Consider the following 57,671-nt stretch of genomic DNA (forward strand, 5'->3'; position numbering starts at 1 on the left):
TATAATCCGCCGTTACTTTTAATTCTTTTGCAATGTCGTCAATGGAATATCCATCAATATACCTCTTTAAAAAGATATATCGATCTTTCTTATTTAAATCTTGAACTATTTCCATAATCTCTTCTTCTTTTTCTATTTCATATCTATCATGAATACCTGTATCTATTTCTACGTTTTTATCAATTTTATTCTCTTTATATACTTTCTTTTTATATTCCAATGCCTTTAATTTTGTAATACCAATCATCCAAGATTTTAAGTTTCCCTTTTCTATATCAAATTGATCGATATGAAACCAAATGACAGTAAATACATCGTTATAACAATCATCCACATATTGTTTTTCAATAGGGGTACTTAACGATTTATGAATAATGTACAAAATTAATTTTCCATATTGATCAATCACTTCTTTCAAAGCATCTTGATCGCGTTTTTTCATAGCTATAATTAAATCCACTTCAGAATCGAAAATCATAAACATCTTCCTTCCTCAATTCCCCTTTAGCAGCTGCCTTTACTTACTATTGGCATTTCACTCTCATTTTCTATCACTTTTGTAAAATTTTTTTAATTTTTATGTATATGATAACAAATAAAATACCTAAGTTCAGAAAGTGGTATCTACATTCTGAACTTAGGTATTAACAATTAAATTATTCACTTATACTAACGTTTCATCACAAAGCTCTGTTACATTTTTAAAGTATTGCAAGTTCTCCTTCGCTTCAGCTTCATTAAATAAATTGAGCTGCCTCATTATTTCAGTAGCAAATTCAACGTACGCAGACCCTACCGCTGTTATTATTTTTCCATCAACCGTTACATCTTTGTTTTGTTTATATTCCCATTCATGTAAATGAGCTAATTGTTTTTCATCTGATGTTAATGATGTTGAGAATTTCTTCTTATTCAGCACCCCTGCTGCATGTAATAAAGATGTTCCGGCACAAATACCCGCTATCCATTTATTTTGCTTATGTAATTTGTTCACAATAGATAACAATTGTTCATTTTCTAAATGATCAAAAATATGTCCGCCTGGTACGATAAACACTTCATAGTCCTCTATTTTAATTTGCTCAATAGAGACATGTGGTTGACACAAAAAACCGCCTTCTCCTGTAACTGTTTTTCCGTCTACAGTTGCTGTTATTATTTCAAATTGCTTACTTATCAAAAATAAACTCGCTATATTCACTTCAAATTCTGCAAATCCATCAAATAAAAAGATTAAAGCTTTTTTCATATTATCCCCTCCCCCTATACTTATTCGAAGACAATCACCTTTCTCCTCCAAAAAAGGCAAACCTACATCACAGGTTTGCCTCTTTACTCATTTCTTATTTAATCCTCTCTCATTTAAAAACTCTTTCATGTGCATTCTTTTTTCTTTAGACATAAATGAACTTATTGATTCCGTCCATGTTACGCTTTTCTTGTTTGATGATCTTTCTTTATAATACGCGCTCATCGTTTCATCGTATTCGTTTAGTAATTCATCATATTTCTTTTCATCATATTCATTTTCATGAAGGATTGCTGCTACTGGTAAGCGTGGTTTTACTCCATGATCTTCATCTGGTACACCGACTGTCATTCCGAATACAGGATATACTTTATCCGGTAAATGAAGCAATTCGCTCACTTCTCTCGGATTATTACGAATACCACCAATATAACAAATACCGTATCCTAACGATTCTGCTGCTAACGCTAAGTTTTGCGCAAAAAGTGAAGCATCTACCGTTGCTACGATAAAGTCTTCTACTCCTTCATGCTTTATCTCTGTACCATGTTTTTCACATGCCATTTCAAGTCGTTTTAAATCTGCACAACAAACAAAGAATGCTGCGCAATCTTTCACATGACGATTTCCAGACAACTCTGCTAGTTTCGCCTTTAAGTCTTGATCGGTTACATATATAACAGAATAGGCCTGTACAAAATGAGAGGACGCAGCATGCTGCCCAGCTTGCACCATTCTTTCTACTACATCTTTCGGAATGGACTCTTCTTTATATTTACGAACTGAAACGTGTTGCTCCATTTTATGTATCATCTCATTCATGAAAATCACTCCTTTTTCTCTTCATAATGAAAAATTAACATATCTTTTCCAATATTCACAACTTATAAGCACAAAAAGAGCAATTCTTTTGAATTGCTCTTTTTAAAAGATCTATTAATACGGTAAATGAAATTATATCGTCGATTTTTTCAATATATCAACGATTCCCTGCACTATATCGACGATTTTTCAAATATATCGTCGATTCGACAAAGAATATCGACTTACCGACAAATAATGACAAACTCACTCCGAATTATTCCTTATCTTATTACGCTGTTTTCAACACTTTAACACCTTTTACGATATTCCAAATGAAGTAATAAATTCCTACAAGAATGAACACTGCATATGTGATCATGATCCCAATTCCAGCACCATCAGATTGATTGAATCCTAAACCGTATATTCCTGATATCGCTACCCCTCCGAATAAAATTGCATATGGGAAAATATGTGACCAAAATGCTTTTTTCGCGTGATATTTCACTTCATCCTCTGCAACGAAGTACACGATAATTGGTAATAAAAATGGGGCAAAAAAGATACTAAAGTAACATAGTGAAGATAATATATTATTTCCTTTCATCCGATTCACCTCTAAATAGTTTTTGTTATCTTCATTATGTCAGGAATCCATTCTAGAAACTATCGCTTTACCTTTCATTAAGATGACATATTTGTAAGATTCCCCTCAAAAAATCCCGCCTATAATGCTAGGCGGGATCACTTTCACTATATTCGATTCATAAACCAATATTGCGTAATAGCTAAATACTCTCGTATATTCGATGGAATGACAATTCGCTTCGGTGTTTCGGCCGGAAGACCTTCTAATTGTAAACCTTGCTTAGCTGCTATTTTTTTCGCTCTAAACATGTGGAAATCGTTTGTTACGATCATTCCTTTTTTCATATTGTCCGGAATTAAAGGTTTTGAGAATTTAATATTTTCATCTGTACTCGTTGACTTATCTTCCATAATAATGCGGTCTTCTGCAATATTTAGTTTCATTAATTCATTTTTCATTGCTAATGCTTCTGAAATATCTTCTCCTTTTCCTTTCCCTCCAGACACAATAGCAATTGCTTTCTCATGTGCTTTCAAATACTCAGCTGCTTTATCAATACGATATTGCAATGAGTACGATGGTTTCGTTCCGTTTACTTTCGAGCCTAATACAATGATATAATCAGCTTCATAGGTCGCATTCATTTGCCCATGCTTATAAATGTTATATTGTAAAAATCCCACATAAACGGCGCAAACCATTATAATTCCTATCATATACTTCATTATTTTCTTCTTTTTCATATCCGTATACTCCTATGTTCTTTGCTTCTTTTATGATAATATCCATTTATTTGTTTGTATACAGACAAATTCCAATTCACCCTAATTTATCCTCTAAAAAGTAATATTTATATTCCTTTCGGGAACAGTAAGTACAACTTTGCACGAAGGAGTGTCTCTATTGCTTCTCTTTTTATGTAACGTATCGTTCTTTTTTATCTTATTTTTACTATCACTTAAGATGCTTGGTAAATCAGCTTTAGCACAACTAACTCCTCATGATTTTGGTGCGATTATCTTTTTATCTTATTTAGCTTTTCAGGCCATACCAGTCTCTGGTGCTTTGCAAGCTTTTCTCGGTATGGTCGTTATTACATGTTTGCATTTAATCCTTACAAAATTAAGCCTATTCAACAAACTAAATCGTTTTATTCTCGGGCACCCCATTATTTTAATTAAACATGGTGACATTATTTTTGAGAACTTACAAAAAAGTAGATATCCCATTGCTGAATTACTTTCTAACCTTCGCGTCGCAGGATATCCAAGTGTTCATGAAATTGAATACGCTATTTTAGAAGCAAATGGAGCCATTAGTATTTTACCAAAGCGTGAACTTGTCCCATTAACTCCGAAAGATTTGAACATAGATGTTAAGTATGCTGGATTACCAATTGCCCTTATTGTTGATTCGCAAATTCAATACGATAACTTAAAGTTAATTCATAAGGACGAAAAATGGTTATATAAAGAATTAAAAGAAAAAGGAATTACAAACATTAAAAATGTTGCCTTTGCTTCTGTTCAAGAAATTGATGGATCTTTTGCTATTAGTTTAAAAAAATAAAAAATCCCCTTACTTGCTCAAGGGGATTTTCTTCATTATATTACTTCCTTCTCTCCTGCCATGTTTAATGGAACAGGATGTTTCATACGATTCATCGTAAATAAGATAATCGCTGTTATTACTTCAGCTACTGGCATAACGAGCCAAATTCCGTTTATCCCAAATAACTTTGGCATAATCCATAATAATGGAATAATAAATAGTAGCCCTCGGCTCATTATAATCAGTACTGATTTCTTCGTTTGTCGTACTGATTGGAAGTACTCTCCATACACAATGTTATAGCCTAAAAATACGTATTGGATAAAGAACAAACTAATACCTGTTAGTGTTAACTCCAATAATTGTGGAGATTGGACATCAAATAGGCCAATAATATATTTCCCGAAGAATAATCCGACAATTATCGCAACGCCGCCAAGTATAACTGCAATTTTCACAGCAAACTGTAATCCTTCACGTAATCTTTCTGATAAATTTGCACCGTAATGGAAACTAGCAATTGGTTGCAATGCAGCACCTACACCGAAGAATAATAGTAATGTCATCGCATGAATGCTGTTTACCATCGCATAGGAAGCTACGCCTACTTCTCCTGCATATTGAACGAATGCTATATTAAAACCAATCGTTACGATTGCCACTGTACTTTCTGTTATAAAGCTCGGAAACCCGATTATCATAATTTGTTTAATCGTATCCCATTCAAAATGGAATTTCGTCCACTTTAAAATACTACTTTTTCTCAAGAAGTGCGTTAATAATACAAGGAAACCAATCGCTGCCGAAAGAATAGTTGCTGAAGCAGCTCCTGTTACGCCCCATTTAAAGATGAAAATAAAGATATAGTCAAACACTATATTTAATACAGCTGTTACAACTAAACCTGCCATTGCTAAATTAGGATTTCCATCATTTCGTATAAATGTACTTAAAATATTTTCTAAAACGTATATCATTCCAAATGTTAATAATACGTGTAAATAGTCTAATGCATACGGTAAAATCACTTCGTTTGCACCGAATAAGTATGCTAAGTCTTCTATTCTCCATAAGCAAATCGCCGCTAAAACGCCTACGATAATGACTGCCACTGTCATGGATTGAGTAAAAATAGACCTTGCTCTTTCTATTTTATTTTCACCTAGCGCAATGGAATATAACGTTGCCCCTCCCATTCCAATCCATAATGAAATAGAGAAGAAAATTGAAAACGCTGGAATAGCCACGTTTACTCCTGCTAATCCGTTCGCTCCAACTCCCCTACTAATCATAACCGCGTCAATCACAATATTAACTGACATTAATACCATTCCGAGAACGGCTGGTATTAAATAAGTGATAAATAAACTTTTAATTGGTTTTTCTCTTAATTTTTCTGTTACTTCCATACTATTTTGCTCCTTTTTTCAACGCTCTGTTCACAGTTTAAACCTTAAAGTAACTTGAAGGTCAAGAGAGAATTAAAAAATAGGTAACTGAATTATATTAACGAATATAAATTTGTCATCAGTTCAAAGGTTTTTACCTTATTTTTTCACTACAGGAATTTGAATTTCTGTTACTTGCTCCTCTGGATTTTCTGTTACAGACCAATCGATTAATCCAATCTCAATCGCATCTCCACTTACTTCATATCCTTTTTGATCAATGTATGCAAGTAATTCCTTATACGTTGCATCTGTTTCTTCATACGGTCCATGATGATAAGAACAAGCATATAAACCTTCCTTAATCTCATCTGAATTATGCACTTCATACGGCATATAATCCAAAAGAATAAACACGCTACTATACGCTTGAAACTCATTTTGCATAAATCCTTTTTTCGAAACAGTTACACCAATATCTCCAGAAAATAAACTATCATCCATTTGTCTCATATTTTTTTGCAACGAATGGATGTAGTACTCAAACATGTCATCCGTCGTATTTGGAGCAACCGCAATTGCTGTAATTTTTCGACGCGGGATCTCTTTCACTACCATTTGTTTAGCTTTTGCTTTTGTTGCTTCCTTAATCAAATGAATTCTATGCTCCATTTTCGCCAAAGCGTACTCAATTTCTCTTTGTTTTTTCAACATCATTTCTTGTTGTTTTTCCAACAAATTGAGTGCGTATGCTGGATTTCTTTCATCAATATATTTCTTAATTTCCTTTAATGGAATATTTAATTGGCGTAAAAACTTAATCGTATCTAATAGTGAAAATTGATCGATTGTGTAATAGCGATAATTTGTTTGTGGGTCCACAATGGACGGATGAAATATTCCTTTTTCATCATAATAACGTAAAGTAGATTCCGCTATATTATGCATTTTTGCCATTTCTCCAATTGTAAAGCGTTTGTTTAATAACATCTTTTATTCCCTTCCATTTCTATTTATTTCATTATATGTTCATTCTGTTTTCAAAACAAAAAAGAATTCTCTTAAGAGAATTCTTTTTATTCATTATTACACCTCTATAATTATAGGAAGAATCATCGGCTTTCTTTTCGTATTCGTATATATATACTTCCCTAAAGCTTCTCTTACTTCTCTTTTCAAAATACCCCAGCTATTCACTTTCTCTTTCTTTACATTATTAATCGTAATAACAGCTAATTTATTTAATTCCTTCAAAAATTCTTCTGAATCACGAACATAGACGAATCCACGGGAAATAATATCAGGACCTGAAATTATTTCTCCATCCACTTTATTAAAAGTAATAACTATAACGAGCATTCCATCTTCTGAAAGTTGTTTTCGATCACGTAATAATGCATTTCCAACATCACCAATTCCTAATCCATCTACATATATATTTCCTGCTTGTATTTTTCTCGATTGAATTGCCACTTGATTACTTATATCTACAACATCTCCATTACGAACGATAAAGATATTTTCTTTTTCGACACCAATTGATTCCGCTAGCAAGCTATGGTGATGTAGCATTCTAAACTCTCCATGAATGGGGATAAAATATTTTGGTTTCATTAAAGCAAGCATTAATTTCAATTCTTCTTGATACGCATGACCAGATACATGGACTCCAGTAGAACTACCTGATCCGTAAATTACTTTTGCTCCTAATGCGAATAAATTATCTATAATTCGTGAAACGTTACGTTCATTTCCCGGAATAGGCGTTGCCGCTATAATAACCGTATCTTCTGGTAAAACATCCACTTGCCTATAGTTTCCACTAGCTAACCGCGCTAAAGCTGCCATTGGTTCTCCTTGGCTTCCTGTACAAAGGATTGCAACCTGCTTTGGATCTAAACGATTTACCTCACTTGCTTCAATTAACATACCATCTGGAATATTTAGATACCCTTTCTCTAGAGCAACTTCTACTACATTTACCATACTTCTCCCGAGCAAAGCCAGTTTTCGATTTGTTTTTATACAAGCTTCAACTATTTGCTGAACACGATTCACATTAGAAGCAAAAGTAGAAATAATCACTTTCCTATTTGCTTTCATAAATATTTCTTCTATCCGCTCCCCTACCGACCTTTCTGATGGAGTAAATCCTGGTCGTTCTGCATTTGTGCTTTCAGATAGCAAAGCTAGCACGCCTTCACTACCTATTTTAGCCATTTTATGAATATCAGGCTGTTGGTTATTTACTGGTGTTAAATCAAATTTAAAATCACCTGTATGTACTACAGTACCTTCTGGTGTATAGAAAGCAATACCGAGGCAATCTGGAATGCTATGATTCGTTTTAAAAAAAGTTGTCTTAATAGAACCAAAATCAATTTCTGATTCTGAATGAATAACGATTAATTCTGTATCATTTTGAAGGTTATGTTCCTTTAATTTAATTTCAATTAAACCTAACGTTAACTTCGTCGCATAGATTGGTACGTTTAGTTGTTTTAAAAAATATGGTATTCCGCCAATATGATCTTCATGTCCATGCGTTACTACTAATCCGCGAATTTTTTCTTTATTTTCTTGTAAGTATGTGACGTCTGGAATGATTAAATCAATTCCTAATAAACTTTCATCTGGAAATTTAGATCCGCAATCAATAACGACAATATCACTTTCATATTGAATAGCATACATATTTTTCCCTATTTCATTTACTCCACCTAAAGCAACGATAGACAAGTTGTTTTTTAATGACTTCAAATTATAAGCCCTCCCTTTCACTGTTATAATTCGTGAAATCGTATTTAGGCTTTATTATTTGTAATAGAAAAGGACTTCATACTGTTTCATACATACAAAATTCACATGCCACTCTTATACCTATATCCGCAATAACACAAGTTCTCCGTAAAAAAGCCCTCATTTTTTCATTGATTTTTTGTAAAATCTATTATATATTAATTACAGGTTCAAATTACAAGTTCAAAAGAACTCGTAATCAGACCCTTTGTTTAATGGGTTTTACATATTTTCATTAGGCAAATTCCGAGAAATCGTATGATAAAAATAAAAATGATAAGGAGAGGATCCGATGGAATTCGAATTTTTCTTTCAAATCGCACTTATTTTATTAAGTACAAAGCTTGCTGGTGATCTTAGTGTTAGATTAGGCCAGCCTTCTGTACTCGGTAAATTAATTGTCGGTATCGTTATCGGTCCAGCTGTATTAGGTTGGATTGAAAATTCAGAACTTCTGACACAATTAAGTAATGTTGGGGTTATTCTTTTAATGTTTATGGCCGGTCTTGAAACAGACTTAGAGGAATTAAACGCAAATCGTAATTCTTCTTTAGCTGTTGCACTTGGAGGTATCATTCTTCCATTCGTAGGTGGTTACGTTTCTGGTCTTATTATGGGAATGGAACAAGGAAATGCTGTATTTTTAGGATTACTTCTATGTGCAACAAGTGTTAGTATTTCCGTACAAACACTTCGTGATTTAGGAAAGATGAAAACACGTGAAAGTACAACTATGCTGGGCGCAGCTGTATTTGATGACATTCTTGTCGTTATTTTATTAGCATTTGCAATGAGTTTCCTAGGTACAGACGATGTTAACTTAACAATGATTATCTTGAAGAAAGTTGTATTCTTCGCTTCTATTATTTTAATCGGATGGAAAGGTGTTCCTGCGATTATGCGCTGGTTATCACCGCTACGCGTATCTGAGTCTATCGTGAGCGCGGCTCTTATCATCTGTTTCTCATTCGCATATTTCGGCGAACTATTAGGAATTGCTGGTATTATCGGTGCTTTCGCAGCTGGTATCGCTATTTCTCAAACGAACTACAAACATGAAGTAGAAAAGAAAGTAGAGCCAATCGCTTACGCTATGTTCGTTCCAGTATTCTTCGTAAGTATCGGTATGAATATTACATTTGACGGTATTGGCGATCAAATTTGGTTCATCTTAGCATTAACAGTAATCGCTGTATTAACGAAATTAATCGGTTGTGGCTTAGGTGCACGAATGACTGGATTTGACGCTAAGTCTTCTGCAATTATCGGTTCTGGAATGGTTTCTCGTGGTGAAGTTGCACTTATCATCGCAGGTACAGGACTTTCTTCTGGACTACTAGCACAAGATTACTTTACAGCAATTGTTATTGTCGTTATTTTAACTACAATGATTACACCACCAATGTTAAAATATACTTTTGGTGCAAAAGATAAAGCAATGAAAGCAAGTAAATAATTTTAATAAAAAGGAGATTGCTATCTTATAAGATAGCAATCTCCTTTTTTGTTTTATCTTTAAACAATACTGTTCTTTTTTAACCATTTTTCAAAAATAATTCGTGCTTCATCATCATCAATATTATTACGAAATGAATACACCACAATGCCATAATTATCTATATATTCACCTAATTTAATTTCCTCCACTTTCTTATAAAAATCGTCTACCTCATAGTGTGGAATATACGCATCCCAAACTGGTTCATGTATTCTTTTGTACGCTGTCACTTCTAAATCATATCCATCTTCATAATATCCGATGTGATAATGTTTACTAGGTTCATATTTCTTCATAATAAATTCCCCTCTCTTTGAAAATTTATCATATTTGACATCATAAACAAAAGCGAGCTGTATATTACAGCTCGCTTCATTCATTAAATACGTTCCATCGCTGTCTTCAACGTTCCCACAACGAAAGCAATTTCTTCACTTGAAATAACAAGTGGTGGTGCTAATGTCAAGACGTTATTATATCCTGCTGTTGTCATACCGTTTCGTCCTATAATTAACCCTTTTTCTTTACAAGCATTTACAACACTTGCAATTTTGTCGTTATCAATTGGCTCTTTCGTCTCTTTATCATTTACTAGTTCAATTCCAACTAGTAGTCCTTTTCCTCTAATATCCCCTACAAGTGGATGTTCTCCAATTTCTTCTTTTAATTGCTCTAATAAAAGCGAGCCCATTTGTGCAGATCGCTCAATTAAATTTTCATTTTCCATGATCTCTAAGTTTTTAAGTGCTAATGCACAAGCTGCAGGATTCCCACCAAATGTATTAATGTGGCGGAAAAATTCATATTCTCCTTTTCCTTTAAATTCTTCATATATTTCTTTTTTCACAGCTGTTGCTGATAATGGTAAATATGCACTCGTAATCCCTTTTGCCATTGTAATAATATCTGGTTTCACATCATAATTCATAAATCCAAATGCCTTTCCTGTACGCCCAAAACCGCAAATCACTTCATCGCTAATGAGCAAGGCACCGTGTTTTTGACACGTTTCATGAACAGCTTTCATATAGTCTTGTGGCGGCATTAAAATGCCTCCGCCTGTAATAATTGGTTCCATAATAAAAGCTGCAATCGTTTCACTTAGTTCCCATGTCATGACCCGATCTACTTCTTTTACACATTCTACATCATAAATGTTCTCTCTTTCTATTCCAGGCATACGATAACAATCTGGCGGCGTTACATGTAAAAATCCTGAAGCAAATGGCTCATATTGATATCTACGCTGCGCTTGCCCTGTCGCTGCCATCGTTGCCATTGTATTCCCATGATAGCCGCGGTAACGTGACATAAATTTATAACGATGTGGTTCACCTTTTTGCGCATAGTATTGTCTTGCTATTTTAAAAGCTGTTTCGTTCGCTTCCGAACCACTATTAGAGAAGAAAATAACATACTCTCCTCCAAGCCATTCATTTAATTTTTCTGCAAGCTTTATAGCCGGTTCATGTGATTGTGACATCGGAAAGTATGATAATGTTTGTAATTGCTTATATGCCGCTTCTGCAAGCTCTTTTCTGCCATATCCACTATTCACACACCAAAGACCACTCATACCATCTAAATATCTTTTTCCTTGTATATCTTCAACCCAGCACCCTTCTGCTTTTGCCCCTACCATTGTACTATTTGGACTAAAGGGACGCATTCCGTGCCAAACATATTGCTCATCTTTTGCTAATAATTCATCAGTCTGTTTCGTTTTCATCATTTCTTCCACCTTCCATAACAACTTATTTTTCACAAAAGCTGCGCTGGTACCATGATGATTTAAATTTCTCCCTGCTTATTTTCATTCCACAAAATTAAGACAAATCCTACTTACAAAGCAGTATTATTTACAAGAAAATGACAAAAGAAAAAGGAGCTTTTCTTATCTATCGAAAAGCTCCTCTTTTTTAATGCGAAGACACGTCACTAATACCATGCCCAGTATTAGATTTCACAAGAATTTCATCAAATTTCGCTGCATCTTCTTTCTTACTAGATAAAACGGTTCCTAAATACGCTGCAAGAAATCCAAGCGGAATCGAAATAATTCCAGGTGTCGTATATGGGAATATCGCTTCCCCAACAAATATAGCTTTTCCAGCTACAGGGTTCCATACATTTGGGCTTAACGCTACAAGAACAATAGCTGATACAAGACCAGCAATCATACCAGAGATGGCACCTGTTGTATTGAAGCGCTTCCAATATATTGTGAATAATATAACTGGCAAGTTAGCACTCGCTGCAACTGCAAATGCTAACGAAACTAAAAATGCTACGTTCAACGTTTGAGCAAATAACGCTAGTATAATAGATAATACAGCTACTCCAATAGACGCATAACGAGCCATGGATACTTGCTCTTTTTCCGTTGATTTCCCCTTACGGATAATTTCATTATAAAAATCATGTGCGAATGCGGATGCTGCTGTTAATACAAGGCCTGCCACTACAGCTAAAATCGTTGCAAAGGCAATTGCTGATACGAAAGCAAATAAGAAATCTCCGCCCAATGCTTTCGCTAATAAAGGTGCTGCCATATTACCAGCTGGATTTGCTTTCATAATTGCCTCATTTCCTACAAACGCCGCTGCCCCAAATCCTAAGAAAATCGTCATAATATAAAATGCGCCAATTAACCATGTCGCATATACGACAGATTGACGTGCCGTTTTTGCATCACGTACTGTAAAAAAGCGGACAAGAATATGTGGTAACCCTGCCGTACCAAGAACTAGTCCTAAATTTAAAGATAGCGTATCAAGACCATCTTTATACTTTACACCGGGATTTAAAAACGACTCTTTTAACGGAGTTGCTGTTTTCATTTGCGCGAACATTTCCGTCACACTAAAATTAAATTTTGCGAAAACGATAACAGAAATAATAAATGTACCAGCCATAAGTAATACAGCCTTAACAATTTGTACCCAGCTCGTCGCGGTCATTCCGCCAAAAATAACGTACACTGTCATTAATGTACCAACAATTAAAACGGATGTTGTATATTCGATCCCTAATAATAACTTAATAAGTGCACCCGCCCCAACTAATTGTGCAATCATATAAAAAATTGAAATCGTCATCGTATTAAGCGCTGCAACTCCGCGAACTTTTTTCGCGTCAAAACGCGCCGCAATCATATCCGCTAACGTGTACTTCCCTAAATTCCTTAGCGGTTCTGCGACAAGGTATAGAACAACTAAATAAGCAACTAAAAAGCCGATACTATAAAAGAAACCATCAAACCCAGTTAATGCGATCGCTCCAGCTATACCAAGAAAAGACGCAGCAGACATATAATCTCCCGCAATGGCCAGACCATTTTGCCAACCAGTTAATCCCCCTCCAGCTGTATAAAACTCACTCGCATTTTTCGTTTTTTTCGATGCAAAATAGGTTATGACGAGCGTACCAAGGACAATAATTAAAAATAGTGCAAATGCCGTCGTATTCAAGTTCAGCCCCTCCCTTTTTGCATATTTTGTAGAATTTTTTGCGAGATTTCATCAAAGGATTCCGCCTTTTTGCTATAAATCATACATAAAGCCCAAGTCATAATAAATTGTGCAAAAGCAAATACCCACGCCCACGTAACATCACCAAATGCCGGTGTATTGAGTACCTTTGAATACGATGTTAAAATAGGTAACGCAATAAAAAAACTTAAAAAGAAAATACTCATTGGAACGATAAACTTCTTTTTCTTATTTAATAACAATTGAAATTCTTCTGACTGAACAACCTCTGTATAATTCACCTCATTTTGTAACTTACGTGCTGACGTATCATCTCTTTTCATTCTCTTATCCCCTCTCTTACTAGAAATACAATTCCCCCTTGTATACCTAAAGACTAAATTTTATAAATATTCAGAAACTTATTTTCATTTTAGACAATCCATACATTCCTGCAAAGATTTTTCGATAGACATTTTTCGGCATTTTCCCCTAAGTTTTTAATATACTTTTTCAAAATAAAGTGACACCTTACTTATTTTTTCCTCATTAAAACAAAAGCAGTGCTTAACGCACTACTTTTTTCTTTTTTTCCTTTTCTAAATTACGAGCTGTTTCGCTTAATTCAACATCTTTTCCATCTTTAAGCGTTCCAAATATGAAATCGAATACTGGATTTGAAACACCAAACCAAAACTTTTCATTTTTATAATGGTGTAATATGTGCTGTTTTTTTAGCCATCTTCCAAACTTAGTAACAGGACGTATTGGCTTATGTGCAATATAATGTTTCCATTCATAAACGAGAAGCATAATAATCATTCCAATTCCGAACGAAAGTGCAATAGTAACACTTTTTGTTATAGCATATGATATAAGTAAATATATAGTAAAGCTCGGTATACTAAACCATACAGGTAAAAATAACAGTTTTAAATCATCTGGATATACGTGATGGTCATAATGTAATCTTCTTAGCATTTTTAATAAAAATACGTTTTTAGGTGGTTTTAAATGAAATAAAAACCGGTGTGTCATATATTCGTTTAGTGTATAAAAAATAATACCAAACAAACAGGATAACAAACCGATCCATGTGAAAAATTTCATTTTTAAAATAATGATAAAAACAAATAAAATACTATACATAATAACGATATCATGTTGTAAAAAGAACTCTTTCCCCACCCTCTTCATCTTCCTTCCCCCTTTTCAAAAGAAATAGTCGCAACATATCGTTACGACTATTTCTCTTCTATATCTTATTCTATACGCTTTACAAATTTGCCTGTTGCTCTATTGTCGAGAAAAAATTGTTCGGTCCAAATATATTTTGCTTCGGAATAATATGTTCCACCGCAAACACTGTTACTTCTCCTCTTTGTACCTCTCCAATGATAAGTCCAAATATTTCATGGTTTACAGCAAACGTTGGTTGCTTTGTTTGTAGTAATCTTGCTGCATTCTGAAATACCGCTTCATATAGTGGATTTCTATCAGTAATTTCTTTTCTGATTTTTGGTGCTAACGTAATAATGATTTCTTTTCCGTCAATAGTGGTTCGATACATAAAAATCTCCCCTTCAATCTTATGTGAACAACTGTAAAGCTTTGTATGCAAAATGGATAGAATATCCTACTAAAATAATACCTGCTCCGGCTGTTATATAGCCAAGTGCTTTTTGCTTTAATAAAGTTCTGCCAAAATGGACAGAAAAAGCAATATTTAAATTCCATAAAATAATACCAACGATAATACAAAGACTGTACAAAAAGGCTTCTTGTTTCGTTACCTTCGTAAGCAATGAGCTAAGTGTACTACCGTATATACCAAACCAAAAAACAAGATTTAATGGATTAGATATTGCAATGAAAAAACCTGCCATAAACGATTGTTTAAGGCCGCCTACCTCTTCCTTTTTATATTCCATATTCGAGTGAGAAATTCCTTGTTTTACACTTTGAAATCCTAAATAAAATAATAAGAAAAACCCTGTGCAATACATAAAAGCTTGTACATATGTATACATAAACAGAGAAGATAAACCGAAGTAGATGAGAAGCATAAACAAAATATCTGCAGTCATACCACCAATTCCAACAATCCAGGCATGCCAAAAACCTCGTTCAATTCCTCGTTTTAACATTTCAATATTAATCGGACCTATCGGCGCCGCTAATGAAATCCCTAATACAATTTGTTGTATAATCGCTCCAAACATCGCTCTATCCTTTCTACTTCCTTTACTATTAAGTAATGATGTAATGATTGAAAATAGACTAGCTTTCATCAAAATATGTACTACTAAAATACCCTTTTTTATCCAAAATATGCAAAAGAGTCATTTAGGTGATGGCTCTTACTTTTCTATCTTATGAAGAAAAGGACATTTTCCTTTTATCGGCTCTACATCGTCTCCTATGAAATATTGTTTCCATTCCCGATGTTCCGGATCACCATAATGACTAATGTTAGGATGTTTCGGCAACTGATCCCATTTTTCAACTCGATCTCGGACCGTTTGTCTTGAATATGCTCCTTTAGGACGGTCGCCTTCTAATCCATCAAAAATGGTACGTGGCTGAAATCCAATAACGAGAGAATTTCCTAAATGCCTAGTTTTTCGTTGTTTATAAGCTGGTGCATTTCCAAATGCAAATATCGGTTCCCCGCCAAATGAAAATTCCCATAAGTAGTGATCTGGGTCTTCCGGAATTTGCTTCGGCCACGTTTGATCATCATTTTCATGTAAATATTGTAGTACTTTCCAAAAGTAATCACGATAATATTCGATTGATTGTTCCTCACATTCCGGTTCCACAAAAAGAAAAAAACCTCTTCTTACAACTGGCCATTCTTTCATTAATTCTAAAAAAGATAACATTGTATGCGGCAAATGACTCCAATCATTATGAGATAGAAAGGAATAGCGAAGTTCATTCTTTTTCAAAGCAGTTACACCAAAATAACATGGGAAAGTTGGTTCTAATACGACGTTAGAAAAATTTTTAAATTCTTTTGCAACCCAATTCGGTATATCCGTTCTCCTTCTCATTCCTTCATTATCTAATAAATAAGACTTATTCATTCTTTCACCTCATTATGTATAGCATTCAATTAAGACTATTACATACTCGGCCTGTCCTATACCTATTTAAAAATTTGGCTGAAAAATTATTTAAAAATACAAAAAAATAAAATCGCTTACTTGACTAAATTCTCCCAATTCGTGTATATTTAAATTAATCATTTAGCAGAATATTCAAGATTATAGCATTTTTAGTTTATATTATCTTTTCAAATGAATTTCACTAAATGAAAAAAGCAAATGTTTTTAGGAGGAATTGTAACATGCAAGGAAAAGTAAAATGGTTTAACAACGAAAAAGGTTTTGGATTTATCGAAATGGAAGGCGCTGACGATGTATTCGTACATTTCTCTGCGATTCAAGGCGAAGGCTACAAAGCTTTAGAAGAAGGTCAAGAAGTATCTTTTGATATCACTGAAGGAAACCGCGGACCTCAAGCTGCTAACGTAGTAAAACTTTAATCCAACATATAACAGGAGGTTACCTTACTTGGTAACCTCCTTTGTTATTCCTTTGTTATTCCTTTGTATATTTCCGTTTTACAGAGCAAAAACTATGTGAAATGCGCAATATACAAAGGAGGCAGTAACAATGGGATCAGAAGTAAATGATTTTGAAGAAGTGAAATTCCGTGTAGAAACAGCACAAAAAATGGTGGGATCAGCAACAATTTCAATGGATCCAGATACATTAGAACACGCTACTACTGCTGTAGAAGCAGCTCGCTCTCAGCTTGAAATTATGAAATCTGTTGCAACTGATTTAGATGAGCCATTTTTAATGAACGAGGAAAAGAAATTAAATAAATGTGAGCATCAACTAAACGAAGCAAGACACTAAAAAACATCCAGAGAATTTTCTCTGGATGTTTTTTCATGACAACTGTTCCCCATACTTTTTCAATGTTTCTCCAACTGTACATTGCCTGATACAAAATGAATGAGCATAATACTTACTATTTGTCTTTCGATTATGTTCTCGCAAAAAACATCCTTCACAATACGTTTCTAATAAGTCATTTACCTCTGTAATGAGTTGCTTTTTATCCACCGTTGCACCTCTCTATTCGGTTATTTCTTTATGACTATCAATGACTGTTCCTTCTAATGCTTGCGTTGCTAATTGATGTGCTTCTTTATTTTGTTTTCTAAAGATTGGCTCACATACAAGTTTTAATTTCATTTGCTTCGCTTTTTGCTCAATTTGGTCTAAATAATGATTTAAATGTTCATCATAACAAGGCCATTCCCCGGCCAATTGTTGCAGTACAACTTGAGAATCCCCGCGAAGTGTAACTGCTTCATACTTAATCCCTAATTCCTCGAGTATATTCATGCTATATAGTAATGATGCGTATTCCGCTTCATTATTATCATATATGCCTTCTATATATGCATTACGGCGAATTCGGTATTTTGCATTTCCTTTTTTATAGTATACACATATACCTACCCCAGCTTCTTTCGTCTGTACATCATAACCACCATCAAAATAAACGAGTATTTCTTGGGGTTCTTCCTCCACTTGTTTACTCAGCTTTTTTATTTCCTTTAATAACCATTCTGTATCCATTTCATCGTAAAATAATAATTCCTTCACTCTTCCTGTTTTCTCGAAATCCTCCGCAAATTGAAGTGCTTCTTCTATGTTCATATAATCTGTCGTTAATTCCGTCTGCAAACCGCGCTTTGTTTTATACAACCAATGAATTTTATATTTCATACTAGATTCCCCTTATGTAAGACTTCTTATATGTATCCAGCTAATGAAAGCCTCACTTTATTTTATTATATTTTATCAAGAGTCACAGAATTATATTCAATATAATCACATGTAAAAAAGAGCTATCCCTATAGGAATAGCTCTTTCATCTATTACATAAATCTTTCAAATTGTACTCGTTTATTAATCCAGTACATTACAGGCATACCAATCGCCATAACAACAAATTCACCGATTGCACATGTTAACCAAGTCAACATGAATGGTAAATCAAATGCAAGATGAAGTTCAATTGCAATCATAAACATTGTAATTGTAAAAATAACTGTATTAAAAATCATACGAGCCCAAACACCTTTAATAAATCGCATAGAAATAATCGTTGCAACTAATGCAAGAATAGATTGCCCTACTCCAAATACTAAATCGTAAGCGATCATAGGTGAGAAAAAGAGATTCGTTAAAAATACACCTAATACAATTCCGTAAATTGCTTTCTTATTAAATACAACGAGATGATTAAACATCTCTGAAATACGAAACTGTACATTCGTAAAGCCAAATGGCTGAATAAGCATAGAAACAGCAATATATAATGCCGCTAAAATACCATTACCGACTAATGTTCTAATATTCATGACAAAATCTCCTTAGTTTTTTTACGTGGGATGGTTTCGAACCACGTTATTCGTTTTTTAAGCAACAAGATTATATTTTACGCGGTAGCCCCCCTTTCGTCAATAGATTCCTATCATGAACTACCTTTTTTCTTTTAGACAACGTATAATGAAATATATGAAAGATTTAGGAGGTTTTACTTCATGACTGCAACAATTCAAAACGAAAAAGTGATCGTTTCCATATCCGACAAAGGTGCAGAATTACAAAGCGTTCGCTTAAAAGAAGACAATACAGAATACTTATGGCAAGGTGATTCTACTTATTGGGGACGCCGTGCACCAATTTTATTCCCTATCGTCGGCCGATTAGTAGATAATACATACTACGTAGATGGTAAGCCTTATTCTTTAACACAACACGGCTTTGCTCGTGATCTTACATTCACTGTAAAAGAACAAAGTGAAACGAAAATCACTTATATCGTTACTAGTAATGAAGAAACATTAAAAAAATACCCATACGAATTCGAATTACTCGTTTCTTATGAGCTAGACGGACAAATCGTTCATGTAACATACGAAGTAAATAACCCTACTTCAAAAGAGATGTTCTTCTCAATCGGGGCGCATCCTGGTTTCAATTTCCCGTTATTAGAAGACGAATCATTTACAGATTACCATCTATCATTTAATGGTTCTGAACGCTTAGAAACAAGTGTATTAGAAGGACCTTACCTTTCAAATAAAAAGCAATTAATCGCTGAAAGTACGAATGAATTACCACTTACATATGATCTATTTAAAAACGATGCGCTTATTTTTGAAAATATGAATACGGATGAAATCTCTATTCGTTCTCATAAACATAATAAATTTGTAAAAGTAGAATTTGACGGATTCCCATTTGTCGGCGTATGGACACCAGGCGAGAACGCACCTTTCCTATGTATCGAACCTTGGTACGGAATAGCTGATGAAGTAAATCCAGCAAAAGATTTCAAGGAAAAAAAAGGAATTCAATCTTTACAAGCGAATGAAACATTTACATGTCGTTATAGTATTACAATCGGCTAATTGCCCTATCCCCTACTGCAAAAAAACATATAAGTAGGGGATCATCTTATCATTTGGAGGTTTCTCATTTTGATTGAAGTATATATTGATGGTGCATCAAAAGGAAATCCTGGTCCTTCTGGTGCAGGAGTATTTATTAAAGGGGTTCAACCAGCTGTACAATTATCATTGCCCCTTGGGACAATGTCCAACCATGAAGCAGAATACCACGCATTACTCGCGGCATTAAAATATTGCACGGAGCATAATTATAACATTGTCTCTTTTCGTACAGATTCGCAACTTGTCGAGCGAGCTGTTGAAAAAGAATACGCAAAAAATAAAATGTTTGCACCACTATTAGAGGAAGCACTGCAGTACATAAAAAGTTTCGATCTCTTTTTTATTAAGTGGATTCCAAGTAGTCAAAATAAAGTTGCTGATGAGTTAGCTAGAAAAGCTATCTTACAAAATTAACGGGGGTATGAGTGTGAAAAAAGATTGGATTGCTCCTCTCGCTTTACTATTTGTCTCTTTTATTTGGGGAGCTACGTTTGTCGTCGTTCAAAATGCTATGTCTTTCGTTGGCCCATTTACTTTTAATGGTATTCGCTTTTTATTCGCTGGAATTATTTTATTATTCGTTCAAATACTTTTCTCAAAAAAAGCTTCAAAACAACATATAAAACAGAGTAGTCTCGCTGGATTAATCGTTGGGTTCTTTTTATGCGTTGGCTACGTCTTACAAACATTCGGCTTACTTTATACAACTTCTTCAAAAGCTGGTTTCTTAACAGGGCTTAGTATCGTTATGGTACCAATCTTGTCTTTTATTTTTTTAAAACAAAAAGCTACTATTTTTATCGTAATTGGCATTGCGGTAGCAACAGCAGGTTTATACTTATTAACGGCTGGTGATTCTTTTCAATTAAACATTGGAGATATACTCGTTCTCGGTTGTGCAGTTGCTTTCGCTGCTCATATTCTCGTTAACGGCTTCTTCTCTAAAAAAATATCACCTTTATTGTTAAGTACATCGCAAGTATTGGCTGTCGGACTGTTTTCTTCTATTTGCGCCTTTTTGTTTGAAGATTGGGAAAAATTATTTTCAGTAGCACTATGGACGAATTCTTCCTTTTTATTTGCGCTATTTCTAACTTCCCTATTCGCGACATCCATTGCTTTTTTCATCCAAACGTCAGCACAAAAACATACATCTCCAACGAGAGTAGCTATTATTTTCGCAATGGAGCCCGTTTTTGCTGCCTTAACAGGCGTTCTCGTTGCAAACGAACAACTTTCTATCTCTGCTATTTTCGGATGCCTATGTATTTTCCTAGGCATGGTTTTTGTTGAATTACCTTCCAAAACAAAAAAAGAAGCGCAGGCTGCGTGAAGTTACGCTTGTAACTTCCGCATAAAAGCCTTAGCGCTTTTTTTATCTGTAATCTCTTCTTCTTTCAATCGTTCTAATAACGCAACAAAATAACTGCCATCAAACTGCAATTGATGCTTAATTGTCGCTTCTATTGCTGCGTTTACAATGCCATCAGATGCACCCGTATATCCTTGTCCGAACATAATAAATCCTTGTGCTTCCTCTGATAATTTAAATCCTTTCGTATGTAAGAATGAAAGATAATCTTCTACTGTTTGCATGTTATTCCCACCTACTCAAAAATTCTCCACTTCCTATCATACATGTTTTTATACGCCATGAGAATGAAATTTCTTTGACAACTTTGTAAATCAATCGTCTACTTCGCTTATAAATAGAGGATTTCTTTACAATATGAAGGAATATGTACAGTGGAACTTATTCCATATTAAAGGGGAGACATGATGAAACAAGCACTATTAATTATCGATGCGCAGCAAGAATTAATGGATGGAAATGAACAAGAAAGTGAAGTTTTTCGTAAAACCAAATTATTATCTACACTCAATACAGCCGTGCAGAAAGCAATAGATTCCAATGCCCTTATTGTTTTCGTAAGAGATATCGATGTTGCTTCTGGTAGCGGCGTAGGCTTTGAAGTACATAATGAAATTCAAGTACCTCAGTCTGCAATTCTTATTAATAAAGCAGCCACAAACGCATTCTATGGCACTTCTTTACTTGAACTTTTAAAAAAAGAAAAGATTAACCATATTGTTATCGGTGGATGTAAAACAGAGCATTGTATTGATACCGCTGTGAGGACAGCAACTGTACAAGGCTTTGATGTTACATTAATTAAAAACGGTCATTCCACAACTGATTCTGACGTATTGACTGCAGAACAAATTATCTCTCACCATAATAAAATTCTCCATGGTCATTATAATGTTGATCATTTTTCTATGGTAAGGGATATCGAGGAAGACCCCTTTCAGCCGACTCATGATCAATATCGTGATTAGCGAAAAAGAATCCTTCGTTCAGAAGGATTCTTTTTCACCCAAAAATTTGTGCTGCAATGCTATATAACTCATTATTCCTTTTTAATAATTGACCGCTATTTTTCATCATAATTGGTGGTGTATTCACCTTTTTAAAACCAGTAATCTCTAATACTTTCATGAAATCTTTCTTTCCTTCTAGTACATCAATTCTTAATTTACCATTATGCCCTTTTGCTAAATCATGTACAATTCTCATTGCCATCTCATCATTTTTAGCAACAATTGGCCCTATTATTTTATTTTCTGGCGTTTGTATACTTAAACCGTAACCTAATACATTTTGTTCCTTGTCCTTTACAACAGTGCACTGTTCACTTTGCATAATTCTTTTCTTTAAAAACTCTTTTCTATTTGTTCCAAACGCATATCCATCTATTTTTATTATTTTTTCTAAATCCCCCTCTTTATAATTCATCATATAATCTTCATTTCCTACACAATGATCAGTCACATTGTACGAGTTACATATGTATTTAGAAACATAGCTTACTGCCCTAAAGCCCAATTTTTCATATAAAGGTTTCCCTTCATCCGTAGCAATAAGCATAATAGGAGTTTGAGCCGATACGCTCTTCATGCATGCATTCGTTATCGCCTTTCCAATCCCTCTTCCCTTATAATCCGGATGTACAATTACCATTCCGATAGATGCCAACGCCTCCCCGTATAATATTATTGCTCCGCTAGCAATAAGTTCCTTTCTCTCATTCCATACGCCGTATACAATACCTGAGTTAAAAATTGTTTCAACTTCTTCCCTGTTATAATCCCAACCAATATAAGATGATAATGCTACAATATCGCCTATTTGTTCTTCCCTAAGACGCTCCACGCTAAATTCCAATTCAATCATACTCCACCCCCTTATCTAGCCATCTTCCCAATTCAACTTGTACATGTTACCCTTTATTTGTCACACACATATCCTATTTTGACCAAGACTATATTGTAAGTGAGGTGACAACATGCCCATTACAAATCGATTTTCTACCACCACTAACGGCGCACTTGCGATTACAGGAAACACACTCGGTTTAAGTAAAATCAGTAATCAAAACCGTGCTGGTACAATCGGGGCAATTGGCGCATTTATAACTACCAATACCGCTTTACAAGTAACTTCTTTTCCTGCTGGTACAACATTAAACTATACACAAAATAGTTCTACCGCTCTTTTAAATATACCTGCTGGTAGTACGATTCTTTACGCAGAACTCGTTTGGGGCGGAAACTATTTATCTCGTGATCAAAACATTACGAACGTATTAGGCAATCCTGTTTCTTTTACAACACCTGTTTCAACATACTCGATTACTCCATCGGCTGTTACAGCTTCCAATCAAACATTCGTTTCTGGATCTATCACATTTGGATTCTATACACGTTCTGCAGATGTAACATCCCTCATTCAAGCAGGAGGATCTGGCTCTTATACAACCGGCTCTGTTCCTGGACTTGTAGATCCTATAGATGCTTCTAACGGAACAATTAATTCAGCTGGGTGGACGCTTATCGTCGCTTACCAAAATGGAACATTACCTGCAAGAAATTTAACCATTTATGTAGCAGGCAACCGGGTTTCTGCAGAAACTGGTAGTGCCGATGTATCTGTTTCAGGATTTTTAACACCTTCAGGAGGGCCTGTAAGCGGGAGATTGTTTTTAAGTTCTACCGAAGGAGATGCTGATTTAATTGGGGATCAGGCTCTATTCGGGCCAAATTTCAGTTCATTAAATGCCTTATCTGGACCTAACAATGCTGTAAATAATTTCTTCGGTTCTCAAATTAATAATGCCGCTGGAAACTTAGATACAACCGGGACATTTGGAACGCGAAATCAAAGTGCTTCTACAGGTACAAACATCTCAGGCGGGAGACAGGGCTGGGACATTACTTCTATTGATATTTCCCCTTATTTAACAAATTCCCAAGTGTCCGCCGCCATCCGTTTAACTACTAACGGAGACGCGTATATGTTAAATACAGTCGGTTTACAAATCAACATAAATTCACCTAACATACAAGCAACGAAAAGCGTAAATAAAAGTGTCGCGGCAATTGGAGACGTTCTCACTTATACCGTTACTATCCCTAACACCGGACTTCTTCCTGCTAATAACGTTACTTTTACAGACATTCTCCCTAACGGTACTTCCTTTATACCTGGCACTGTAACGGTAGATAATATCCCGCAAACAAATGCAAATCCGGCTGCTGGTATATCTCTCGGAACTATTAATAATAACGCTTCTCGTACAGTAACTTTCCAAGCAACTGTCGTTTCCCTTCCAAATCAAAATCCGATTTCTAACACTGCTAATATTACATTTCAATATACACCAATCGCCGGAGGAACGACTTTTAATGGTCTTGCAACAAGCAACTCTGCTGGAACACAAATTAACCTCGCAGATATTAATGGCACAAAATCAGTTAACAAACTTTTTACCGATATTGGTGAAACGCTAACTTACAGTATTGCCTTAGCTAACATAGGAAATATCGCTGCAACTAACGTTATATATACAGATCCAATTCCAAGCGGAACTACTTTCATTCCAGGGAGTGTAACTGTTAACGGGGTTACTCAAGCAGGAGCAAATCCTGCTACTGGTATATCAATTGGATCTATTGCCGCAAATTCCACTACTACTATTTCATTTCAAGTATTCGTTCCGTCCATCCCCCAAACAAATCCAATATTAAATAGTGGAACAACAACATACCAATACATTCCTGTACCAAATCAACCGGCAGTAAGTGGGACCGATACGACGAATATTGTCTCTACTCAAGTGAACAATGCTACTGTAACTATGACAAAAGCAGTAGATAAAAATTTTGCAGATATTGGTGACACACTAACGTACACCGTTTCCTTTACAGGTACAGGTAATACGAATGCGAATAACGTTATTTTTACAGATGTCATTCCTACTGGAACAACTTTTGTTCTCAACAGTTTAACAATAGATGGCACGACACAAGTTGGAGCAAATCCCGCTACTGGTGTGAATATAGGATCTATTCCAACTGGCACAACAAAAAACGTTTCATTTCAAGTAGTAGTAAATACAATTCCAGCGGCGAATGTCGTATCTAATGGTTCAAGCGCTTCTTATCAATATACCGTCAATCCTAGCCAATCACCCGTTACAAAAAACATTTCTTCGAATCTCGTTTCCACTCAAATTAACAATGCGAATGTAACATTAACAAAATCAACAAATAAACAATTTGCTACAATTGGCGAAACAATCAGTTATACAATTCTTATTACAAACAGTGGAAATACAGCTGCAACTAACGTGCAACTAACAGATCCACTTCCAAATGGAACGATATTGACTCCTGGTACTGTAACATTAAACGGAGTTTTGCAAAATGTAGATTCTCTCGTTGCTTTACCTATCGGAACAATTCCTGGCGGAGCTACTTTTACCCTTTCTTTCCAAGTAACAGTCATCAATATTACCGCCCAAAATCCTATCATTAATAATGCTTTCGCTTCTTATCTATATACTGTAAACCCAAGTCTGCCACCAACTTCAAAAACAGCAAATTCTAATTCTGTTACATCAACAATTAGACTAGCAAATCTTCATGCTAATAAATCTGTAAGTCAAACGTTTGCGGAAGTTGGGGATGTATTAACGTATACCTTTTCTCTTACAAACGATGGAAATGTTGCGGCGAACAATGTAGTACTATCCGATTCAATCGCGAATGGTACTGCCTTTGTACCAAACAGTGTTATAGTTAACAATGTTACTCAGCCAGGTGTTACACCAGCTAACATCAATATCGGTAGCATCAATGCGAATACTACAATTACAGCTTCATTCCAAGTATTAATAACTAGCATCCCAAATCCAAACCCTATTTCAAATAGTGCTTCTATTTCCTATAACTTTATCGTGGATCCAAACGCTTCGCCTGTAAGTAAGAACACTACTTCAACTACTACATTTACTCAAGTAAATGACGCAAATGTTATTTCAGCAAAAACAGTGGATAAAGGGTTCGCTACTGTAGGAGATGTATTAACTTATACCGTCGTTTTAACGAATGAAGGAAGCGTTACTGCTGATAGTCCCACTTTCGTAGATACAAATCCAGACGGCACTACCTTTATCCCAAACACTTTCCTTATTAATGGTGTACTTCAAAATAACGCAGATCCAAATATAGGTGTTCCATTACCTTCCATTGCTGCGAACGGCTCACTTACCGTCTCTTATCAAGTAACTGTCACCTCTTTACCAACACAAAATCCAACAATAAATTCATCTAGTACACAATATAGCTTTATTCTAAATCCAGGCGATCCACCAACTATAGAAACATCTGTAAGTAATACTGTAAGTACACAAATCAACTTAGCAAATGTAGTTATTGTCAAACAGGTAGATGTAACTATCGCTGATGTTGGGCAACCAATCACATATACCATTGCTTTAGCTAACACTGGAAATACTCCAGCAAATAATGTTGTCGTTACCGATATACTCCCTCCTGGCACAACTCTCGTACCAAATAGTATTTTTATAGGCGGTACTTTACAGCTAGGTGCGGATCCAAGTGCCGGCCTTCAAGTTGGTACGATTCCAGCAGGCGGCATTACAACAATTGTTTTCCAAATTAGTGCAAATAGTTTACCTTCACCAAATCCAGTTCAAAACAGCGCTGCACTCCAATATAGCTTTATCGCAGATCCAAATTTACCTGCTGTTATTAGGAACGCTATTAGCAATATCGTAGCTACACAAATTAATACTGCTAATATTGTTGCTACGAAACTAACAAGCACAAATTTTGCTGATGTTGGCGATGTCATAACTTATGCAACGATTTTAACGAATAACGGCAATATCCCTGCCTCTAATGTAACGTTTACAGATATCATTCCAGCTGGTACCATTTTCCTTCCTAATACTGTAACGATTAACGGTGTCCCTATAGCTAATGCAAACCCTGCTAACGGCATTTTAATTGGCACGATAGGAGCGAATTCATCACGTACTGTTTCATTCCAAGTTTCTGTACCAACTATTCCTAGTCCAAATCCGATTACGAACCAATCGAGCACTACATTCCAATACACGTACGACCCATCCAAGCCAGTTGTAATGCAGATGGTGGCCTCCAACACCGTACAGACAACTATTAATAACGCTACAATTACCTCTGTAAAATCTGCAGATAAACAGTTTGCGAACGTAAATGATATTATTACGTACACGACTACTTTAACGAATAACGGAAACACACTTGCATCAAATATAGTATTTACAGATGCCATTCCTAATGGAACGTCATTTGTTCCAAATAGTGTAACAGTAAATGGCACTACACTTCCTAATGTAAATCCAGCAACTGGTGTAACAATTGATCCAATAAATCCAAATGCAAATACGATCATCTCGTTCCAAGTAATCGTAAATTCAATCCCTAGTCCGAATCCAATACCGAACCAAAGTAATACAACGTACCAATATGTCGTAGATCCTAACTTACCTCCAGCATCCGCCAATACGCTAAGTAACGTAATAACAACTCAAATTAATAATGCTACTATTGTCGCTACGAAGTCAGTAAATACGCCGACAGCTGCAATTGGTGATATCGTAACCTATACGATTGCAGTTGCAAATACGGGAAATATTCCCGCTAATGCTACTGTTTTAATAGATGGACTTGGACCAGGTTCCTCCTTCATCCCAAATTCCGTGACGATAAATAATGTTTCACAACCTGGCTTAGATCCTTCACTAGGAATTCCGTTAAACGACATTTCACCAGCAGATACTGTATTTGTTACATTCCAAGTACAAATACTTGCAATTCCCTCTAGTGGCACTTTAACAAATAACGCCCTTGTAAATTATGAATATACAGTGAATCCAAACCAATCACCTGCTGTTGGTAGTACTGTAACAAACACGACCGCTACCCCAATTGTTGACGCTACTTTAGTTTTAAATAAAAATGCTAGTACAACTTTCGCTACAATTGGTGATACGATTACATTCACTTCATCTGTTACAAACACAGGAAATACTACTGCTAATAACATTATTTTTACAGATACAATTCCAAGCGGTACTGCCTTTGTCCCAAATAGCTTTAAAATAAACGGGGTAACCGTTCCAAATGCAAACCCACAAAACGGTATCAATATTGGTAACTTGAATACAAATGCATCGATTACACTCAGTTTTCAAGTAAACATTACAACGCTCCCAAACCCTAATCCAATTCCAAACCAATCATCACTTCAATATAGTTTTATTGTAGATATAAATGAACCGCCTGTTTCACGAACAGTTCAATCCAATACAACTTTTACGCAAGTAAATTCGGCTTCCGTTATCGCAACGAAAACTGCAAGCAGTGCCTTTGCCGCTGTTGGAGATACAATTACGTATACAACTACGCTCACTAATAACGGAAATACTACCGCTAACACACCTGTTTTTATCGATATATTGCCACCTGAACTTTCATTCTTCCCTGATAGTGTACAAATTAATACGATCCCACAACTCGGCTTTAGACCAGATAACGGGATTTCTTTAGACACAATTCCGGTTGGAGGAACGATAACAATTAGTTTTCAAGCGATTGTTGGCTCAATACCAGCTACAAATCCAACTTTGAATCAATCTAGCACAACTTATTCTATCATTGTGGATCCTACCGAGCCGCCAGTGACAGAAACAGCTACAAGTAATCCAACTTTAGTGCAAATTAACGAAGCAATTATTCAAGCAACGAAAAGTGTGGACCGTATCTTTTCTGACGTCGCACCTGGAAATTCATTTTTAACGTATACAGTTTTATTAGAAAATATCGGGAACACAACTGCTACTAATATCATTTTTACAGATCCAATTCCAAATAATACAGTATTTATAGAAGATAGCGTTCGAGTAGGTGGAGTTTTATTACCTGGGGTAAATCCAGCTAACGGAATACCAATTGGGGATATTATTGCAGGAGATTTTACAAACGTCACCTTCCGCGTGCAAGTAGTTAGTATTCCAAATCCAATTTTCACAATTGGACCTGGAGGTCCAAACTCACCGGTTGTAAACGGCGCTTCGATTGATTATCAATTTATGACAGGACCTAATTTACCACTTGTTTCACGAAGTACGACATCTAATTCTGTTTCAACACAAATAAATTCTGGGGAAGTTGTGGCAATCAAATCTGTAGATAAAACTTTCGCAACGATTGGCGATACAATTTCTTATACAATTACATTAAGTAACCCTGGAAATGTCACTTCACAAAATATAATTTTCACAGATATTTTACCTGAAGGAACAACATTTATTTCCGGAACACTTACAAACGATTCTGGTACACAGCAAATTGGAAATCCAGCTAGCGGAATTCAGATTGGAAATATAAACCCTGGTAGTACGGTTGCTATTACGATAAACGTACTTGTCACAAACATTCCAAGTATAAATCCAATTTCTAATTTTAGTTCCGTACAATTTGAACATGTGGTTGATCCTAGCCAACCTTCCGCATTACAAACAACTATATCTAATACTGTTTCAACGACCGTTAATAGTGCAATATTAGCTACAACAAAAACTGTTGATAAATCGGTTATTTCCGTCGGGGATACACTTACGTATACAACGACTATTACGAATACCGGAAATACACCAGCAACGAATATTACTTTTACAAGTGCCATTCCTCCTAGCACTACTTTCGTACCAGATTCGGTCACAATAAATGGTATCCAACAGCTTGGTGCACAGCCAGCACTTGGAGTAACTATACCAAATATCGCTCCAGGTGAAACAGTAACTGTTACTTTCCAAGTAAATGTTATTTCTGTTCCCCCTTCAAGCTCGATTATGGGTAACGATACAATTTTATACTCTTATACTGTTGATCCAAACGGAGCTCCTGTTACTACTTCTACTTCAACGAACATCGTTACAAACCCCGTACTAGATGCTATGTTAACGATGGTAAAATCGGTCGATCAAACACTTGTAACGCTAGGTGATACCATTACCTATACGACAATTTTAACGAATACTGGTAATACAAATGCAACGAATATTACTTTCACTGACCTTATACCAGATGGTACAACGTTTATTACTGATAGCGTCACAATAGATGGCATCACACAAATTGGGCTTAACCCTAATACAGGTATAACAATTGGATCAATTGCTCCTAACAGCTCAATATCTATAGCATTTCAAGTGACCGCTACTTCGACTCCTGTTCAAAATCCTATTGCCAATTCTGCTACTGCTTCTTACACATTTATCGCTGATCCAAATGCACCGATTGTTTCAAGAAATGTTACTTCAAACACAGTGTTCACTACAATTAATACAGCTACCATTCTTTCATCTAAACAAGTTGATAAAACATTTAGCCACATCGGAGATACACTCACTTATACTGTCTCTTTAACAAACAATGGAAATTCATCTGCACAAAATGTTATTTTCACAGATAACATGCCGAGCGAAACTACATTTATTGCAAACTCATTTTCTATTAATGGGGTTCCTCAAAGTGGTGCGGACCCATCGAATGGTGTAAATATTGGACCTATAACAGCTGGGACTACAGTAACAGTTTCGTTCCAAGTTACTGTAACGTCATTGCCAACCGAAAACCCAATTGTAAATTTCTCATCAACATCGTATCAATTAGTCTCACCGCCTGATGCAGAAACTTCAATTAGTAATCCTGTTTCAACACAAATTAACGAAGCTATATTATCCATGACGAAAAATGAAAGTGTCTCCTTTGCAGATATTGGGCAAACTGCTTTTTACACTACCTCTATTTCGAATATAGGAAATATAGATGCAGCCAACATTGTATTCACGGATGCATTACCGAGCGGACTCACATTTGTTCCTAACACATTAACTGTTGATGGTGTTTTACAACCTGACGCGAATCCAAATACCGGTGTATTACTTGCAGCACTTCCGCCTAATGAAATATATAGTATCGTCTTTCAAGTTGTGGTGAACAACATTCCACCTATTAATCCAGCACCGAATACCGTATCCACGAATTATGAGTTTACTGTTGATCCAAATAGTCCTCCCGTTTCAAGTACAGCTAATTCTAACACGACACTTCTTCAAATAAACAATGCGACTATTATTAGTACAAAAACAGCAAATCTTACTTTTGCGGATGTTGGTAATACAATAACATTTACACTTAACCTTCCTAATACCGGGAATGTGGCTGCAACGGACGTAACTGTTATCGATATTCTTGACAGCAATTTAACTTTCGTTCCGAACAGTTTCACAGTTAATGGGCAAACTATTCCAAACGCTGATTTATCTACTGGTGTAAATATCGGTTCCATTAATGGTGGAAGCACATCAATTGTCACATTCCAAGCCACAGTTTCAACGCTCCCAATCAACAATCCTATTTCTAATTCAGCTCTTACCACTTACCGTTATATTGTTGATCCCGATCAGCCGTTCATTTCAACTTCTAATCAATCTAATACAACGACGACACAAATTAATAGTGCTATCCTTACTGCACAAAAAAATTCAAATGTGTCAACAGTAGACATTGGGCAAGATATTATCTACTCCGTTACGATTACAAATAGCGGAAATGTTAGTGCAACGAATGTTATTTTTACCGACCTAATTCCAAACGGAACTTCCTTTGAACCGAATAGCTTTACACTTAACGGAACTACCATCCCAAATGCAGACATCATTACAGGCGTTCCGATTGGTGATATCGCGCCAAACCAGTCTGTCATCGTAGCATTTCATATTAGTGCCGATGAAATTCCGCCTATAAATCCAATTTCTAATCAAGCTAGCGTTAGCTTCCAGCATATCGTTAATCCAGCTAATCCTCCTGTTTCAAAAAACATTACTTCAAATAGTGTTACAACAACAATTGAAAGTGCTATTTTAACTACTACTAAAATCGGAGATAAAGCTTTTGCAACGATCGGTGATACGATTACGTATACAACTACTATTACGAATACTGGAAATATTCCTGCCAATAACGTTATTTTCTCAGACCCGATACCATCGTGGACACAATTTGTTGCAGGATCAGTTATTGTTGATAGTACTCCATTACCATCTGCTTCTATCATTGACGGTATTGGCATAAATACGATCATTCCAAATCAAACTGTAACAATCATATTCCAAGTTCAAATCGTAAGTAATCCAACAACATTTACACCAGAACTCCAAAACTTAGGATTTGTGAACTTCCAATACAACGTAGGAAATGCATTACAAGCTCAGCCTGGCAATGTGGAAACGAATGTCTTCGTTACTTCTATTAATTCAGCAATACTTTCAGCTGTAAAAACTGCTAGTACAGCCTTTGCGAATATTGGAGACACGATCACTTATACAGTTTTAATTCAAAATAGCGGCAATACGAACGCTACGAATGTAAATTTCTCAGACCTAATTCCAGCAGGAACTACCTTTATTGAAAACAGTTTTACTGTAAATGGAAGTACCATTCCAGGTGCAAATCCAAATAGCGGAGTGAATATCGGAACAGTGAACGCGGGTAGTTCTTTAACTGTTACTTTCCAAGTCATCGTTACATCTACTCCACCTTCAAACCCAATTACAAACGTTGCATCTATTCAATACGAATTTATAGTTAATCCAGCCTCTCCTCCTGTTACAGGTACAATAACTTCTAATAGTGCTTCCACACAAATTAATAACGCTACAGTTACAACTGTTTTAGAAGCAAATCGATCAATCGTATCTATCGGAGATACCATTACGTATACAGCAACATTAACGAATACTGGAAACTTCCCTGCAAATTCTGTATTACTCATTAACGGAGTTCCTGAAGGAGCATTATTTGTTCCAAATAGTGTTACGCTTAACGGGATTTCACTTCCAGATGCAAGTCCAACTCTCGGTATTCCAGTTGGTATTATCGCACCAGGTGATTCTGCTACGATTACATTCCAATTCCTTGCAAGTTCTATTCCACCGCAAGGAGCGATTATAAATCAAGCACTTACAAGTTACACGTATATTGTCGATCCAAGTCAACCACCAGTTACAGCAACATCTTCATCTAATACGGTGAATACAGCTGTCGTTGATGCATCACTATCTGTAATTAAAAATACAGATTCCCTCGTACAGTCTACTGAAGGTACAATCACTTACACTGTAGTCGTTCAAAATAACGGAAATACTACGGCAAATACAGTTACTTTAACAGATTTAGTACCAGAAGGAACTGCATTCATTCCTAATAGTGTGACCATTAATACTATTTCAGTTCCAGGTGCCGATCCAAACGTAGGAATCCTCTTAAACGCCATTGCACCTTCAGAAATCGTCACCGTCACATTCCAAGTTATCGTTCAATCCATTCCAATTGTGAATCCAATTTCTAATATAGCCCGTATTGACTATACTTTTATCGCTGACCCAACTGCTCCTATCATCTCTCGAACAATTACGTCTAATCCAGCTTTTACACAAATTTCGGATGCAAATATTCTTTCTTTAAAAGCAGTCAATGCACCACAAGCGACAACAGGGGATATTTTGACCTATACGATAACACTAGAAAATACTGGAAATATCCCAACTACTAATCTTTTATTTTCAGATATGATTCCAGAAGGGACTACTTTCGTAGAAAATAGTTTTACACTTAACGGAACAGCTATACTTGGTGCAAATCCAAATGCAGGTGTTACTTTGCCTAACCTAGCAGCAAACGCTACACACCTGATTTCATTCCAAATTCTTATTAACGATTCATTCTCGCAACAATCGATTACAAATCAATCTAATACAACATATACAATTCAACCAGACCCAGGACAACCGCCTATTACTGAAACATCTACAAGTAATATTGTCATTACAAATTTCGTGCTAGCACAATTGACAGTTACAAAAACTTCCAATCCAATAACTGTAGATATTGGCGGAACTATACTTTATATTTCTGAAGTGAAAAATATCGGCAATGTTGACGCAATAAATATTACTTTTACAGATGCTATTCCAGCTGGGACTACATTCGTTCCAGACAGTGTTACAATTAACGGTGTACTTCAGCCTGGTGTAAATCCTGAAAACGGAATACCAATTGAAACGATTCCACCAAATAGTTCCAAAACAATACTATTTCAAGTACAAACAAATAACCCACCAACTGAAACTGAAATTGTAAATCAATCATCTGTAAATTACCAATATGTAAGTATTCCTACAGCTCCACCAGTGAATCGCTCTGTAAATTCTAATATCGTTACAACATCACTTCAAAATGCAAATATTATTTCTGTTAAACAGGCGGATGTTACTTTCGTATCCACCGGGCAAAATATCACCTACACAAATACACTACAAAATATAGGAACTGTTCCAGCTAACAATACGTTGTTCATTGACAACATTCCAGAAGGTACTATATTCATTGAAGATAGCCTATCAATAAATAATGTAATCCAGCCTGGTGCGAACCCTGAAAATGGAGTAACTCTTGGCACGATACAACCAGATGAAACAGTCACTATTTCATTCCAAGTACAACTTATAAGTATACCAGAGGGCAACACAGTCATTAACATTTCAGACACTTCGTATGAATACCAAATTGATCCTAGTTCTCCTATTATTCAGCGCAGATCGTTATCAAATGCAGTAAATACTGAAGTGCGGACGGCAAATGTTAGTGCAATTAAATCCGCTAACAGATCTATTACACGCATAGGTCAAATCATCACATATACAATCGCAGTTACAAACGCTGGTACAATACCTATTACAAATACTCTCCTCATTGACGCAATTGCCGCTGGCACCACATTCGTTCCAAATAGCATCCTTGTAGATGGCATACCAAGGCCTAATGAAAGCCCAATTACCGGTATCAATCTTGATATAATTCTTCCAAACAATACGATTATTGTTACATTCCAAGTAAATGTAGTCTCTATACCTTCTCAAAATAACATTAATAATATCGCCGTCATCCACTATGAATATCAACCGGAACCAAGCGCACCACCAATTTCAGAAACACTCTCTTCCAATACTACAAATATACAATTTATTGATGCTATTCTTATCGCTGCAAAATCCGCAAATACAGTATTAGCAAATATTGATGAAACTATTGAATATACAGTACTCATTCAAAATAACGGCTCCACCACAACTAACTCCATCTTTTTTACAGATACGATAGAAGATGGAACAGTATTTATTCCGGGGAGTGTAACAGTTAACAACACTGTACTTCCTGCAGCAGATCCAAATATCGGCTTTTCCATTCCTAATATTACGTCAGGTCAAGTAACTACAATAACGTTCCAAGTTTCTGTTACGAATTTACCTGTTGTAAACCCAACTCCTAATACTGCAAACATCGTCTACGACTTTATTTTCAACCCTGACTTTGCACCAATTCAAAAATCTACTACTTCCAATACTACTTTCGTTCAAATTAATGACGCTGATATCGTTTCACTGAAAACTGTTGATTTGACCTCTGTAGCAATTGGTGACATTTTAACTTATACAACAACTTTAACGAATACAGGAAATACGGATGCTACTTCTGTTGTATTTACAGACAATATCCCTAATGGAACAACCTTTATAGACGGTAGTGTTTTAGTAAATAATATCCCTCAGCTTAACGCGAATCCAAGTACTGGTATACTTGTAGGAACGATTGCTCCTAACGCTTCTATCCCAGTCACGTTTTCCGTTACTGTGGTATCTCTTCCAGCTAGCAGTCTTATCCAAAACCAATCAACTTCTCGTTATACAATTAATGGCGAGGAACAAATATCAACTAGTAATATTACCTTCACTGAAGTTATTTCTGCTAATGTACTCGCTATAAAAACAACACCTATCCAATATGCTGACCTACAAACGATTATCCCTTACACAATTTCCATCACAAACAATGGGAATATACAAGTGGAAAACATTATCGTTACAGATATCATCCCAGCAAATACAAACTTTATAGAGAATAGTGTTATTGTGAATGGAAACACTCGTCCAAATGACAATCCACTTAGTGGGATACCAATTGATAACATTCTGCCTAATACGACAGCAACTGTTCTATTCCAAGTACGGGTTACTTCGATACCTCAAACAAATCCAATCTCTAACACAAGTACAATTGAATATGAATACACGATAGGAGATCAACCACCTATTACCAAAACTATTATTTCATCAGCTGCTTTAACAGAAATTAATCATGCGAATTTGAATAGTAATAAAGCTGTTGACCTTGCATTTGCAATGGTCGGTGATACGTTAACGTATACGATTACACTCAATCAAACTGGTAATGTTGCAGCAAATGATGTAATCATTCAAGATATGATTCCTCAAGGTACTACATTTATAGAAAATAGCGTTATTGTAAACGGAGAGGCTCTTCCGGGAGTGGATCCAGCAAGCGGCATACCAATTGGTACTATAATTGTAGATGGGGACGCTATCGCTTCATTCCAAGTAACTGTGACTTCTATTCCAATACGAAACGAGCTCAACAACCAAGCAATCACTACTTTTAACTATATAGTCAACCCAAATAACGTACCTGTTACAAATACGACGACAACAAATACAGTCACAACAACCATCCAAAATGATAATGTCATTGCGATAAAAGCTGTTGATTTCACGAGTGCCTTACCTGGTCAAACTTTAACGTACACCATTACTATTACTAATAGTGGTAATATCACTATTGAAGATCTTCTTCTAGTAGACACAGCACCAGTAGATACGACATTCGTTATTGGTAGTGTTACGATTAACGGAATCAATCAACCTAATGCGAATCCTGAAAATGGTATTACGCTAGGCAACCTTGCTCCAAACAAATCTGTTATTATTACATTTCAAGTGACAATATCTTCTTCTACTCTTCAATCTACAATCAATAACGATGCTACTATTTCCTATACACCTATTGTCGGTCCAACCGAACCTCCTATTACGATTACAAGGCAAATAAATACCGTTACAAAGCAAACAAATACTGTTACAACAATAATAGTTGATCCAATGGTTAGTATTGAAAAAACAGCCGATAAATCTATCGTGGCGACAGGGGACATCATAACTTTCACATTAGAGGTGATAAATCATTCACCAATTCTTACAATCAGTACTTCCGTCCTAGATATAATTCCAGCCGGTACAACATTTATAGAAAACAGCGTATCAATTAATGGTACTCAAGTTCCAAATATCCGTCCAGACACTGGTATTAATATCGGCTCTTTACCTGCAGATGGAGTAGCAACGATAACATTTAGAGTTCTTGTAACTTCTATTCCTTCAAACAGTACAATTATAAATTCTGCAACAGTTACAGCCGCTTTCCAATTGACACCACAGGATCCGATTATTACTTTCGTTGTTAATTCGAATATTGTTCGTATACCAGTTCAATTTGTAACTGCGACAGTCACGAAAAACGCTTCCGTCAGCTCAGCTTATTTAAATCAATATTTTGATTACACGGTGCGTATTACGAATACTTCCGAGATTTCACTCTTAAATATTTCTTTACAGGATACTATTCCAGTAGGTTTACAATTTATGAGCGGCACCGTCTCCATTAACGGAGAACGCTCTCCACTAGCGAATCCGAATATCGGTTTCCTAGTTGCTACTAATTTAGAACCAAGCGAAACAATTATCGTGTTATTCACAGTACAAGTAATAAGTCCACCTGTTAATAATGAATTTAAAAATACGGCTAATATTTCGTTACAACTTCAAGTCTCGCCTACTGACCCACCAATTATAGTAACTGTTACAAGTAACGAAAACATCGTCACCTTTGTTCCAGAAAACCAAGATGAAACACTTCCAAATTTAAATTGTTTCTTTGATGGTGAACGTTTTGTACGCATTACTCCTCGAAATATACGAAACTACTTTTGGACTTGGATATGGTGGCGTTAATAGATAAAATTAAAAGCGTGCAGCTTGGATACTTTCCAATCTGCACGCTTTTTTATGAACAAAATAATAATACTCAATTGCTAGTAGCACTATATGCTACATGTCGTTTCTCAATTCGTTCCTCAATTTCTTTCATATTTTCTTTATTATTTAATAGTGATTGTTTATTTTCAATTAATAATTGTTTAAAAGATTTTCTCACTTTTTTTCTCATTTTCATTGTCCTCCTTGGGGGATGGTTTATATAAAAGATAAGTATTTATCTGTTTGTCTTATAATAATTGATTGTTGTGAATTCCATTTGAACTTCACATGAAAATTCCGTTTATTTTCTGACAACTTTGTGAACAAAAAAAGAAAGACCGATTCATTTTACTTTTAATCGGTCTTCCGAGTATTTACAACATATTGATTAATATTTCAGGTCTTCCCCAATTCATTTCTTCACAAACGAATCGTAGTTTTTCTTCATCCATTGTGTGTAATCCTTCTTCTAGCGAACATGAAATAGGAACTTCACAATGAATTTGCGCTAATTGTAATGAAATATTTAAATTCTCTAAATCACTTTCGATCTTCGTACGTTGCGCTTTCGTTAATGATGCCACATTTTCTAGTACAGTTGCTACTGTACCATGTTCTTGAATAAGCTTATACGCTGTTTTTTCACCGATACCTTTTACACCTGGGTAATTATCGCTCGTATCTCCCATGAAAGCTTTCGCATGCACGATTTGCCACGGTTCTACACCTTTTTCTTCCATAATTTTCTCCGGTGTGTAATACTCGTAATTTCCAATTCCTTTGCGCAGAAGCATAACTGTAACGTTCTTATCAACAAGTTGAAGTAAATCCGTATCACCTGTTAAAATGTAAACTTCCGCTTCATTGCAGTATTGTTTTGCTAGTGTACCGATACAATCATCCGCTTCATACCCTTTCATGCCGATAACTGGAACAGATAATTTCGCAGTCATTTCTTGCACTAAATCAAATTGCGGAATTAATTCTTCAGGTGGCGCTGCACGATTCGCTTTATAATTTGAGAACGACTCTGTTCTAAATGTTGTACTTCCCATATCCCAGCATGTTACGATGTGTGTCGGTTCAATTGCTTGCATTGCCGTTAATAAATGTTTCATATAACCATGAATCCCGTTTGTAGGGGTACCATCTTGTCGTTTCATAAACTGCCCGTAGACACTTGTTGCATAAAAAGCACGAAATAATAGTGCCATACCATCAACTAATAATACTTTTTTCATAATTCCTCTCCTACCAAAAAAAATAATAACCCCACGTCATCACGTAAGGTTATATAAATAGATTACCATTCTACGTTTTTCAACTTTGTCTATTATACATTGTTTTTGTATATTTAGCATCATTTACACATTAAGACGTTCTACTACAACAAGTATGAAGAATTCCTGAATACGTATTTTTCCCAGTTGAAACTACTACAGCTTTTGCATTTCCACTAACAATATACGTCCCTTTGAAACATACGTTTTCAAGTTCAAGTGGATTATAGTCTTTCATTCTTTTCAAAGGAATAAATCGTTTGCGCTCAAGATGATAGCAGCTTTCAAATTTCTCAACACTTGCATCGCTTCCTGTTAGCACAGATTCATTTACTAATAAATCATTTGCATAAATGATACGTACATCCGCTGGTACTGTATCACCTTCTGAAAGGAAAATCATATCTCCAGGAACAAGCTCTTGTACTGGCAAATTCATCATTTTCAATTCACCGTTTAAACCTGTTACACTAGAACATTCTACTCGAGACACAGTAATTTTCTCACATTGTAATCCATCACGTACATGTTGTTTTGAAAAGCCTGGGATCATTCCACTTAGTTTCATCATAATTTCCGCAATACGAGCTCTTTTTGAAGTTAATTCATTTCGGCCGTATACTTGAATACGTTTTTGTGCCTCTTTCATAGACAATCCATCTCTTGTTGTTTTAAAATACGCAAATACAGATTTTACATCTCTCGTTGCGATTTCAATTAATAAATCTTTATTTTTTTGAAGCATCGTTTGTTCTTTCATTGATTTTTTGCTTAATTTATATGACGTGTTACCCACAGTTTTGTTTGCATATAACATATTATCGTCTCCTCCTTTACAACGTAGGAAGAAACGCTTTGTTTCTCAATTTATCCACTTTACGGTGAAAGTTTCTAGCGCCTAAACATACATATAAACGCTACATGATGATAAATATAGAGGGAGGAACAAGTCGTTTCCTGCCTACATCATATATTTTTGATTTGAAGTATATGGGTAACGGAACCGAGTCAGAATTTGACATGCTCCTCACCTCCTCGTTTTATTTTATAGTTTATACTATGAAATGACTCATAGCTTTGTAACAAAAAGACCCTTACTCCGAAAAGAGTAAAGGCCATGACATACACAAATAAACGATTCCTAATACAATTAGAAATCTACGGACCTCTCCCTCGCCGAGTTTTAGCACTGTATAGCATAGGTACATTACCAGCTACGTTAAGAAAAACCTTAATTCGATCATTCCTGTTGACCCATTGGCGTCTCTCGACATTTTTGGGCAGTAGCATTTCTCTATACAGGAGCCTCACCTAACAGAGACTTATTTTTATTACATAGAAAATGTTACTCTTATTTAAAATAGATGTCAACACCTTGAATGGAATCTTTTCCTTATTACAACAACTCCCTCTCATATACATACTATTTCTCTTTCTACGTATCAAATGAATGAAGCACATATTTTAAAATTAGTAAAAATAAAAACCTTACGTTTAAACGTAAAGTTTTTAATAAGTTATACAACCAGCAATTACAATCCCAATTGAAAGGGATAAAAACATAAGAAAAAGACCGACCGCTTGATTATCTTCTTCAAGACTTTTATTTATATTAAAGCGTGGTGTAAGCCACTCAGCTAAATAAAAGACGATAATTTGAGCCAAAATCCCAACCGCTCCCCACGAAACCATATCAAGAAGTGAAATGGAATTAGCTGCTGTTGAATATAAAACAATAGCTAACCCAAGTAATCGACCTCCAAGCACATAGCTTACCGCCTTATTTCCTTGAGCCATTAACTTAAATTCTTTTACTTTCGTTGTCACTTCCATTAGGAAAAGCCCAATGCATAAAAGTCCAAGTGTTACTGCTAAATATAATAAAAAATTAATCATGTACTTTCCTCCTTTTTATACCTACTGGTAAATAGTACGATTCATTACCCGTAATTTTTTCCCCTGCACGAATACCGATACTACTCGCTTTTCCTGCAATTAAAAACGAACCAAACACATACGACAGTTTCTCCATTCCTTTCTCTGTTTCCAAAGATACGACTGGAAGTTCTGTATACTTTTGAAATATCGGCAGTGACGCTTTATACGTTTGGTGTACATTTTGCATCATAATATTTTCGTCCTTATCACGAATGGTAATTGTATCTCCTTCTCTACCAAATGAAGGTTTTTGAACGAAAGAACCTTTTCCTAAAAATAAATCTGGCTCTAAATATGTAGGTAACATATATTCTTTAATCCACTGTCGTTCCTCATTTGTATAAAAAGCATCCTCTTCCGCTAGCCCCCAAATAAGACACTGAATTGATTTTGGCTGAAGTAAAAATGATGACAAAGGATTTATAATAAAAAGCTTTCCAGATTTCACAAGTTGCAATAGCTCCACACCAACCAAATCTCCAGTTTCAGGATCTTGATCCTCAATTAAATCTTCTATTGGATATGTTTGGCGATATAAAACATCAATTTGCACTCCATCCCTATCCACTAAAGCATCTTTTGTAATTCTAAGTTCTGACATTGGTACTACTTTATTTTCAACGCGGCATAACTGACTTAAATACATAGTCGTATTCCAATCCTCAATATGCTCATGATGTGCTGTAAAAACAACATTTGGGTTGTCTATTCCCTTTGTCGCTTCCATTACAGCTTTTGTAACACCAGAGGATAGCAATCGCTCTTGACCTAAGTTTGGGTCATCATAACCTAGCTTTTTACAAACTTCCCCATTCATTTGAAAGCATTCCATAATAAAGGTAGGTGTATCACTATTAAACTCAAGCATTTTCATTTGGTTATCGCCTGTTAAAACGAAATCAAATCGTGAAATAACAGATTCAGGATATAATCCTTTCATTCTAATGAACGATAAGCTTGCGGGGGGAAATCCAAGTTCAAGAAGCTGTTCGTCACTTAAATTACGCAAAAGTCTAGCAGTCTTAAAAAATATTTTCCCCATTCGTTCAGTTGCTAATTGCAATTGTTTCATAGTCTCATTTGTTATAGAGAAAACATGAAATAAACTATACTCACATTCATATAGATCCGACCAGAAATCCGGATATATCGAATAAAACTCTTTTCGATCCCTTATGTACTGCGACATATGTTAGCCCCCAAATCCTCCCTTTGAACCGCTTCCAATTCCACCTTTAAATTCGGCAGACGATTGATACGATTTAAACGCCGATGAATTTTTAAAAGTGGATTTATTTTGATAGTATCTTCCGCCATAGAAATAATGCCCACGATAACCTGAACTACTATCATCACACTGCCATACCCCAAGTTCATCATCCCAATCCCAATCTGAACAACTTTTATCATTCGGTTTTGGGGGAAGATCTTGTGCGCAGCCAAATAAGGTGCCAGTCATTAAAGACGTTACGACACCACCAACTAGCCATTTCGTTTTTGTCACCTTCGCACTCCCCTTTTTAAATTCTATTCCTATTATATAGGATGTCATGATAAAGTAGAAGAAAAAGGAAGAAGAGGGATAAAATGCGCTTAGAATACCGACTTAATGATGAAACGAAAGGGTATCCAGCTTTATGGAACTATGCAAATATTTCTAATTCTGAAATCATTGCACGCATGACTTGTGAATATTTTATAAAAGATAAAAATACATATGTTGTCACTGCAACCTCAGTAGATCCAGACGGAACAGCAGTTATATATATTCAACAAGAAACTTTCTCTAACGATCCTTCAGATCCTACTTACTTCCACATCGGTTTTGAAATTAGAGAGCTAAAGGATACAAGTTCAAACTTGATTGAAAGTAAAGATGTATGGAACTATGAAGAAATTTTACCATCTCTTCATTCAGATATTATATATATTCAGCAAGACGGCAAGCATATGGAGTTTGCTTTAGATTCAAGAGAGATTGATGAAGACAGAAAGTGCTATATTTATTACGGAAACTTCACAGGTGAATCAAGATAACATGGATATATGTATACAACAAAAAAACCTTACGTATAAAACGTAAGGTTTTTATATAGCCCCACATATGCCGTTCTCTCTAGATGTCCATAAACCTGCTCTCACAGGTGGATGCTCTCACAAATGTTTGTAACTTCCTTCTTAAAAAGATGGCATGTTAGCTACATTTAAATATTGAACTTCCATATTAAACTTATTGGTTTAAGACATGCATAAGCTACGTACACCGTAGGAATTTTATATAATGTTAGTTGAAATAAGACCCCCGCACGTGCCGCTCCTCGTAAATGTCCAAAAACCCGCTACTCGCAGGTGGATGCCCTCACAGTTACCGTACATCTTCCTCCACAAGGAAGGCTTGATGATGGTCGCTAAATATTGAGCTTCCGTATAACTAACATCGGTTTTAGACATAAATAAGTTACGCACACCGCAGGATGTATTATTTACTTGTCGTTATATTATCACATTGTTTCCAATGTGTAAAATACAAAGTTTTTCGAGCAATCTCTTGCTTGTGACCTTATTTTAATACAAATTATTTTTGCATGCAAGTGATTAATCTTCTTCTTTTGCAATTTGATTTTCTGGATAAGAAATCCAATCACTCCAGCTACCTGCATACAATTTAACATTTTGGAATCCAGCTAATTTCAATGCAACGATATTTGGACATGCTGTAACACCAGAACCACAATATACAATTGTTTCCTTATCTTTCGAAAGGTTTTGGAATCGTTCTTGTTGCTGAGCTTCATTCTTAAATTGTCCTGATTGCAGCATTCCATCCTTCCAAAAATAATTTACTGCTGTTGGAATGTGTCCTGCTTTCGGATCAACAAGTTCCTCTACACCAGCATAACGTTTTGGCTCTCTAGAATCAATTAACGTAACATCTGCACCTGCATAGATATTCTCTCTCACCGTTTCCATCGTTACAAGCATATGATTTTGTACATTTGCTTTGAATGCTTTTCGTTTAGCAACAGAAATTTCTGTTGTTACCGGTAGTCCATTCTCTTTCCATGCTGGAAATCCACCATCTAATATATATACTTTCTCATGTCCTACATAGTTTAATAACCACCAAAGACGAGAAGCATTTGCACCCGCTTCACTGTCATATGTAATCACTGTCGTATGTTCATCAATACCAGCTCGCGACAGCTTGTCTGCAAACTCCTCAATATTTGGTAACGGGTGGCGACCACCATGTTCTGTTATAGGACTTGATAAATCTACATTCAAATCAAAATATAATGCATGAGGAATATGTTCCTCCTCATACTTTTCTCTACCCCAATTAGGATTCGCTAAATCAAAACGACAATCGATTATACGGACGTTCTCATCTTCTATATGCTCACGTAACCATTCGACTGTAACTAACATCTTTAACGACCTTCTTTCTCTTTCAAACGACTTACATACTCCATAACCATTTCTTTTGTAACATATTTACGCTCTAGTGTAACACCATTTTTTGCAAGAGCATTAATTTGCTTCGTTACAACATTAATGACATCAACCGAAAATTCTTTCCCATTTGACGCAAGAGATACGGCTGCTTCAATAGCTGCTTCACGCTGCGCATCTAATTGTAAACATGCTTTTACACTTTCATTTTGTTTACGAGAATGTGCTGTAATTGCTTTATGTACTTCCATCTTCTCTTCCCCCTAAATAAGTTATACGTTCTGATTTAATTCCATTGCAAGCCGAATCATATCACGGCATACAATCCCATTTTCAATAATCTCTTCTTCATAATGCTTCGAAAAGTAATCAAAATCAATAGAAAAAATACGAAATCCACATTTTTGATAAAAAGCAAGTTGTGAAACACTAGAATTGCCTGTACCAACTTCAAGTTTTGACATACCATATCCTTTAGCAGTTTCTATAGCATGACTTATTAGCTTCTTTCCAATCCCTTTTCCTTGCAAATGCTCTACAACCGCAATATTCATAATTTCCATCGTCTTCGGCCTTGTTTCCAAAATTACATATATACCGATTACATTATCTTCTTGCTTAGCTACGTATGTTAATCCTCTTTGTACATATGCACCAATTTGCTGTTCACTTGGATCAGCAAGTAGTAATAAAGACTTCGGTATAGCCTCTTTTGAAATACGTTCTATTACAACAGTCATAAAAAATTCCCCCTTCTCTATTGTTCTAAACCCTCCTTGTCTACCATAAGTAATAGAAAGGAGGGATTCACCATGGACAACAATGAGAAAAAATGCAACGTCATCTCTATTGATGGAAAGAAGAAGAAGAGCGACACGTATTCCTATCCAAAATTAGTAGTAGAAAATAAAACATATGAATTTTCTTCGTTCGTCTTATGCGGTGAAACACCAGACGGCAGACGACTCGTTCTTACTCATATGATTTCTACCGATGAATTTGCTGGATTTGTCAAATCTTTAGATACGGTACTACAAAAGAAAATCGAACGAATCTTTTTCTCATAACGACTACATCACATACATTTCTTTTTCAATCTCTACTAATTGCTTTTGCAATTGTTCTTTACTTTGTTCATATAGTGATACATCAATCGTTTCAGCCAATGCAAATAATACACTTTCATAATAATTCATCACATCTTGCTGCATCACTTTTTGGAATAAGTTCCATTTCAAATCCCACTCTTGCTTATAATGATGAACAAATAAATCTTTTTCATCAGCTACATAGTTTGATACGAGAGGTTCTAATACAGATTTAGCGTCTTCTTGCATAAAGGCTTTGTCATTCTTTTCAAAAAAGCTTTTCTCGTTTTTAAAGTGTGCCAATGCTTTTTTGAAATCTTTTATTTCAACTGAAGGAAACGGTTCTTTATGTGTAATATCTTTATATTCATATTCCACTGTTCCATTCATAGAAATTGATTCATTTTCTACTTTACAGTTCACCACAATTTCATTCTTTGCACGCTTCATCGCTTCATCTATCCATCTTTCAAGGCGTAATGATGTCGCACGCATTTCTTGTAATAAATCATGCTGAATAAATGCTACTAATTCCATAACACACTGCCGCAACTGCACTTTCACATTTCCATCCGTTCGAAGCGATGCTGGATTAATAAATTCAGTAAACACATCGTTATAGCGTAGGAATAGACGTTGTTGCACGTAATAAAGCAATTCTTTCACTTCATTTTGCATCGCCTGTTCTTCAGCAAGCACACTATATGATGAAATAATATGAAGTAGTTGATCACGCTCTGCTTCATATTTTTTCGTTTGCTTCTCTTTCTCTTCATTCCCCTGCTTTGCACCATTTATCATATTTACTAACAGCTGACCTGCCCCTTGCAATGCACCATATAAAGCATGAACAGATACGAGCATTAAATCTCTCATCATAAAGGATGTAAATGATTCCTCGAACTTAGCAATCCCAGAGTTTTGTAAAATACCGTACTTCTCTTTCTCAATATTTTTTCCTTGTTTCTCTTCAAGCGCACATAAACTTGAAATTGCAAATAAACGTGGATTTCTAATACCGTATTGTAGTAGCTGGTCTGCGATATAACCTTTTACCATTTCAAGTTCTTCTTCAGACTCTGCTAAATCGGCCGCATTAATTAAGAAGAACATTTTATCAAGAGCAAAAGTATCCTTTACACGACCAAGCTGAATTAAAAATTCACGGTCAGCACGAGAGAACACGTGATTATAATACGTGACAAACAAAATAGCATCTGCGTTTTTAATATACTGGAACGCAACGTCTGTATGGCGGGCGTTAATAGAATCCGCTCCAGGTGTATCTACAAGCGCTACTCCTTGCCTTGTTAATGCACAATCATAATAAAGCTCCATGTACTCAACAAAACAAGATTTTTCTTCATTCGCTACATAATCAGAAAACTCTTCTAATGTAACTTGTACTTTCTCACCTAAATGTACAGAAACTGTATCATACCCTTTTTGTACTGCTCGTAAAAAGCTAAATGTTGTTTTTTGCTTCCCAGTTGGTGAAGGGTATTTCATAACTTTATCAATCTGTGCTAACGCTTCATCTAACGTAGTAATCTCATAATGAAACAGCTTATAAACAGCTTTCATATCTTCTAATAAGGCTTGCTTTGATTTAAATTGAACCATTACTGTTCCGTGTGGTTTTTCCTCTGTAACTGGCAAAATTTGATTAATCGTTGCCGTCGTCGGATTTGGTGACACTGGAAGTACTTTCTCACCAAGCAATGCATTGGCAAATGATGATTTCCCAGCACTAAAAGCTCCAAATAATGCCACTGTAAATTGTTTCGTTTCCACACGGCGCCTTTTTTCTATTACCTCTTGCTGTACATGTTTTAGCGCTGGCAATGGCTCTAATATCGTTTCAGCTTTCTTCACTTTCTCTAATATACGCTGAATATTTAAAGCTGCCGTTCCTTTTATCTCTTCCTCACGAGCCGCTACGTTATCATTTACAATTTCCTGCTCTTGTAGTGTGAATTTCTCACTAACAATTTGTTTTTTACTTTGCAATATCTCTTCTATTTGCAACCCTTCTGGTGTAGCAACACGATCATGCCAAACATTTTGTAAATAACTTTCATATGTCTCCAAATTGTTACTGTATTGCAATTTCGTTTCTTTTGCCGTTTGCAACATCGTATATGTTTCAATCTCTTCTTCAATACGATCAACTGCTTCTTTTACCTTTTGCTTTAAAACGACTGCACTTTTATCAAAAATTTGCTGTGCTTTTGTAAAATAACGTTTCTTTAATTCATTCGCTACATCCGCTGTATAAAGAAGTAAGTAATCACCTGTGAAACCTGCACCTTGTTTAATTACTTCTGCTAACATTTCTGGTCCAAAAGCAATTTCTAAAGCATATATGTCTTTCCCAATTTCCTCTGTAAACAACCCTTCTTCTTTTAAGAAGGCAACAATAAATTCTTTCACATGAAAATCAAGTTGCGTTTCGACAGTCTTTTGCAAAGCAGCATAAAAAGCATCTAAACGTCTCTGTTTTTCTTGCTCAGTCTTTCCTTTCGCAAATAGCAAACCAACTTTAAATTTTGTTAATTTCGTTTCTAAGTACGCATTTGCCAATTCTCTCATTTCAAATGGCATTAAATACGCGTTATCTAATATAGCTTGTAAGCCTTTTATAAATTCATTTCTCATTTGAGACTCTTTATTAGCCTCGCGATGTTTCATTTCCGTTAGCTCTTCTTTCTTTTCAACTATTTCTGAAATGGAAAGCGGTGATGCTAACTCTTCCTCATATTTCAAAAGGGCTTTTTCATTTTCAGAAAGAATAAACGAGAAATGTTCCCCCATTAAATATTCTGTTTCTCGCACCATTCCATCTCTTACATACTGCTCTTTTTCTTTCATAATAGAAGTAATTAACGTTTCTAGGTTTTCAATTTCATTATGTGGATGGTTCATCATTCGTAATGATGTATAATAAACTCCATCTACTTCAATATCCCAGTTAGAGAATGATTGTTTTACACTATCGCTATAATCTGCAAACGATAATTCATTTTCTTTATGTTTATCTATTTGATTTACAACGAGATAAACCGTTTTATTACGTTGTTTCAATTCTTTAACAAATTGTAAATTCACTTCCGATTGGACGTGATTATAATCCATCATATAAAAAATTACGTCTGCTAGATGCAGCGTTGATTCTGTCGCTAGTTGATGGGCATCATCTGTTGAATCAATCCCTGGTGTATCAACTAACATAACACCTTCAGGAATTGGCGCATCATTCCGATAAATATGAACACCAATTACCTCATCGCCATCTTTACAAATTTGTTTTAATTCTTCTGCTGAATATGCACCGTCATATTCGTACTGCTCTCCAGATTTAATCGTTACAACAACACGATCAAATCCCTTTTCAATTTTAACGACGTTAGCGCTTGTTGGAATTGGACTTGTCGGTAACAACTGCGCTTTATATAGATGATTCATCATCGTTGATTTCCCTGCTGAGAAGTGACCGCAGAATGCTATCATAAGCTGCTCTCGTTTATATTTTTGAATTACTTCAAACAACTTTAAACTATTCTCTGCATCGCCGTGTTTTTGCCACTCTTCATAAAAACAAACAAGCTTTTTCATACCGTTTGTCTGTACTATGTTTGTCATCCCCTTGTTCCCCTTTATCCAAGATGTATATGCTATTTGCAAGCTAATAACCAGTGAGAAATGCACCTACTCATTGATTACCTTTTCACTTTACTATCATACTAAATTTTCAGCATATTCTCATTAAAAATAAAAAATCCCTTTCATTCTTTTTACAAATGAAAGGGATTTTATGTAATATCACTCATTTTGCTGTTCCTACTCCATTTAAAACATACTTTGCAATAACTGCATATACAGCGATTGTACCTGCTACTAATGCATATACCATACTCATGCACCAACCTTTTTTGATAATGATTATCACTTTTGAATACATTTTATCATTAAAGAGAATCATTATCAACACTTTTTCATAAAGAAAGCCCCTTATAAGAAGGAGCTTCACTGCCTGTTTTGAAAAAAGGTAAAACTTGTTGTGCACTCTTATTATATCTCATCTTACATAACTTAATAGTTAAAAAAAATGGAAATCCACCCTATACCCTCCATCTTACATTTTGTATAATAAAAGGGAATTACTTAACAAGGAGGAAAATAATGACACAAAACATTTCACAAGGCGAGAGGATACACTCCATCGATATTATTAGAGGAATAGCTGTACTTGGTATTTTTCTTGTGAACTGGCCTGTTATCGCCGGGATTGACTCACGTGATATTACAGGAGTTTACGAGGGGCTAGATAGCTATATCCGTCTATTTTACGATATGTTTATTCAAACAAAGTTTTATACTATCTTTTCGTTTTTATTCGGCCTAGGATTTTACATTTTTATGACTCGTGCTGAAGCGAAAACAGATCGACCAAAAACTTTATTTGTTCGTCGCTTACTTATTTTATTGTTATTTGGTTTCTTACATTACGTTCTTTTATGGGACGGAGACATTTTACATACTTATGCAATTACCGGGTTTTTCTTATTTTTATTTTACAAAAGAAAGCCACGTACTATTTTAATATGGTCAATTGTACTATTAAGTTTCATGCAATTGTTCACATTATTAGGTTCTCTTGTCATGTTAATCGTGCCAGTAGAGGAGTTAGGCCTTTCCACAGCAATTATGCCGTTAGAAAACTGGGGCTTACAAATCACAGACCGATTCTATTCTTTCTACTCTGAAGCAATAAGTAACAGTCTTATTATGCTTCCTGAAACACTAGGATTGTTTTTACTCGGATTATATGCCGGTAAAAAAGATATTTTCCGCCGTGCGAAAGAATTAGATCCAAAACTAAAGAAATGGCAAATTATTATGTTTGTTTTAACATTGCCGATGTGGTTTATTATGGTTTACTTCTTTATGAACAATCAACCATACACACCATTTTCACTTATGGGTATTACGATGATAAGCGGAAAGACATTATTCATATTCTACATTTTCACGCTCATGCGTTTATTACAAAAAGAAAAATGGCAAAAGATATTACGTCCGTTCCAGTACGTTGGTCGAATGGCATTAACAAATTATATCTCGCATACAATTGTTACGTTGCTTGTATTCGGAATATTGTTCAAAAATGATTATCTTGCTCCATTATGGGTAGGACCACTATTTTGCATCGGTTTCTACACACTGCAAATCTTTATTAGCCGCTGGTGGCTGTCACGTTACCAATACGGGCCACTTGAATATATATGGCGCCTTGGTACGTACGGGAAGATGATGCCACTTAAAAAGAAAAGCAAGGTCTCATAGTGAGACCTTGCTTTTTTATGCTTCTCTTACCGCACTTTGTATCGGAACTGGTTCATCCTTTACTTTCACTTTACGCTGCGGCACCATATTAAATACGATATTTAAAAGGACTGCTGACGCACTTCCTAGTACGATTCCGTTATCTGTTAAAATACGAATGCTTTCTGGAAGTTGTGAGAATAATGTAGGAACGACAGTAACTCCTAGTCCGATCCCAACAGAACATGCAACGATTAATAAGTTTTCTTGTCTTCCAAAATCAACGCTACTTAACATTTTAATACCATATGCCATTACCATACCGAACATCGCTAACATCGCACCGCCAAGTACGGATTTCGGAATGATTGTTGTAATAGCTGCGATTTTTGGAATGAACCCAAGAACGATTAACATACCACCACACGTGTAAATAATCACGCGATTTCTTACTCCAGTTAATTGAACAAGCCCTACGTTTTGTGAGTATGTTGTATACGGAAAGGCGTTGAAAATACCACCTAACACCATCGCTAATCCTTCTGCACGATACCCTTTTGTTAATTCTTTTTCACCAATCTTTTTATTGCAAATATCAGATAATGCAAAGTAAACACCTGTCGCTTCTACAATCCCTACGCAAGCAACGAGAATCATCGTAATAATTGGCGTTAATTCAAACGTTGGTGTACCGAAATAAAATGGTTGGATACCATGGAACCAATCCGCTTCTCCAACCGCTTGCAAGCTTACTTTCCCCATAAATGCTGCAACGATTGTACCAAACAATAGACCTAGTAAAATAGAGATTGAACGAATAAATCCGTCAAAAAAACGATACATAATGATAATAAATAGTAACACACCAAATGCTAATGCTAAATTTTCAAGACTACCGAAATCCTTACTTCCTACTCCTCCAGCCATATCATTAATTGCTGCTGGAACAAGTGTAACTCCAATTACGGTAACGACAGATCCTGTTACAACAGGTGGAAACAGCTTTACAAGCTTTCCAAATAATTTCGCAAAAATAACAACGAATAACCCCGCAGCAATAATTGCTCCATAAATAGAAGACACGCCGTATTGTTTTCCGATTGCAATCATCGGCCCAACGGCTGTAAATGTACAACCTAGTACAACTGGGAGCCCAATACCGAAAAAGCGATTTGATAATGCTTGTAAAATTGTCGCAACGCCGCACATTAATAAATCAATTGAGACTAAATATGTTAACTCTTTTTGATTTAAACCTAGGCCGCCGCCGACAATAAGCGGAACGATAATTGCGCCAGCATACATAGCAAGCATATGCTGCATACCAAGCGATGCGATTTTAATTGGATGTTGCTTCATCGTTTATTTCACCTCCGCAGTTTCTTGCTGTACAAATGTAACTGCGTTATTATCAAGTGATGCAATTTCTGCTAGTGACTCAACACGAATTCCTTGTTCACGAAGCTTCTTTCCTCCATCTTGAAATGCTTTTTCAATAACAATACCAAGTCCAGCAATACTTGCTCCAGCTTGCTCAACTAAACTCATTAAACCTAAAGCAGCCTGACCGTTCGCTAAAAAGTCATCAATAATTAAAACGCGATCACTTTCATCGATATGATTTCGAGATAATGAAATTTCATTCGTCTCTTGTTTTGTAAATGAATATACGCTTGCAACATACATATTATCTTGTAACGTTAACGATTTACGCTTTCTAGCAAAGATTACTTTTACACCAAGCTCTAATGCAGCCATAACTGCTGGTGCAATACCTGAAGATTCAATCGTCACGATTTTTGTAATGTTCTCTTCTTTAAAACGTTTAGCAAATTCTTTTCCGATTTCTTGCATAAGTACTGGATCAATTTGATGATTTAAAAATGCATCTACCTTTAATACATCACCAGATAAAACCTTTCCTTCGTTCAAAATCTTTTCTTGTAATACTTTCATGTTTGTTCCCCCTCTTATGCAATAAAAAAACTCCAAAAGCCGCCACCACTCGTTACAAGTGAGAGACGCGCTTTTGGAGTTTCGCAAAAAAGAATGCTAAACAAGCAAATATATTCGTCCTCACTCATAGTCAAAGTATTTACGGTACTTCGGTAGAAACTTGCAGGCCATATCCCCGCGATTATATGAGTGTAGCTAACTATTTATTTTATAGAAGGATTATAACGCACTTTTTATACTTTGAAAAGCTTTTATTCATAAAACACGTACAAATTTTATAAAAACATCATTTTCGTTCGAGTTTTGTAAACTCTTTCATTCCCAATTATAACTTCGTTAAAATGATTGGTCCATCTTCTGTAATCGCAATTGTATGCTCATATTGAGCTGATAATTTCCCGTCCATCGTTCTCGCGGTCCATCCATTTAAATCTACTTTCGAATATCGCATACCTACATTGACAATTGGCTCAATTGTAATTACCATTCCTTCTTGTAACTCAGGCCCTTGTCCTTGCTTCCCAAAATGAAAAATTGCTGGTTCTTCATGAATTTCTTTACCGATTCCATGTCCCGTAAAGTCTCTTGCGACAGAAAAACCTTCAGCAGCTACATAACTTTCAATCGCATAACCAATATCTCCTACATGATTACCGATTATCGCCTGCTCAATGCCTTTATACAAAGCATTCTCAGCTACTAGTAATAACTTTTCTGCTTCATCAGAAACTTTTCCAATTCTATACGTCCAAGCAGAATCTGAAAGACCACCATTTAAGTTTACTACCATGTCAATTGTTACAATATCACCCTCAGTCAAAGGAACATCGGCCGGAAATGCATGACACATTTCATCGTTTACAGATGCACATATCGCATATGGATATCCGTTGTACCCTTTCTGCTCAGACGTTGCACCATGTTTTTCTAAATACGCTTCCACAAACGTATTAATTTCTTTTGTTGTAATACCTGGTTTCATTATCTTCGCAATTTCTCTATGACATGAAGCAAGTAACTTTCCAGATTCATGCATTAAATCTATTTCATTTTTCGTTTTAATTGTAATCATGCTGTCTCTCCTTACTAAACTTGCTATTTACCATTAAACTTCAATCATACACATCCTCTTCCAAAATTACAAAACTTCCAATTACAAATAGTAAGATTTATTTCTGCATAAAAAAACAGAAGGAGATTCTTCTGTTTTTTTAATCATTTTTACATATATAATTCATTTTCAAAAATTCAAAATAACTACCATTCGTCTTCTGTATAAACGTTCCAACTGCTTCAAACCCTGCCCTTTTATACACTTTAATCGCTCTTTTATTAAATGTAGCTACTGATAGTGTTATATAATTACATCCATATTTTTCTTTACTAAAAGCTAGTATAGCATTTATGAACTGTAAACCAAATCCATTCCCAGTTATATTAGGTCTCATTCCAAGACCTATATCAACCGTCCCATCAGTTATTTTACAAACAGTAAAATAACCAATGAGAGTGCCATTTTCCTTCACAGAAAATGTATGATCCCCTCTACTCTCATCATGTAAAAATTCAGCTAAATCTTCTTCATCTGCCTCTATATCGTAAAAAGAATATTTCCCTTCATAATGCCAGTTGTATGCAATTTCTTCTGCTTCTTCTTGCGTCATTACTGTATAAGTATACTCCATTTTTCTATCCCCTTAAAAAAAGAGCTGCAAGTAAGCAGCCCTTTTTTATAACTCGTAAATCTCTCTATACTTCGCTTCTAAATAATCTGCTAAGTAATTTGCATTCAATCCTTCACCTGTTACATCTTCTAAAATTTCAAGTGGCTTTTTCGTTTTACCGTATTGGTGAATGTTTTCTGTTAACCATTCACGAATTGGCGTTACGTTTCCTTCTTCTAATAATGCATCAAAATTCGGAATGTCTTTTACCATTCTTTGCTTAAATTGCGCTGCATACATATAACCAAGCGCATAAGATGGGAAGTATCCAAATGAACCACCAGCCCAGTGAACATCTTGTAATACGCCTTGTGCATCGTTAGCCGGACGAATTCCTAAATATGCTTCCATTTTATCGTTCCAAGCCGCTGGTAAATCCTTCACTTGTAATGTGCCATCAAATAACTCTTTCTCAAGTTCATAACGAACCATAACGTGAAGCGGATATGTAAGCTCATCTGCTTCTATGCGAATAAATGAAGGCTTCGATTCATTTATTGCATCATAAAACTCATCTACTGATATATCATTGAATTGACCATCGCTATACTCTTTTAATAAATCATAATTTTTCTTCCAGAATGATTTATTACGACCGATAAAGTTCTCAAAGAATAATGATTGTGACTCATGAATACCCATAGATGTTCCACTACATAGCGGTGTACCTTCAAATTTCTCTGCAATATTTTGTTCATATACAGCATGACCACATTCATGAATTGTGCCAAACACAGCCATACGGAAATCTTTTTCGTCATAGCGTGTCGTAATACGAACATCCCCTCTATTTAATGTGATTTCAAATGGATGTACCGTTTCATCAAGACGACCTGCTTCAAAGTCATAATTTAATTGCTTTAATAGCTCTAATGTAAAGTTTTTTTGTTTTTCTTTTGAAAAATGTTCTGATAAAGCACTTGTCTTTAATCTCTTTTGCGAATCCGATATTTCTTTTACGAGCGGTACGATACGCTCACGAAGTTGACCAAATACGTGGTCTAACACTTCTACCGTAATGCCCGGCTCATACATATCTAATAATGTATTATATTTATATGTTTCATAACCCCAATATGTAATAAATTTCTTTTTAAATTCAACGATTTTTTCTAAATACGGACGGAACATTTCGAAATCAGATTTTTCGCGAGCTTCTTCCCACACACTTTCTGCTTTCGCTTCTAATTTCACATACGCTTCATATTCCGCTTGTGGAATTTTCTTATTTCTATCATATTCTTTACGGCACTCTTCCACCATTTTCTTCGTCGTTTCAGAAAGCTTGTCTTCACGTATTAAATCTTCAAGCTCTGTTAAATAATTTCCCATTTCATCTGAAGTCGACATAGCAAACACTTCTGATGAAAGCATGCCAATTACTTCTGAACGCTGGTCTACACCTTTTTTAGGCGCCCCTGTTCTCAAGTCCCAAAACATTAAGCTTAATGCTTCTCCGTAATTTTGTATCTTCTTCACATATGTTAAAAATTGTTTTTCTACTTCATATGTAGCTACTGTCATTATATAAAAACCTCCTTTTTCTACCTCAAACTTAATTCGACATGAAAATATAAATTCCTTTTATAATAGAAAAAAAGCTTGGCAAGCGCCAAGCTTTCTCCTTATAATTCTTTACCTTCTACTGGTAGTACGTTTTTCACTGCTTCTACCACTTTCTCATCTTCTGTATCAGATAAGAAGATTGATATAGCACCTTTATCTTCGCTCGTACGAATTAAACGGCCAATCCCTTGACGAAGACGTAAAATCATATATGGTACATCTACATCCCAGAATGGATCATTCACATGTTTACGCTTCGCTTCAAACACAGGATCGTTTGGAGGGAATGGTAATGACCAAATAATAACATGTGATAATGATGAACCAGGAATATCTAAACCTTCCCATAAATGAACGGCACAAAGTACAGTCTCTTCTTCGTTTTGGAAACGAGAAACAAGCTGACTAATTTCTTGGTCCCCTTCATATAGGAACGGAACTGACATTTGTTCTTTACCTACATACTCTTTAAACGCCGCAAGTTCTTGCGTTGTACGGAATAATACAAGTGTACGTCCATTTGTTTTTTGTATATTTTCAAGTGTATATTGACACTTTCTTTCCCATTCATTTTCTTTCGTATGAGATAGTAAGTTTACTGCCATTTGCTCCTCATAATCAAACGGTGAGGCAACTGAGAATGATAAGTAATCTTTTACCCCTAGGCTATTTGCTGTAAATGCGAATGAATCGTTGTTAGATAATGTAGCAGAAGAGAAAATATACGGGATTTTCTTCGAGAATACTTTCTCTTGTAATACTTCTTCAACTGCACGCGGCATAATTACTAACGTGAAGGCTCCATCACCTTCTTCACCCCATGTAATTACATTTTTCTCGTGCATAAACAGACGAAGTGAATGCTCTAATACATCTAAATGTTCATCAACGATATTTAAATCATACGTGTTTACTGTATGCATTTCACTTTCAAATACTAATGCATCACCGACTTCACCAATTTTCGCATAAAGTCGCTTCGCTTCAGCCGTTACTTTTTCTGTCACAGTAATTTCTAAAC

At 35.5% G+C, this 57,671-nt stretch carries 49 protein-coding genes, 2 other RNA genes and 3 riboswitches (2 of these 54 running past the window's edge); of the genes, 12 read left to right on the forward strand and 39 right to left on the reverse strand.

The annotated features are described in order from the left end of the window. The 5 genes from RCJ96_RS06765 to RCJ96_RS06785 all read right to left on the reverse strand — a co-directional run. On the reverse strand, nt 1-484 hold the 5' portion of the coding sequence (locus RCJ96_RS06765; protein ID WP_139302894.1) for a sigma-70 family RNA polymerase sigma factor. It extends 62 nt beyond the left edge of the window; the window shows 484 of its 546 coding nt (coding positions 1-484); it begins with the start codon at nt 482-484; its stop codon lies off the left edge, out of view. Between the two features lie 180 nt (nt 485-664). Next, nucleotides 665-1,249: a type 1 glutamine amidotransferase family protein gene (locus RCJ96_RS06770; protein ID WP_074610124.1), complete on the reverse strand. Its 585-nt coding sequence runs from the start codon at nt 1,247-1,249 to the stop codon at nt 665-667. Nucleotides 1,250-1,336: 87 nt separating this feature from the next. Then, nucleotides 1,337-2,071: an oxygen-insensitive NADPH nitroreductase gene (nfsA, locus tag RCJ96_RS06775; protein ID WP_416504178.1), complete on the reverse strand. Its 735-nt coding sequence runs from the start codon at nt 2,069-2,071 to the stop codon at nt 1,337-1,339. Nucleotides 2,072-2,342: 271 nt separating this feature from the next. Further along, entirely contained in the window at nt 2,343-2,660 is a 318-nt protein-coding gene (locus tag RCJ96_RS06780; protein ID WP_000678046.1) for a DUF4870 domain-containing protein, read from the reverse strand. A 146-nt stretch (nt 2,661-2,806) separates the two neighbouring features. Further along, nucleotides 2,807-3,358, reverse strand: a complete 552-nt coding sequence (locus tag RCJ96_RS06785) for a YdcF family protein (protein ID WP_313897172.1) — start codon at nt 3,356-3,358, stop codon at nt 2,807-2,809. Between the two features lie 187 nt (nt 3,359-3,545). On the opposite strand from RCJ96_RS06785, the gene RCJ96_RS06790 reads away from it, so the two are divergent. Then, the gene (locus RCJ96_RS06790; RefSeq protein WP_000923930.1) at nt 3,546-4,211 is read left to right on the forward strand and encodes a DUF421 domain-containing protein; all 666 of its coding nucleotides are present in this window, start codon (nt 3,546-3,548) and stop codon (nt 4,209-4,211) included. Nucleotides 4,212-4,246: 35 nt separating this feature from the next. On the opposite strand, the gene RCJ96_RS06795 is transcribed toward RCJ96_RS06790, so the two are convergent. The 3 genes from RCJ96_RS06795 to RCJ96_RS06805 form a co-directional block, all read right to left on the reverse strand. Beyond that, a complete protein-coding gene (locus tag RCJ96_RS06795) occupies nt 4,247-5,602 on the reverse strand; it encodes an MATE family efflux transporter (RefSeq protein WP_074610118.1) in 1,356 nt (451 codons plus the stop codon). Between the two features lie 138 nt (nt 5,603-5,740). After that, a complete protein-coding gene (locus RCJ96_RS06800; RefSeq protein ID WP_074610117.1) occupies nt 5,741-6,571 on the reverse strand; it encodes a MerR family transcriptional regulator in 831 nt (276 codons plus the stop codon). 96 nt (nt 6,572-6,667) lie between these two features. Beyond that, nucleotides 6,668-8,341, reverse strand: a complete 1,674-nt coding sequence (locus tag RCJ96_RS06805; RefSeq protein WP_270794601.1) for a ribonuclease J — start codon at nt 8,339-8,341, stop codon at nt 6,668-6,670. A 331-nt stretch (nt 8,342-8,672) separates the two neighbouring features. On the opposite strand from RCJ96_RS06805, the gene RCJ96_RS06810 reads away from it, so the two are divergent. Further along, nucleotides 8,673-9,836, forward strand: a complete 1,164-nt coding sequence (locus RCJ96_RS06810) for a cation:proton antiporter (RefSeq protein ID WP_000393887.1) — start codon at nt 8,673-8,675, stop codon at nt 9,834-9,836. Between the two features lie 59 nt (nt 9,837-9,895). Here RCJ96_RS06810 and RCJ96_RS06815 read toward each other — a convergent pair whose 3' ends face one another. The 8 genes from RCJ96_RS06815 to RCJ96_RS06850 all read right to left on the reverse strand — a co-directional run bounded on the left by RCJ96_RS06815 (nt 9,896) and on the right by RCJ96_RS06850 (nt 16,437). Next, entirely contained in the window at nt 9,896-10,258 is a 363-nt protein-coding gene (locus tag RCJ96_RS06815; protein ID WP_139302899.1) for a DUF3986 family protein, read from the reverse strand. Next, the gene (locus RCJ96_RS06820; protein WP_139302898.1) at nt 10,258-11,607 is read right to left on the reverse strand and encodes an aspartate aminotransferase family protein; all 1,350 of its coding nucleotides are present in this window, start codon (nt 11,605-11,607) and stop codon (nt 10,258-10,260) included. Before RCJ96_RS06820 ends, RCJ96_RS06815 begins: the two co-directional genes overlap by 1 nt. Before the next feature lie 190 nt (nt 11,608-11,797). Next, nucleotides 11,798-13,348: a solute symporter family protein gene (locus tag RCJ96_RS06825; protein ID WP_217695699.1), complete on the reverse strand. Its 1,551-nt coding sequence runs from the start codon at nt 13,346-13,348 to the stop codon at nt 11,798-11,800. A 2-nt stretch (nt 13,349-13,350) separates the two neighbouring features. Further along, a complete protein-coding gene (locus RCJ96_RS06830; RefSeq protein WP_000817360.1) occupies nt 13,351-13,692 on the reverse strand; it encodes a DUF485 domain-containing protein in 342 nt (113 codons plus the stop codon). 223 nt (nt 13,693-13,915) lie between these two features. Beyond that, nucleotides 13,916-14,545 carry a sterol desaturase family protein gene (locus tag RCJ96_RS06835; RefSeq protein WP_074610212.1) on the reverse strand — a complete coding sequence of 210 codons (630 nt, stop codon included), beginning with the start codon at nt 14,543-14,545 and terminating at the stop codon, nt 13,916-13,918. Nucleotides 14,546-14,624: 79 nt separating this feature from the next. Beyond that, nucleotides 14,625-14,918, reverse strand: a complete 294-nt coding sequence (locus tag RCJ96_RS06840) for a hypothetical protein (protein ID WP_000286373.1) — start codon at nt 14,916-14,918, stop codon at nt 14,625-14,627. 19 nt (nt 14,919-14,937) lie between these two features. Then, on the reverse strand, nt 14,938-15,570 hold the full coding sequence (locus tag RCJ96_RS06845) for a LysE family transporter (protein ID WP_074610225.1): 633 nt from the start codon (nt 15,568-15,570) through the stop codon (nt 14,938-14,940). Between the two features lie 138 nt (nt 15,571-15,708). Then, a complete protein-coding gene (locus RCJ96_RS06850) occupies nt 15,709-16,437 on the reverse strand; it encodes a YqcI/YcgG family protein (protein ID WP_270794596.1) in 729 nt (242 codons plus the stop codon). A 263-nt stretch (nt 16,438-16,700) separates the two neighbouring features. Here RCJ96_RS06850 and cspB point away from each other — a divergent pair, with 263 nt between their 5' ends. Further along, nucleotides 16,701-16,898: a cold shock-like protein CspB gene (cspB, locus tag RCJ96_RS06855; RefSeq protein ID WP_001161732.1), complete on the forward strand. Its 198-nt coding sequence runs from the start codon at nt 16,701-16,703 to the stop codon at nt 16,896-16,898. 130 nt (nt 16,899-17,028) lie between these two features. After that, nucleotides 17,029-17,277, forward strand: coding sequence for a DUF2564 family protein (locus RCJ96_RS06860; RefSeq protein ID WP_000534392.1), 249 nt, complete (start codon nt 17,029-17,031; stop codon nt 17,275-17,277). Nucleotides 17,278-17,310: 33 nt separating this feature from the next. Here the strand turns inward: RCJ96_RS06860 and RCJ96_RS06865 are convergent, their stop codons facing one another. The 3 genes from RCJ96_RS06865 to RCJ96_RS06875 all read right to left on the reverse strand — a co-directional run bounded on the left by RCJ96_RS06865 (nt 17,311) and on the right by RCJ96_RS06875 (nt 18,797). Further along, nucleotides 17,311-17,487, reverse strand: a complete 177-nt coding sequence (locus RCJ96_RS06865; RefSeq protein ID WP_000358801.1) for a zinc-finger domain-containing protein — start codon at nt 17,485-17,487, stop codon at nt 17,311-17,313. Nucleotides 17,488-17,499: 12 nt separating this feature from the next. Then, nucleotides 17,500-18,159: a ribonuclease H family protein gene (locus RCJ96_RS06870; protein ID WP_074610207.1), complete on the reverse strand. Its 660-nt coding sequence runs from the start codon at nt 18,157-18,159 to the stop codon at nt 17,500-17,502. 152 nt (nt 18,160-18,311) lie between these two features. After that, complete coding sequence (locus RCJ96_RS06875) at nt 18,312-18,797, reverse strand: QueT transporter family protein (protein WP_001026467.1); 486 nt, start codon at nt 18,795-18,797, stop codon at nt 18,312-18,314. A gap of 6 nt (nt 18,798-18,803) precedes the next feature. Continuing rightward, a riboswitch (PreQ1 riboswitch) is annotated at nt 18,804-18,848 on the reverse strand. A 132-nt stretch (nt 18,849-18,980) separates the two neighbouring features. Between RCJ96_RS06875 and RCJ96_RS06880 the strand changes: the two genes are divergently transcribed. The 3 genes from RCJ96_RS06880 (at nt 18,981) to RCJ96_RS06890 (ending at nt 21,228) form a co-directional block, all read left to right on the forward strand. Continuing rightward, nucleotides 18,981-19,853, forward strand: a complete 873-nt coding sequence (locus RCJ96_RS06880; RefSeq protein ID WP_000127422.1) for an aldose 1-epimerase family protein — start codon at nt 18,981-18,983, stop codon at nt 19,851-19,853. A 69-nt stretch (nt 19,854-19,922) separates the two neighbouring features. After that, nucleotides 19,923-20,309, forward strand: a complete 387-nt coding sequence (locus RCJ96_RS06885) for a reverse transcriptase-like protein (RefSeq protein WP_000573873.1) — start codon at nt 19,923-19,925, stop codon at nt 20,307-20,309. A gap of 13 nt (nt 20,310-20,322) precedes the next feature. Further along, complete coding sequence (locus RCJ96_RS06890; RefSeq protein WP_270794591.1) at nt 20,323-21,228, forward strand: DMT family transporter; 906 nt, start codon at nt 20,323-20,325, stop codon at nt 21,226-21,228. Between the two features lie 2 nt (nt 21,229-21,230). On the opposite strand, the gene RCJ96_RS06895 is transcribed toward RCJ96_RS06890, so the two are convergent. Further along, complete coding sequence (locus RCJ96_RS06895; protein WP_001195212.1) at nt 21,231-21,491, reverse strand: DUF6123 family protein; 261 nt, start codon at nt 21,489-21,491, stop codon at nt 21,231-21,233. 183 nt (nt 21,492-21,674) lie between these two features. Between RCJ96_RS06895 and RCJ96_RS06900 the strand changes: the two genes are divergently transcribed. After that, nucleotides 21,675-22,235, forward strand: a complete 561-nt coding sequence (locus tag RCJ96_RS06900) for a cysteine hydrolase family protein (protein ID WP_074610202.1) — start codon at nt 21,675-21,677, stop codon at nt 22,233-22,235. Between the two features lie 34 nt (nt 22,236-22,269). On the opposite strand, the gene RCJ96_RS06905 is transcribed toward RCJ96_RS06900, so the two are convergent. Next, a complete protein-coding gene (locus RCJ96_RS06905; RefSeq protein WP_074610200.1) occupies nt 22,270-23,130 on the reverse strand; it encodes a GNAT family N-acetyltransferase in 861 nt (286 codons plus the stop codon). Between the two features lie 112 nt (nt 23,131-23,242). Here RCJ96_RS06905 and RCJ96_RS06910 point away from each other — a divergent pair, with 112 nt between their 5' ends. Beyond that, nucleotides 23,243-38,296 carry a cell surface protein gene (locus RCJ96_RS06910; protein WP_446699748.1) on the forward strand — a complete coding sequence of 5,018 codons (15,054 nt, stop codon included), beginning with the start codon at nt 23,243-23,245 and terminating at the stop codon, nt 38,294-38,296. A 73-nt stretch (nt 38,297-38,369) separates the two neighbouring features. Here RCJ96_RS06910 and RCJ96_RS06915 read toward each other — a convergent pair whose 3' ends face one another. The 6 genes from RCJ96_RS06915 to RCJ96_RS06940 form a co-directional block, all read right to left on the reverse strand. Next, a complete protein-coding gene (locus tag RCJ96_RS06915) occupies nt 38,370-38,510 on the reverse strand; it encodes an FbpB family small basic protein (RefSeq protein ID WP_001228046.1) in 141 nt (46 codons plus the stop codon). A gap of 184 nt (nt 38,511-38,694) precedes the next feature. After that, nucleotides 38,695-39,561, reverse strand: coding sequence for a 5'-3' exonuclease (locus tag RCJ96_RS06920; RefSeq protein WP_074610195.1), 867 nt, complete (start codon nt 39,559-39,561; stop codon nt 38,695-38,697). Nucleotides 39,562-39,691: 130 nt separating this feature from the next. Further along, nucleotides 39,692-40,417, reverse strand: coding sequence for a P-type ATPase (locus tag RCJ96_RS06925; protein ID WP_416504180.1), 726 nt, complete (start codon nt 40,415-40,417; stop codon nt 39,692-39,694). A 343-nt stretch (nt 40,418-40,760) separates the two neighbouring features. After that, nucleotides 40,761-40,926: riboswitch (M-box (ykoK) riboswitch) on the reverse strand. Nucleotides 40,927-41,109: 183 nt separating this feature from the next. Continuing rightward, the gene (locus RCJ96_RS06930) at nt 41,110-41,496 is read right to left on the reverse strand and encodes a DUF350 domain-containing protein (protein ID WP_000606860.1); all 387 of its coding nucleotides are present in this window, start codon (nt 41,494-41,496) and stop codon (nt 41,110-41,112) included. Continuing rightward, complete coding sequence (locus RCJ96_RS06935) at nt 41,489-42,727, reverse strand: glutathionylspermidine synthase family protein (protein WP_270794575.1); 1,239 nt, start codon at nt 42,725-42,727, stop codon at nt 41,489-41,491. The genes RCJ96_RS06930 and RCJ96_RS06935 overlap by 8 nt, the downstream gene beginning before the upstream one ends. A gap of 3 nt (nt 42,728-42,730) precedes the next feature. Next, on the reverse strand, nt 42,731-43,042 hold the full coding sequence (locus tag RCJ96_RS06940) for a hypothetical protein (RefSeq protein WP_000169021.1): 312 nt from the start codon (nt 43,040-43,042) through the stop codon (nt 42,731-42,733). An 83-nt stretch (nt 43,043-43,125) separates the two neighbouring features. On the opposite strand from RCJ96_RS06940, the gene RCJ96_RS06945 reads away from it, so the two are divergent. Continuing rightward, a complete protein-coding gene (locus tag RCJ96_RS06945) occupies nt 43,126-43,575 on the forward strand; it encodes a hypothetical protein (protein ID WP_074610189.1) in 450 nt (149 codons plus the stop codon). 54 nt (nt 43,576-43,629) lie between these two features. Here RCJ96_RS06945 and ssrS (RCJ96_RS06950) read toward each other — a convergent pair. The 5 genes from ssrS (RCJ96_RS06950) to RCJ96_RS06970 all read right to left on the reverse strand — a co-directional run bounded on the left by ssrS (RCJ96_RS06950) (nt 43,630) and on the right by RCJ96_RS06970 (nt 45,731). After that, nucleotides 43,630-43,813: non-coding RNA, 6S RNA (ssrS, locus tag RCJ96_RS06950), on the reverse strand. A gap of 21 nt (nt 43,814-43,834) precedes the next feature. Beyond that, a non-coding RNA gene (gene ssrS / locus RCJ96_RS06955) (6S RNA) lies at nt 43,835-44,017 on the reverse strand. A 116-nt stretch (nt 44,018-44,133) separates the two neighbouring features. Next, complete coding sequence (locus RCJ96_RS06960; protein ID WP_074610187.1) at nt 44,134-44,967, reverse strand: sulfurtransferase; 834 nt, start codon at nt 44,965-44,967, stop codon at nt 44,134-44,136. Nucleotides 44,968-44,969: 2 nt separating this feature from the next. Beyond that, a complete protein-coding gene (locus RCJ96_RS06965; RefSeq protein WP_000451811.1) occupies nt 44,970-45,242 on the reverse strand; it encodes a YpbS family protein in 273 nt (90 codons plus the stop codon). 21 nt (nt 45,243-45,263) lie between these two features. Next, a complete protein-coding gene (locus RCJ96_RS06970) occupies nt 45,264-45,731 on the reverse strand; it encodes a GNAT family N-acetyltransferase (RefSeq protein ID WP_044790378.1) in 468 nt (155 codons plus the stop codon). A gap of 72 nt (nt 45,732-45,803) precedes the next feature. Here RCJ96_RS06970 and RCJ96_RS06975 point away from each other — a divergent pair, with 72 nt between their 5' ends. After that, nucleotides 45,804-46,058, forward strand: coding sequence for a DUF3931 domain-containing protein (locus RCJ96_RS06975; protein ID WP_000369740.1), 255 nt, complete (start codon nt 45,804-45,806; stop codon nt 46,056-46,058). A gap of 3 nt (nt 46,059-46,061) precedes the next feature. Here the strand turns inward: RCJ96_RS06975 and RCJ96_RS06980 are convergent, their stop codons facing one another. Beyond that, nucleotides 46,062-49,721, reverse strand: a complete 3,660-nt coding sequence (locus RCJ96_RS06980; RefSeq protein ID WP_416504181.1) for a dynamin family protein — start codon at nt 49,719-49,721, stop codon at nt 46,062-46,064. Nucleotides 49,722-50,261: 540 nt separating this feature from the next. Between RCJ96_RS06980 and RCJ96_RS06985 the strand changes: the two genes are divergently transcribed. Beyond that, the gene (locus RCJ96_RS06985) at nt 50,262-51,425 is read left to right on the forward strand and encodes a DUF418 domain-containing protein (RefSeq protein ID WP_000193095.1); all 1,164 of its coding nucleotides are present in this window, start codon (nt 50,262-50,264) and stop codon (nt 51,423-51,425) included. Nucleotides 51,426-51,440: 15 nt separating this feature from the next. On the opposite strand, the gene pbuX is transcribed toward RCJ96_RS06985, so the two are convergent. From pbuX to RCJ96_RS07015, 6 genes are all read right to left on the reverse strand, one after another. After that, nucleotides 51,441-52,763, reverse strand: coding sequence for a xanthine permease PbuX (gene pbuX, locus RCJ96_RS06990; RefSeq protein ID WP_002194155.1), 1,323 nt, complete (start codon nt 52,761-52,763; stop codon nt 51,441-51,443). A gap of 3 nt (nt 52,764-52,766) precedes the next feature. After that, nucleotides 52,767-53,360, reverse strand: coding sequence for a xanthine phosphoribosyltransferase (locus RCJ96_RS06995; protein ID WP_416504182.1), 594 nt, complete (start codon nt 53,358-53,360; stop codon nt 52,767-52,769). A 107-nt stretch (nt 53,361-53,467) separates the two neighbouring features. After that, a riboswitch (purine riboswitch) is annotated at nt 53,468-53,569 on the reverse strand. 116 nt (nt 53,570-53,685) lie between these two features. Then, a complete protein-coding gene (locus tag RCJ96_RS07000) occupies nt 53,686-54,432 on the reverse strand; it encodes a type I methionyl aminopeptidase (RefSeq protein WP_000628426.1) in 747 nt (248 codons plus the stop codon). A 139-nt stretch (nt 54,433-54,571) separates the two neighbouring features. Continuing rightward, on the reverse strand, nt 54,572-55,045 hold the full coding sequence (locus tag RCJ96_RS07005) for a GNAT family N-acetyltransferase (protein ID WP_070805633.1): 474 nt from the start codon (nt 55,043-55,045) through the stop codon (nt 54,572-54,574). 45 nt (nt 55,046-55,090) lie between these two features. Beyond that, entirely contained in the window at nt 55,091-56,608 is a 1,518-nt protein-coding gene (gene ypwA / locus RCJ96_RS07010; protein WP_074610170.1) for a carboxypeptidase, read from the reverse strand. Nucleotides 56,609-56,709: 101 nt separating this feature from the next. Next, on the reverse strand, nt 56,710-57,671 hold the end of the coding sequence (locus RCJ96_RS07015; protein WP_074610168.1) for an ATP-dependent DNA helicase. The gene runs 976 nt beyond the window's last position; only the last 962 of its 1,938 coding nucleotides appear in the window; its start codon lies beyond the right edge, outside the window — the gene reads right to left on this strand; it ends in the stop codon at nt 56,710-56,712.

The sequence above is a fragment of the Bacillus sp. BSL6 genome (genome assembly GCF_052928345.1).

Coding starts and splice junctions, on each gene's coding strand:
- RCJ96_RS06770 (WP_074610124.1), bottom strand. CDS start 1,249: ATGAAAAAAGCTTTAATCTTTTTATTTGATGGATTTGCAGAATTTGAA.
- nfsA (WP_416504178.1), bottom strand. CDS start 2,071: ATGAATGAGATGATACATAAAATGGAGCAACACGTTTCAGTTCGTAAA.
- RCJ96_RS06780 (WP_000678046.1), bottom strand. CDS start 2,660: ATGAAAGGAAATAATATATTATCTTCACTATGTTACTTTAGTATCTTT.
- RCJ96_RS06785 (WP_313897172.1), bottom strand. CDS start 3,358: ATGATAGGAATTATAATGGTTTGCGCCGTTTATGTGGGATTTTTACAA.
- RCJ96_RS06795 (WP_074610118.1), bottom strand. CDS start 5,602: ATGGAAGTAACAGAAAAATTAAGAGAAAAACCAATTAAAAGTTTATTT.
- RCJ96_RS06800 (WP_074610117.1), bottom strand. CDS start 6,571: ATGTTATTAAACAAACGCTTTACAATTGGAGAAATGGCAAAAATGCAT.
- RCJ96_RS06810 (WP_000393887.1), top strand. CDS start 8,673: ATGGAATTCGAATTTTTCTTTCAAATCGCACTTATTTTATTAAGTACA.
- RCJ96_RS06815 (WP_139302899.1), bottom strand. CDS start 10,258: ATGAATGAAGCGAGCTGTAATATACAGCTCGCTTTTGTTTATGATGTC.
- RCJ96_RS06820 (WP_139302898.1), bottom strand. CDS start 11,607: ATGAAAACGAAACAGACTGATGAATTATTAGCAAAAGATGAGCAATAT.
- RCJ96_RS06830 (WP_000817360.1), bottom strand. CDS start 13,692: ATGAAAAGAGATGATACGTCAGCACGTAAGTTACAAAATGAGGTGAAT.
- RCJ96_RS06835 (WP_074610212.1), bottom strand. CDS start 14,545: ATGAAGAGGGTGGGGAAAGAGTTCTTTTTACAACATGATATCGTTATT.
- RCJ96_RS06840 (WP_000286373.1), bottom strand. CDS start 14,918: ATGTATCGAACCACTATTGACGGAAAAGAAATCATTATTACGTTAGCA.
- RCJ96_RS06845 (WP_074610225.1), bottom strand. CDS start 15,570: ATGTTTGGAGCGATTATACAACAAATTGTATTAGGGATTTCATTAGCG.
- RCJ96_RS06850 (WP_270794596.1), bottom strand. CDS start 16,437: ATGAATAAGTCTTATTTATTAGATAATGAAGGAATGAGAAGGAGAACG.
- cspB (WP_001161732.1), top strand. CDS start 16,701: ATGCAAGGAAAAGTAAAATGGTTTAACAACGAAAAAGGTTTTGGATTT.
- RCJ96_RS06860 (WP_000534392.1), top strand. CDS start 17,029: ATGGGATCAGAAGTAAATGATTTTGAAGAAGTGAAATTCCGTGTAGAA.
- RCJ96_RS06870 (WP_074610207.1), bottom strand. CDS start 18,159: ATGAAATATAAAATTCATTGGTTGTATAAAACAAAGCGCGGTTTGCAG.
- RCJ96_RS06875 (WP_001026467.1), bottom strand. CDS start 18,797: ATGAATATTAGAACATTAGTCGGTAATGGTATTTTAGCGGCATTATAT.
- RCJ96_RS06880 (WP_000127422.1), top strand. CDS start 18,981: ATGACTGCAACAATTCAAAACGAAAAAGTGATCGTTTCCATATCCGAC.
- RCJ96_RS06895 (WP_001195212.1), bottom strand. CDS start 21,491: ATGCAAACAGTAGAAGATTATCTTTCATTCTTACATACGAAAGGATTT.
- RCJ96_RS06900 (WP_074610202.1), top strand. CDS start 21,675: ATGAAACAAGCACTATTAATTATCGATGCGCAGCAAGAATTAATGGAT.
- RCJ96_RS06905 (WP_074610200.1), bottom strand. CDS start 23,130: ATGATTGAATTGGAATTTAGCGTGGAGCGTCTTAGGGAAGAACAAATA.
- RCJ96_RS06910 (WP_446699748.1), top strand. CDS start 23,243: ATGCCCATTACAAATCGATTTTCTACCACCACTAACGGCGCACTTGCG.
- RCJ96_RS06915 (WP_001228046.1), bottom strand. CDS start 38,510: ATGAGAAAAAAAGTGAGAAAATCTTTTAAACAATTATTAATTGAAAAT.
- RCJ96_RS06920 (WP_074610195.1), bottom strand. CDS start 39,561: ATGAAAAAAGTATTATTAGTTGATGGTATGGCACTATTATTTCGTGCT.
- RCJ96_RS06925 (WP_416504180.1), bottom strand. CDS start 40,417: ATGTTATATGCAAACAAAACTGTGGGTAACACGTCATATAAATTAAGC.
- RCJ96_RS06930 (WP_000606860.1), bottom strand. CDS start 41,496: ATGATTAATTTTTTATTATATTTAGCAGTAACACTTGGACTTTTATGC.
- RCJ96_RS06935 (WP_270794575.1), bottom strand. CDS start 42,727: ATGTCGCAGTACATAAGGGATCGAAAAGAGTTTTATTCGATATATCCG.
- RCJ96_RS06945 (WP_074610189.1), top strand. CDS start 43,126: ATGCGCTTAGAATACCGACTTAATGATGAAACGAAAGGGTATCCAGCT.
- RCJ96_RS06960 (WP_074610187.1), bottom strand. CDS start 44,967: ATGTTAGTTACAGTCGAATGGTTACGTGAGCATATAGAAGATGAGAAC.
- RCJ96_RS06965 (WP_000451811.1), bottom strand. CDS start 45,242: ATGGAAGTACATAAAGCAATTACAGCACATTCTCGTAAACAAAATGAA.
- RCJ96_RS06970 (WP_044790378.1), bottom strand. CDS start 45,731: ATGACTGTTGTAATAGAACGTATTTCAAAAGAGGCTATACCGAAGTCT.
- RCJ96_RS06975 (WP_000369740.1), top strand. CDS start 45,804: ATGGACAACAATGAGAAAAAATGCAACGTCATCTCTATTGATGGAAAG.
- RCJ96_RS06980 (WP_416504181.1), bottom strand. CDS start 49,721: ATGACAAACATAGTACAGACAAACGGTATGAAAAAGCTTGTTTGTTTT.
- RCJ96_RS06985 (WP_000193095.1), top strand. CDS start 50,262: ATGACACAAAACATTTCACAAGGCGAGAGGATACACTCCATCGATATT.
- pbuX (WP_002194155.1), bottom strand. CDS start 52,763: ATGAAGCAACATCCAATTAAAATCGCATCGCTTGGTATGCAGCATATG.
- RCJ96_RS06995 (WP_416504182.1), bottom strand. CDS start 53,360: ATGAAAGTATTACAAGAAAAGATTTTGAACGAAGGAAAGGTTTTATCT.
- RCJ96_RS07000 (WP_000628426.1), bottom strand. CDS start 54,432: ATGATTACAATTAAAACGAAAAATGAAATAGATTTAATGCATGAATCT.
- RCJ96_RS07005 (WP_070805633.1), bottom strand. CDS start 55,045: ATGGAGTATACTTATACAGTAATGACGCAAGAAGAAGCAGAAGAAATT.
- ypwA (WP_074610170.1), bottom strand. CDS start 56,608: ATGACAGTAGCTACATATGAAGTAGAAAAACAATTTTTAACATATGTG.